Annotated in this window: 56 protein-coding genes (2 of these 56 cut by a window edge); 19 read left to right on the forward strand and 37 right to left on the reverse strand. The window is 51.0% G+C overall.

Going from position 1 to position 57671, the window contains the following annotated elements:
• From HNQ57_RS00240 to ttcA, 16 genes are all read right to left on the reverse strand, one after another.
• A protein-coding gene (locus HNQ57_RS00240; RefSeq protein ID WP_184460635.1) for a heme lyase CcmF/NrfE family subunit crosses the window boundary here: on the reverse strand, positions 1 to 785 show its start. It extends 1192 nt beyond the left edge of the window; only the first 785 of its 1977 coding nucleotides appear in the window; its start codon is at positions 783 to 785; the stop codon falls past the left edge of the window.
• A complete protein-coding gene (gene ccmE, locus HNQ57_RS00245) occupies positions 782 to 1243 on the reverse strand; it encodes a cytochrome c maturation protein CcmE (RefSeq protein ID WP_184461098.1) in 462 nt (153 codons plus the stop codon). The genes HNQ57_RS00240 and ccmE overlap by 4 nt, the downstream gene beginning before the upstream one ends.
• 12 nt (positions 1244 to 1255) lie before the next feature.
• Positions 1256 to 1456, reverse strand: coding sequence for a heme exporter protein CcmD (gene ccmD, locus HNQ57_RS00250; RefSeq protein ID WP_184460636.1), 201 nt, complete (start codon positions 1454 to 1456; stop codon positions 1256 to 1258).
• Positions 1446 to 2213: a heme ABC transporter permease gene (locus tag HNQ57_RS00255; protein WP_184461099.1), complete on the reverse strand. Its 768-nt coding sequence runs from the start codon at positions 2211 to 2213 to the stop codon at positions 1446 to 1448. The genes ccmD and HNQ57_RS00255 overlap by 11 nt, the downstream gene beginning before the upstream one ends.
• An 87-nt stretch (positions 2214 to 2300) precedes the next feature.
• Positions 2301 to 2978 carry a heme exporter protein CcmB gene (gene ccmB, locus HNQ57_RS00260; protein WP_184460637.1) on the reverse strand — a complete coding sequence of 226 codons (678 nt, stop codon included), beginning with the start codon at positions 2976 to 2978 and terminating at the stop codon, positions 2301 to 2303.
• Complete coding sequence (ccmA, locus tag HNQ57_RS00265) at positions 2978 to 3607, reverse strand: cytochrome c biogenesis heme-transporting ATPase CcmA (RefSeq protein WP_184460638.1); 630 nt, start codon at positions 3605 to 3607, stop codon at positions 2978 to 2980. The genes ccmB and ccmA overlap by 1 nt, the downstream gene beginning before the upstream one ends.
• Positions 3608 to 3765: 158 nt before the next feature.
• The gene (locus HNQ57_RS00270) at positions 3766 to 4635 is read right to left on the reverse strand and encodes an Hpt domain-containing protein (protein WP_184460639.1); all 870 of its coding nucleotides are present in this window, start codon (positions 4633 to 4635) and stop codon (positions 3766 to 3768) included.
• Positions 4636 to 4758: 123 nt separating this feature from the next.
• Positions 4759 to 5136 carry a response regulator gene (locus HNQ57_RS00275; RefSeq protein ID WP_184461100.1) on the reverse strand — a complete coding sequence of 126 codons (378 nt, stop codon included), beginning with the start codon at positions 5134 to 5136 and terminating at the stop codon, positions 4759 to 4761.
• A gap of 79 nt (positions 5137 to 5215) precedes the next feature.
• Positions 5216 to 6064 (reverse strand): MinD/ParA family protein, encoded by an 849-nt coding sequence (locus HNQ57_RS00280; RefSeq protein WP_184460640.1) that lies wholly within the window; start codon positions 6062 to 6064, stop codon positions 5216 to 5218.
• Entirely contained in the window at positions 6061 to 6618 is a 558-nt protein-coding gene (locus HNQ57_RS00285) for a hypothetical protein (RefSeq protein ID WP_184460641.1), read from the reverse strand. The genes HNQ57_RS00280 and HNQ57_RS00285 overlap by 4 nt, the downstream gene beginning before the upstream one ends.
• A 15-nt stretch (positions 6619 to 6633) precedes the next feature.
• Positions 6634 to 7065, reverse strand: a complete 432-nt coding sequence (gene fliN / locus HNQ57_RS00290) for a flagellar motor switch protein FliN (RefSeq protein WP_184460642.1) — start codon at positions 7063 to 7065, stop codon at positions 6634 to 6636.
• Between the two features lie 33 nt (positions 7066 to 7098).
• Positions 7099 to 8055 carry a flagellar motor switch protein FliM gene (fliM, locus tag HNQ57_RS00295; protein ID WP_184460643.1) on the reverse strand — a complete coding sequence of 319 codons (957 nt, stop codon included), beginning with the start codon at positions 8053 to 8055 and terminating at the stop codon, positions 7099 to 7101.
• Between the two features lie 167 nt (positions 8056 to 8222).
• Positions 8223 to 8579, reverse strand: a complete 357-nt coding sequence (locus HNQ57_RS00300; protein ID WP_184460644.1) for an Hpt domain-containing protein — start codon at positions 8577 to 8579, stop codon at positions 8223 to 8225.
• A 44-nt stretch (positions 8580 to 8623) separates the two neighbouring features.
• Positions 8624 to 9625 carry a FliG C-terminal domain-containing protein gene (locus tag HNQ57_RS00305; protein WP_226968278.1) on the reverse strand — a complete coding sequence of 334 codons (1002 nt, stop codon included), beginning with the start codon at positions 9623 to 9625 and terminating at the stop codon, positions 8624 to 8626.
• Positions 9626 to 9682: 57 nt separating this feature from the next.
• Positions 9683 to 10342: a hypothetical protein gene (locus tag HNQ57_RS00310; RefSeq protein ID WP_184460646.1), complete on the reverse strand. Its 660-nt coding sequence runs from the start codon at positions 10340 to 10342 to the stop codon at positions 9683 to 9685.
• Positions 10343 to 10571: 229 nt separating this feature from the next.
• Positions 10572 to 11465: a tRNA 2-thiocytidine(32) synthetase TtcA gene (gene ttcA, locus HNQ57_RS00315; protein WP_184460647.1), complete on the reverse strand. Its 894-nt coding sequence runs from the start codon at positions 11463 to 11465 to the stop codon at positions 10572 to 10574.
• A 331-nt stretch (positions 11466 to 11796) separates the two neighbouring features.
• Here ttcA and HNQ57_RS00320 point away from each other — a divergent pair, with 331 nt between their 5' ends.
• Together HNQ57_RS00320 and HNQ57_RS00325 are read left to right on the forward strand one after the other, a co-directional pair.
• The gene (locus HNQ57_RS00320; protein ID WP_184460648.1) at positions 11797 to 12777 is read left to right on the forward strand and encodes a malate dehydrogenase; all 981 of its coding nucleotides are present in this window, start codon (positions 11797 to 11799) and stop codon (positions 12775 to 12777) included.
• Between the two features lie 179 nt (positions 12778 to 12956).
• Positions 12957 to 13622, forward strand: a complete 666-nt coding sequence (locus HNQ57_RS00325; RefSeq protein WP_184460649.1) for a nitroreductase — start codon at positions 12957 to 12959, stop codon at positions 13620 to 13622.
• 69 nt (positions 13623 to 13691) lie between these two features.
• Here HNQ57_RS00325 and HNQ57_RS00330 read toward each other — a convergent pair whose 3' ends face one another.
• Both HNQ57_RS00330 and HNQ57_RS00340 read right to left on the reverse strand, forming a co-directional pair.
• Positions 13692 to 14174, reverse strand: a complete 483-nt coding sequence (locus HNQ57_RS00330; RefSeq protein WP_184460650.1) for a response regulator — start codon at positions 14172 to 14174, stop codon at positions 13692 to 13694.
• 463 nt (positions 14175 to 14637) lie between these two features.
• Positions 14638 to 15924: an MFS transporter gene (locus HNQ57_RS00340; RefSeq protein ID WP_184460651.1), complete on the reverse strand. Its 1287-nt coding sequence runs from the start codon at positions 15922 to 15924 to the stop codon at positions 14638 to 14640.
• Between the two features lie 301 nt (positions 15925 to 16225).
• On the opposite strand from HNQ57_RS00340, the gene HNQ57_RS00345 reads away from it, so the two are divergent.
• Both HNQ57_RS00345 and HNQ57_RS00350 read left to right on the forward strand, forming a co-directional pair.
• Positions 16226 to 18022, forward strand: a complete 1797-nt coding sequence (locus tag HNQ57_RS00345) for an autotransporter assembly complex protein TamA (RefSeq protein WP_184460652.1) — start codon at positions 16226 to 16228, stop codon at positions 18020 to 18022.
• Entirely contained in the window at positions 18019 to 21732 is a 3714-nt protein-coding gene (locus tag HNQ57_RS00350; protein WP_184460653.1) for a translocation/assembly module TamB domain-containing protein, read from the forward strand. The genes HNQ57_RS00345 and HNQ57_RS00350 overlap by 4 nt, the downstream gene beginning before the upstream one ends.
• A gap of 20 nt (positions 21733 to 21752) precedes the next feature.
• Here HNQ57_RS00350 and HNQ57_RS00355 read toward each other — a convergent pair whose 3' ends face one another.
• A complete protein-coding gene (locus tag HNQ57_RS00355; protein WP_184460654.1) occupies positions 21753 to 22544 on the reverse strand; it encodes an SDR family oxidoreductase in 792 nt (263 codons plus the stop codon).
• A 267-nt stretch (positions 22545 to 22811) separates the two neighbouring features.
• Between HNQ57_RS00355 and HNQ57_RS00360 the strand changes: the two genes are divergently transcribed.
• Complete coding sequence (locus tag HNQ57_RS00360) at positions 22812 to 23477, forward strand: TetR/AcrR family transcriptional regulator (protein ID WP_184460655.1); 666 nt, start codon at positions 22812 to 22814, stop codon at positions 23475 to 23477.
• A 22-nt stretch (positions 23478 to 23499) separates the two neighbouring features.
• On the opposite strand, the gene HNQ57_RS00365 is transcribed toward HNQ57_RS00360, so the two are convergent.
• Positions 23500 to 25995 carry an ABC transporter permease gene (locus HNQ57_RS00365; protein ID WP_184460656.1) on the reverse strand — a complete coding sequence of 832 codons (2496 nt, stop codon included), beginning with the start codon at positions 25993 to 25995 and terminating at the stop codon, positions 23500 to 23502.
• Entirely contained in the window at positions 25992 to 26705 is a 714-nt protein-coding gene (locus HNQ57_RS00370; protein WP_184460657.1) for an ABC transporter ATP-binding protein, read from the reverse strand. The genes HNQ57_RS00365 and HNQ57_RS00370 overlap by 4 nt, the downstream gene beginning before the upstream one ends.
• A gap of 61 nt (positions 26706 to 26766) precedes the next feature.
• On the opposite strand from HNQ57_RS00370, the gene HNQ57_RS00375 reads away from it, so the two are divergent.
• A complete protein-coding gene (locus tag HNQ57_RS00375; RefSeq protein WP_226968267.1) occupies positions 26767 to 27363 on the forward strand; it encodes an arylesterase in 597 nt (198 codons plus the stop codon).
• Between the two features lie 42 nt (positions 27364 to 27405).
• Entirely contained in the window at positions 27406 to 27852 is a 447-nt protein-coding gene (locus HNQ57_RS00380; RefSeq protein ID WP_184460659.1) for a thiol-disulfide oxidoreductase DCC family protein, read from the forward strand.
• Positions 27853 to 27928: 76 nt separating this feature from the next.
• On the opposite strand, the gene HNQ57_RS00385 is transcribed toward HNQ57_RS00380, so the two are convergent.
• Together HNQ57_RS00385 and HNQ57_RS00390 are read right to left on the reverse strand one after the other, a co-directional pair.
• A complete protein-coding gene (locus HNQ57_RS00385) occupies positions 27929 to 28582 on the reverse strand; it encodes a DsbA family oxidoreductase (RefSeq protein ID WP_184460660.1) in 654 nt (217 codons plus the stop codon).
• 278 nt (positions 28583 to 28860) lie between these two features.
• Positions 28861 to 29412, reverse strand: a complete 552-nt coding sequence (locus HNQ57_RS00390) for a carboxymuconolactone decarboxylase family protein (RefSeq protein ID WP_184460661.1) — start codon at positions 29410 to 29412, stop codon at positions 28861 to 28863.
• A gap of 142 nt (positions 29413 to 29554) precedes the next feature.
• Between HNQ57_RS00390 and HNQ57_RS00395 the strand changes: the two genes are divergently transcribed.
• Positions 29555 to 30157 carry a TetR/AcrR family transcriptional regulator gene (locus HNQ57_RS00395; RefSeq protein WP_184460662.1) on the forward strand — a complete coding sequence of 201 codons (603 nt, stop codon included), beginning with the start codon at positions 29555 to 29557 and terminating at the stop codon, positions 30155 to 30157.
• An 83-nt stretch (positions 30158 to 30240) separates the two neighbouring features.
• Here HNQ57_RS00395 and HNQ57_RS00400 read toward each other — a convergent pair whose 3' ends face one another.
• On the reverse strand, positions 30241 to 31605 hold the full coding sequence (locus HNQ57_RS00400; protein ID WP_184460663.1) for a class II fumarate hydratase: 1365 nt from the start codon (positions 31603 to 31605) through the stop codon (positions 30241 to 30243).
• Positions 31606 to 31739: 134 nt separating this feature from the next.
• On the opposite strand from HNQ57_RS00400, the gene bioA reads away from it, so the two are divergent.
• Both bioA and HNQ57_RS00410 read left to right on the forward strand, forming a co-directional pair.
• Entirely contained in the window at positions 31740 to 33044 is a 1305-nt protein-coding gene (gene bioA, locus HNQ57_RS00405) for an adenosylmethionine--8-amino-7-oxononanoate transaminase (RefSeq protein ID WP_184460664.1), read from the forward strand.
• Positions 33045 to 33050: 6 nt separating this feature from the next.
• Positions 33051 to 33869: an ion transporter gene (locus HNQ57_RS00410; protein ID WP_008249487.1), complete on the forward strand. Its 819-nt coding sequence runs from the start codon at positions 33051 to 33053 to the stop codon at positions 33867 to 33869.
• A 185-nt stretch (positions 33870 to 34054) separates the two neighbouring features.
• Here the strand turns inward: HNQ57_RS00410 and HNQ57_RS00415 are convergent, their stop codons facing one another.
• Positions 34055 to 34630, reverse strand: a complete 576-nt coding sequence (locus tag HNQ57_RS00415) for an outer membrane beta-barrel protein (RefSeq protein WP_184460666.1) — start codon at positions 34628 to 34630, stop codon at positions 34055 to 34057.
• A gap of 75 nt (positions 34631 to 34705) precedes the next feature.
• A complete protein-coding gene (locus HNQ57_RS00420; protein WP_184460667.1) occupies positions 34706 to 35107 on the reverse strand; it encodes an EF-hand domain-containing protein in 402 nt (133 codons plus the stop codon).
• 390 nt (positions 35108 to 35497) lie between these two features.
• Between HNQ57_RS00420 and HNQ57_RS00425 the strand changes: the two genes are divergently transcribed.
• Genes HNQ57_RS00425 through HNQ57_RS00435 form a run of 3 tightly spaced genes read left to right on the forward strand, consistent with a single transcriptional unit; the run spans position 35498 to position 38774 of the window.
• Positions 35498 to 36904, forward strand: coding sequence for a sensor histidine kinase (locus HNQ57_RS00425; RefSeq protein ID WP_226968277.1), 1407 nt, complete (start codon positions 35498 to 35500; stop codon positions 36902 to 36904).
• Positions 36905 to 36912: 8 nt separating this feature from the next.
• Positions 36913 to 37419 (forward strand): hypothetical protein, encoded by a 507-nt coding sequence (locus HNQ57_RS00430; protein WP_184460669.1) that lies wholly within the window; start codon positions 36913 to 36915, stop codon positions 37417 to 37419.
• Positions 37416 to 38774: a sigma-54-dependent transcriptional regulator gene (locus HNQ57_RS00435; protein WP_184460670.1), complete on the forward strand. Its 1359-nt coding sequence runs from the start codon at positions 37416 to 37418 to the stop codon at positions 38772 to 38774. Before HNQ57_RS00430 ends, HNQ57_RS00435 begins: the two co-directional genes overlap by 4 nt.
• A 55-nt stretch (positions 38775 to 38829) precedes the next feature.
• Here HNQ57_RS00435 and HNQ57_RS00440 read toward each other — a convergent pair whose 3' ends face one another.
• From HNQ57_RS00440 to HNQ57_RS00460, 5 genes are read right to left on the reverse strand one after another with little or no spacing between them, the layout of a single operon-like run.
• Positions 38830 to 40173 carry a serine hydrolase domain-containing protein gene (locus HNQ57_RS00440; RefSeq protein ID WP_184460671.1) on the reverse strand — a complete coding sequence of 448 codons (1344 nt, stop codon included), beginning with the start codon at positions 40171 to 40173 and terminating at the stop codon, positions 38830 to 38832.
• Entirely contained in the window at positions 40164 to 41699 is a 1536-nt protein-coding gene (locus HNQ57_RS00445) for a carboxylesterase family protein (protein ID WP_184460672.1), read from the reverse strand. Before HNQ57_RS00445 ends, HNQ57_RS00440 begins: the two co-directional genes overlap by 10 nt.
• Position 41700: 1 nt before the next feature.
• On the reverse strand, positions 41701 to 43227 hold the full coding sequence (locus tag HNQ57_RS00450) for a M28 family peptidase (RefSeq protein ID WP_184460673.1): 1527 nt from the start codon (positions 43225 to 43227) through the stop codon (positions 41701 to 41703).
• A 2-nt stretch (positions 43228 to 43229) separates the two neighbouring features.
• Positions 43230 to 45581: a TonB-dependent receptor gene (locus tag HNQ57_RS00455; protein WP_184460674.1), complete on the reverse strand. Its 2352-nt coding sequence runs from the start codon at positions 45579 to 45581 to the stop codon at positions 43230 to 43232.
• A 41-nt stretch (positions 45582 to 45622) separates the two neighbouring features.
• Entirely contained in the window at positions 45623 to 46336 is a 714-nt protein-coding gene (locus HNQ57_RS00460) for a TetR/AcrR family transcriptional regulator (protein ID WP_184460675.1), read from the reverse strand.
• 207 nt (positions 46337 to 46543) lie between these two features.
• On the opposite strand from HNQ57_RS00460, the gene HNQ57_RS00465 reads away from it, so the two are divergent.
• Positions 46544 to 46957, forward strand: coding sequence for a secondary thiamine-phosphate synthase enzyme YjbQ (locus tag HNQ57_RS00465; RefSeq protein WP_184460676.1), 414 nt, complete (start codon positions 46544 to 46546; stop codon positions 46955 to 46957).
• Between the two features lie 126 nt (positions 46958 to 47083).
• On the forward strand, positions 47084 to 47653 hold the full coding sequence (locus HNQ57_RS00470; protein ID WP_184460677.1) for a YtfJ family protein: 570 nt from the start codon (positions 47084 to 47086) through the stop codon (positions 47651 to 47653).
• 22 nt (positions 47654 to 47675) lie between these two features.
• Here the strand turns inward: HNQ57_RS00470 and HNQ57_RS00475 are convergent, their stop codons facing one another.
• Entirely contained in the window at positions 47676 to 48194 is a 519-nt protein-coding gene (locus HNQ57_RS00475) for an SRPBCC family protein (RefSeq protein WP_184460678.1), read from the reverse strand.
• Between the two features lie 174 nt (positions 48195 to 48368).
• Here HNQ57_RS00475 and truC point away from each other — a divergent pair, with 174 nt between their 5' ends.
• Positions 48369 to 49139 carry a tRNA pseudouridine(65) synthase TruC gene (truC, locus tag HNQ57_RS00480; protein ID WP_184460679.1) on the forward strand — a complete coding sequence of 257 codons (771 nt, stop codon included), beginning with the start codon at positions 48369 to 48371 and terminating at the stop codon, positions 49137 to 49139.
• Between the two features lie 114 nt (positions 49140 to 49253).
• A complete protein-coding gene (locus HNQ57_RS00485) occupies positions 49254 to 50855 on the forward strand; it encodes a GMC family oxidoreductase (protein ID WP_184460680.1) in 1602 nt (533 codons plus the stop codon).
• A gap of 15 nt (positions 50856 to 50870) precedes the next feature.
• On the opposite strand, the gene HNQ57_RS00490 is transcribed toward HNQ57_RS00485, so the two are convergent.
• On the reverse strand, positions 50871 to 51737 hold the full coding sequence (locus tag HNQ57_RS00490) for a DUF2971 domain-containing protein (RefSeq protein WP_184460681.1): 867 nt from the start codon (positions 51735 to 51737) through the stop codon (positions 50871 to 50873).
• 69 nt (positions 51738 to 51806) lie between these two features.
• On the reverse strand, positions 51807 to 52598 hold the full coding sequence (locus HNQ57_RS00495) for an alpha/beta fold hydrolase (RefSeq protein ID WP_184460682.1): 792 nt from the start codon (positions 52596 to 52598) through the stop codon (positions 51807 to 51809).
• 67 nt (positions 52599 to 52665) lie between these two features.
• Between HNQ57_RS00495 and HNQ57_RS00500 the strand changes: the two genes are divergently transcribed.
• Positions 52666 to 53481, forward strand: coding sequence for a hypothetical protein (locus tag HNQ57_RS00500; RefSeq protein ID WP_184460683.1), 816 nt, complete (start codon positions 52666 to 52668; stop codon positions 53479 to 53481).
• On the opposite strand, the gene HNQ57_RS00505 is transcribed toward HNQ57_RS00500, so the two are convergent.
• Genes HNQ57_RS00505 through HNQ57_RS00515 form a run of 3 tightly spaced genes read right to left on the reverse strand, consistent with a single transcriptional unit; the run spans position 53475 to position 57428 of the window.
• A complete protein-coding gene (locus HNQ57_RS00505; RefSeq protein ID WP_184460684.1) occupies positions 53475 to 54476 on the reverse strand; it encodes a HupE/UreJ family protein in 1002 nt (333 codons plus the stop codon). The two genes, HNQ57_RS00500 and HNQ57_RS00505, sit on opposite strands and share 7 nt — an antisense overlap.
• Entirely contained in the window at positions 54463 to 55386 is a 924-nt protein-coding gene (locus HNQ57_RS00510) for a peptidyl-prolyl cis-trans isomerase (protein WP_184460685.1), read from the reverse strand. Before HNQ57_RS00510 ends, HNQ57_RS00505 begins: the two co-directional genes overlap by 14 nt.
• Positions 55383 to 57428, reverse strand: a complete 2046-nt coding sequence (locus tag HNQ57_RS00515) for a DUF3604 domain-containing protein (protein WP_226968266.1) — start codon at positions 57426 to 57428, stop codon at positions 55383 to 55385. Before HNQ57_RS00515 ends, HNQ57_RS00510 begins: the two co-directional genes overlap by 4 nt.
• A 132-nt stretch (positions 57429 to 57560) precedes the next feature.
• Here HNQ57_RS00515 and HNQ57_RS00520 point away from each other — a divergent pair, with 132 nt between their 5' ends.
• On the forward strand, positions 57561 to 57671 hold the beginning of the coding sequence (locus tag HNQ57_RS00520) for a hypothetical protein (protein WP_184460686.1). 198 nt of this gene lie beyond the right edge of the window; only the first 111 of its 309 coding nucleotides appear in the window; it begins with the start codon at positions 57561 to 57563; its stop codon lies off the right edge, out of view.

The following is a 57671-nucleotide window of genomic DNA, read 5'->3' on the forward strand; positions in this document are numbered from 1 at the left end:
GAGTGGATTAACGCGGTGCCAACCAACCACGGCATAAATGACGCGTTTTCTACCGGGTCCCAAAACCACCAACCGCCCCAGCCCAGCTCGTAGTAGGCCCACCAACTACCCAACGCAATGCCGACAGTTAAAAACAGCCACGCTGTATTAGTCCAGGGGCGAGACCAACGCGCCCAACTGGCGTCCATGCGACCACTCAGCAGCGCGGCGATGGCGAAGGCGAAGGCCACTGAAAATCCAACGTAACCGATATAGAGCATCGGTGGATGAATCACCATGCCGGGATCTTGCAATAGCGGGTTTAAGTCCTGACCATCGCTTGGCACGTTTAGCAAATGCCGCGCAAAGGGATTTGAGGTAAACAGCGAAAAACTAAAAAAGCCAACGGCGATCATGCCCATGACGGCCAGTACCCGGGCGAGAATATCGCGGGGCAATTGCCGAGAAAAAATGGCAACGGCGACCGTCCACAAAGTCAATATTTCTAACCATAGCAAGAGGGAGCCTTCATGGCCGCCCCACATAGCGCTGAATTTATACGCATTGGGGAGCAGTGAGTTGGACTGTGCCGCCACAATATCGACAGAAAAATCGTCGGTCATAAATGCATAGACAAGACAAGCAGTGGCAATAGTGGTAAATAAAAATTGTGCAAAACTCAAATAGCGCGCCGCGGCCATCGCCATTTGGTCGCCACGCTGCACACCCCACAAGGGCAAAACCGCTAGGACTAAGGCGAAGCAAAAACCAAGAATTAAGGCGAAGTGGCCAAGTTCTACAATCACAGGGAACCCTTCTCTTCTAGCTCAGCGCGCTTGGCGGCTGATTTAGTTAAGGCATCACTAACTTCCGGAGGCATATAGGTTTCGTCGTGTTTTGCCAACACCTCGCTCGCGTAAAAAACACCGTCCTCGGCGAGCTTACCCGAAACGACCACGCCCTCTCCTTCCGCAAACAAATCCGGCAAAATACCTTCGTACTCAACGGTGACAACCGCGCTGTAATCAGTCACCACAAAGCGTATTTTTAAACTGTCTGTAGCGCGCTGCACGCTGCCCTCTTGCACCATTCCACCGGCGCGAATCGCTTTACCGACTGGCGCTTTACCCGACACAATTTCGGCGGGGGGATAAAATAAATTAATATTTTCCTTTAAGGCGTAGCCCAACAAGCCAGCGGCCAAGGCCGCCACACATAAAATAAAAACAACAATCATTAGGCGCTGTTTGCGCTGGGGATGCATAGCCATAATTCGTTACTCTTTGCCTTTCGCTTTATTAGCGCTTGCTTGCTTGCGGCGAACCACCCCACGCACCCGCTGTTCAGCACCAAGACGGCGACGACGGGCTTCAAATAAAATAACGCACAATACCAGTGCTGTTATACCGTAGCAGAACCACACATAAGGGCCGTGGCCGTCCATTGCGAGCAACTCGCCAATCGAATCAAAGTACACTTCTACTCTCCGGCTTCTTATCACCACTGCAGACGATGTCTTGAACCCAGCGGGTATTGCGCTCGCGATCGAGAATTTCGGTACGAGTAAACAACAACATTGCCCAAGCGAAAAACAAATACATGCCCGACATGGTCGCCATCAAGGGTCGCAGCATGGTGGGATGAATAGAAGACTCACCAATAAAACGTATACTGGCTGGCTGATGAAGGCTATACCACCATTCTACAGACCAATAAATAATGGGAATATTGACTGCGCCCACGATCACCAGCACCGCACAGGCCTTGGCCGCTGCTTCGCGATTTTCAAAGGCTTGATGCAGGGCGATAACACCAAGATACAAAAAGAACAAAATTAACACCGAAGTGATCCGAGCATCCCATACCCACCAAGTACCCCAGGTTGGCTTACCCCACACGGCGCCGGTCAACAGCGCAAGAAAAGTAAGCGAGGCACCGATCGGCGCAATCGCTTTCATTACCATCGCCGCCAACTTCATTCGCCAAATCAAATGAATTGCACCGGCAATTGCCATCATCATATAAGCGCCCATGGCCACCGCCGACGCGGGCACATGCACATAAATAATACGAAAACTATTGCCTTGTTTATAATCGGGCGGCACCAGTGCCAAACCCCACACCGCGCCACCAATGAGCAGCAGTAGGGACAAGCCCCCCAGCCATGGCAGCAAACGGCCACTGAACTGATAAAACCAGCGCGGCGAGCCCCATTTATGAAACGTAGTCCAAATTGACAAAACTCTTCTCTCTTTTACTAAAGCCTGATGCCGCTCAGGCACATAAATACCGCGTCGGAGTATACCAGATACCCTGCGCCACTACTGATCCACACTAATTCGCAAAGCGCCCGCTATCGCCAGCGGCGCCAGCGCCAAGGCAATCAGAAAAAACACGCCCAGCATCGCTAATTGCGGTAGAAATGGGCCGCCGTCGACCGCCGTTTTAACAGCACTACTGCCAAAGATCAGCACGGGAATATACAGGGGTAAGATGATCAGTGACAACAATAAGCCGCCCTTTCGCAAGCCTACGGTTAACGCCGCGCCGATAGCACCAATAAAGCTTAAGACAGCGCTACCGAGCGCCAAGCTCGCCATCAAAGCCAACATCCCCGCCGCAGGTAAATGCAGCAACACACCTAATAAGGGCGAGAGTAGGCTAAGGGGCAAACCACTTAACAACCAGTGCGCCAAGGTTTTGGCGATCACTTGCGGGTATAAGGCTTGGTGGCTAAGCAGCATTTGTTCGAGGGTAGCGTCGTCGTAATCACTGCGAAACACCGTATCGCTGGCGAGTAACGAGGCTAATAAGGCCACCACCCACAGTATTCCAGGCGCCAATTCCGCCAATCGCTGGGGTTCGGGCCCGATCCCGAGTGGAAACAGCGCGCATACCATCACAAAAAAAACCAGGGGATTTGACCATTCACTGCCCCGACGCGCAGCGGCGAGCAAATCCCTACGCAATACAGCCAAAGCCAAGCTAACTAAAGCCATTAACGCTCCCCCAATTCAATAATGCGGAGGGGGCGGTTAATCATGAGTCGATGATGCGTGGTTAACAAGATCGCGCCACCGGTATTGGCAAAATCACTGATCCACTGCTCAATTTCAGCCACACCGCGTTGATCAATAGCGGTAAAGGGTTCGTCTAAAATCCACAGCTGGGCCGGAATACAAAATAATCTAGCGAGATTAACGCGGCGCTGCTGCCCTGCAGACAAACTGTAACAGGCTTGCTCTTCAAAACCCCGCAAACCTACTTTAGCCAACGCCGAGCGAATAGGATTGTCGTCTGCGGGTAGACCACGCAAGGCGCAAGACCACCGCAAATTTTCCAATGGACTTAATGCCGCCTTGATACCGGCGCCATGACCGATATAGAGCAATTGCTGGAGATAGTCAGCGCGCTGCTGCTCCAACGAGTGATTATGCCAAAGAATATCGCCTTGGTAGCGACTGGATAAACCGGCCAAAATTCGCAGCAGACTGGTCTTGCCACTGCCATTGGGCCCGGCAATTTGCAGCACGTCACCGGCACTTAGCGTAAAACACAGCTCAGCAAACAGCACGCGATCATCGCGCTCACTGTAGAGTTGCCTTACCTCCAGCCCTGTTTGTGCCAAAATCACTCCCGTAGCAGACCAGCATCACGCGGGCCTCAGCATTTGTCAAAACGCTGCAAGTATATACGAAGCAGAGTGGAATTTAGTGCCAAAACAAGATTGTCGTCGCGTAAATCTATTGCTTGGCCGCAAAACTTACGCTGGCAATCCGCGCAGTGCTACCGGCTCTTCGCCCGATTTTGCAACCAGGCTTCCATATCCCGTGTGACTAAGTCGAGATAAGCCAGTGCTTTATCAAGCTCTGTTTTTTGCTCAAGGCCTTGAAAGCGGATTAAGCGATTGCGCACCCAACTCAACTCTTGAACCAAATGACCTATGCCGCTGTCGTCTGCCGCTACTTCAGTAGCCAAGACTGCCTGCGGCCTGACCATTGTTTCAGTAGCACTGCCCGCAGCAGCTTCATTGCGTCGAGAAGCAACTCTGCGCGACGTTGGGCCCCGCCCTTTGCCGTAGAGGCTATCGAGTATGTTTTCAAATTCATCATCGGTTATCTCAGCCGCCGCAACCGATTGCAATATGCCACCGGAATCCAGATTCAGACGGCTATCCGGCTGGCGCGGCGCCAAGCGACCGTCGAAAAACAAACCCATGGGGTCGCTATTCGCCTGCGGTGACACGATGGTATTCGCCGATTTATCGTTGCCATTTGCGGCTTGCACCAAGCGCTGCTTTAACTCCCGGCTTAGCGCTTCCGGTGGCTGATGATTTATGCGTCGGGCAAGCATTACCTGAATGGTTTCCACTGCGCTTAAAATCAGCGACACCGCAGCCGGGTTCAAGGCCATACGGCGCGTGCGCAAGCGTTCCATGAGTCGTTCAGAAAGTTGCGCGCACTCCACTAACTCAACCAAGCCCAATACCGCAGCACCGCCGTACAACGTGTGAAAACCACGATGAATATCGTCGAGAATACGCTGACCGTCGTAGCCATATTGCAGCTCGGTCAATTGTTCAGATAAGCGCTGGACAATTTCCTCAGCTTCCGCCAAAAAAATCGCCATAATCCCTTCGTGTTCAGTTTTATTCACGCATAACCCAATTAAATCTCTCGGCTCGACCAGCGAAGTAAGCACACATTTTCATTATGACCAAATTATTCTCTGGCTACTGTAGGACCGTTCACACTCCCACAACTTACACACTACATAGCGTCATTCACCGTCAACTCGGGCGAAAATGCGCGTTATTTTACTTTCCAGCATCGCCGCAGTGAACGGCTTGACGATATACCCATTCACGCCAGCTTCAGCCGCCTCGATAATTTGCTCGCGGTGCGCGTCTGCGGTAATCATTAACACTGGAATATGGCAAAGTCGGCGATCGGCACGAATAGCCCGCAACAGCTCAAGACCCGACATATGCGGCATCAATAAATCGGTAATAACAAAATCAAAATGCTGATTATGCAACATCGGCAGTGCCGCTAAGCCGTCGTCTGCCTCACTAATGTAGCGATACCCCAAGTCGCCTAGGAGATTACGGATTATCCGCCGCATGGTCGAAAAATCCTCAACAACCAAAATACGCATCTCGCTACGCAGGCCCGAGACCGACGACACCGGATCACTGCTCTCCTGGTTGTGCTCAAAGGGATTCGGCGAGGAATTGTCACCCATCGCGACGCTCCTCAATACCCCGTCGCTGAGAGTCCACCGCCGTTAATTGTTCAATAAAAAACAATAAGCGCCCCTCCATGCGGCTAGGCAAGGGCCACATTTGTAGCTTTTCACTAACTTCCCGCAAGGCCCTAGCTGAAACGCTGCTAGGCGCATGCAATATCACCGGATGTCGCTGGCGCACCGCATCACGTAAATTTTGATCAAAAGGAATAGCCCCCGTGTATACCAAAGCGACCTCAATAAACTGCTGGCACACGTTATTTAGGGTCTCAAATACCTGCCGGCCCTCCGCTTCGTCTGCCACCATATTGGCGAGTATCCGAAATCGACTGCGGCCAAAATCCCTATTTAATAATTTAATCATGGCGTAAGCGTCAGTTATCGAGCTCGGCTCATTGCAGACCACTAACAAGACCTCGTGGGCCGCGCTGACAAAGTTCACCACCGAATCGGAAATCCCCGCCGCCGTGTCAACAATCAAGACATCCAACTGCTCAGCGATCTCACTAAACGCCCGGATCAAGCCCACATGCTCAAGGCTAGACAGCATGGTTAAGTGTCGCGTGCCGGATGAGGCGGGAATAATTTTAATGCCTGCCGGCCCCGTTAACATGACCTCTTGCAATGAGCAGCTGCCATCGAGAACATCCTCGATGGTTTTAGTGCTGCGCAAACCCAACAGTACGTCGATATTCGCCAAACCAAAGTCGGCATCAAGTATTACCACTCGCTTTCCCGCCTCAGCAAGCGCGACACTGAGATTAATAGCAACATTGGTTTTACCCACCCCGCCCTTGCCGCCGCTGACGGCAATAACCTGCACCGGCCGGGAACTCACCCGTTCACCTGCGCAGCGCTGATACTATGCTCACGCCAAGGCATACCAGGCAGAAGCCGAGAATAATCGCCTATTTGCTCTACATTACACATCGCCATAATCTTTTTAAGCAAACGCAGATCAACGCTGTTCACATCAACCAGAAGCACAAGGCGACCCGAATCGACATAGGACTGAAAATGCACCAGGTCTGGATTGTTTTCGGTCAAACCAACAAAACCACCTTCCCACGCGCCGAAACACAAAAAGCTCAGCGGTAGCGAATAAAAAAGTATTGCGCGCGCCAAACCCTCGTCCAAATTAAATACTGAAACAAAGATCATCACCAATAGACAACCGAGCAGAAACCCCCAGAAACCGCCGCGCCAGGCCCGACCATAAAGATTGCTAAGCAGCAGCTCGGAGGCAACTGGCACCCCCATACGCTGCACATCGGCGGTATGCTTACTGACCACGCACCAGCGCCAGCCGGTCAAATGAGGCTGATTCAGCATGTCGGCGACTTCCCTGAGCTTGCTAGGGGTTTTACTTAAAAATATGAGGCGGTGCTTCATCTAATCTTCCTGATTTCATCGCAGAGACTGTAGGCGTTCAGCGGCGCTAACAACTTCAGTCAATCGTATGCCAAGCTTATCCTCTACCACCACGACCTCCCCTCTGGCAACCAAGGTACCGTTAACCAAAACATCGAGCGGTTCACCTGCTTGCCGGTCCAACTCAACAATCGCACCCTGATGCAACTGTAATAGCTCTCTGATTGGCATATCCGCACCACCCACTTCAAGGGTAATGCGCACAGGAATATCGAGCACCATTTCCAAGTCAGGTGCCGCGGGCTTGCGATCTTGGAGCCGAGCCCCAGCATGTTGAAACGCGCTAGTCGCCTGAAACCCCTCGTGCGCTCGATCATTACCCGGGGCGCCCGCACCACTGCGATCAGCGGCTTCAATTTCTTCTTTGAGCGCCCGACGCTGGCGGCGCAGCTCATCTTGATTATCCATGACCGATATCTCCAAGCACGTTTATCATTATAATTAGGCCCGTCGATCAATAATTTTCAGGGCTAGCTGGCCATTCGCCACACCCAAACTTGCCGTGGCCATCTCAATACCACTGGCTTTTAATACTGAGCGCTGCCCAGCTCCAAGTGGAATAATATCGCCCACTTTCATACTGGCCACTTCCCGTAAACTCAATACCGGCTGCGCAATTGTACATCGGGTGGCGACGCGTAAATCCAGCAAGGAATCACGCAGAGCAGCTTGCCAATATGGGTCTTCTACCGCTTGATCAGCGCTTTCCTTTTTACTTAGTTGATCTCGCACCGGCTCCAGCATCAATTGCGGCAGTGTAATATGAAATTCACCGCCACCGCCGCCCTCCAGTTCAATTTGAAACCGACACAAAACCACGGTTTCGGACTGCCCTGCAATGGCTGCCATGGCGGGATTTACTTCCATGGCAAGCCCCTCGCACTGAACGTCTTTGAACACACCCCACGCTTGCTGGTAGTCGCTGAGCGCACGCTTCACCAAGCGTGCAAGCACGCGGCGCTCAACCGGACTAAAATCACGACCGTCGGCACTTCCCTGGCCGCCACTGCCGCCAAAAAATATGTCAACCAATCTAAAGACTAAACGCGCATCAAATACCAACATTGCGGCTCCCTTTAGCGGGTGAACACGCATCAAGTTTAAACTGGTCGGCACATAGAGCGAATGCAAATACTCGCTATAAGGTAGAAACTGCAGATCGAGGGCGACAACATCGACTCCCTGGCCCAAAACATCCGAAATACTGTCGCGAAAGCGCTCTGCAAATCGCTTATTAAGCTGCTCCAAGCCCGGCAATCGGCGCTTTTTCGGCTGCCGCCGGCTGGCCAAGTCAAAAGATCGCGGTGGCGCCTCACTATTTTCTGCGCGAACGCCTTGGGCCTGCACATTAGCCAGCAAGGCATCGATCTCTGCCTGGGATAGTAAGTCTTTAACCATATGGAAACACAACCGTCAGCGCTGCAAATGAATCATCAACACCAATGAATGCAAGGGGTGAGCCAATTATTTTTTATATAGAATCAATCACTTAGAAAAATCACTACTGTCAACAAATTGACAAATCACTATTCATCCAGCAACCACGCCAGCGGCTCGCCCAACACTTAAACTTGGCCAAGCCATTTATTAAGCGAGACCATGGCCTCCTCAAAACTGCGCTGGGTATTGCCAAAATCTTGTTCTATACCGCTAAAACTCGCATCGCGACCACGCAGCTCTAAACCGCGAAACTGCTGCGACAGACCCACCGCCCCCAGTGTGGCGGCGCCGCCTTTCAAACTATGGGCGGTCTGGCGCAGTGTTTCTGCGTCGCGATCCTCAATCGCTTGCGCTACTTGCACTAAGCGCTCACGGGTATCCTCTTCAAACTCACTAATCAGAATATGAACGTCGGCGTCCATAAACTCGCGCAACTCATCTAATAAACTCAAATCCAAGGCATTCATATCTGCATCATCCATGTTTTTTATTGCCCAGTTGCGCACTAATTTTTGCGTCTACAACCTCAAAACACATCTATTTTACGCGCATCAAGTATTATTTCACCCACTGCCGCCATATGTTTGGCAATGCTGACTATCTCGGCGCGCGCTGATTCGATTTCTGTTGGACTAAACCGCGAGCCTAGTGCGGCAATCGCCGCTAACTTATCCGCAGACAGATTACCAAGCAGTTGCTTGCGCAGCTCTGCGCCGGTACCTCGCAAGGCCGGAGCCAAAACTTCGGGGGCGAGCTGAGCAAGGAGTATTGCCAAGTCCCGCGGCGCCATATTAGCAATTTGAGCAAAGCCAAACATAAGTTCCTCTACCCGGGCTGCACTCTCCGGCTGGGCATAACGCAGTCCGTTTAACAGTGTACTTTCCGTCCCGACATCCATTTCATTAAGCAATTTGGCGGCCATTGAGTCACCTTGCAAGACCCTGCCAACGGGACGACCGAGGTCACTAAAATACTGCTCCAGCAGCCACTCCAGCTCCTCCAACGCAGCGGGAGTTAGCGATTTAAGAGCCGATAAGCGCGCTAAAACATCAACGCGCTTTGCCTCGTCAAAGGCAAGCAACACCTCACTCGCTAAGCGAGGCTCAAGACAGGCAACGACCACCGCCTGGATCTGCGGGTGCTCGCGCCGAATAATACCTGCGATAGTAGCGGCATCTAGCCATTTTAATTTTGCGATATGCTTTGCCTGACCATGAAACGCCAGTCTATCACTCATCAATTTAGCGCGATCTTGCCCTAGCGCCTCCTCAAGCAGACTCGATACTGCGTCGCTAGCACCAAGTTTAACCCCAGAAAAATCAACGACATCCAGATGGAAGCGACGCAAAATAGCCTTGAAATCAGCATTGTTTGGCGCAGACATCATCGTCATCGCCTCTGCCACTCGATGTAAGTCACGGGGCGCCATAGCGCGCATCACCGCTGCCGCATCGGCCTTTTCTAATGACATTAACAGCGCCGCTGCCTGCTCGGTACTCGATAAAGTTACGCTTGCGGAACTCACCATAGACACAAAAAACTCCCAGAACACAGTGATGACATTGCGCCCCCTTGCCAGACCATATTATTGACGGTCATCATTTAGCCAAGCACTTAATACCCCAGCAACCCGACCTGGCTCCTGCTTGGCAATCGTTTTCAAAGCCAGCAGTTGCTTTTGATAATCACTCACTTCTTGCGCTTTCAGCAGGTCACGGCGACGCTGGCGGCGCCAAAGCCACAAAACCAACAGCCCCACGGAGACAAATGCCGCTCCTACAACTGCCCGCCAAGCCGCCAACACCTGATCACCCACACCGCCACCTTGAGAGTGGCTTGGCGCGAAGGCATGAAACTGAACAACAACTTTGTCATCCCGAACTGCGTTTAGCGCTAGGCCAGACCACAATATTTCTCGCAAACGTTGCGCTAACGAGCTGTCTACTTCTGGGCGATTAATCAATAGCGTGACTTGCCTAGAACCCGGCCTAACATCATTTATACTAACGGTAACGCGAAAGTCCACCGCTGCCACAAAGGGTTCTATTAGTTGCTGCGACTGGCGCTGAAGTTGAATTTCACGCAGGCTAACATCGTCGGCACGCCTATCTTGAGCACCATACTGAGGCTGCCCTGTGCTGAGCAACTGCGGCCAAACCACCTGCGCAACCACGCCGCCGCCAATAACCAGCAGAGCAATGAGCATCGCCGCTATTAAGTTGCCCGCTAAACTCTTCTTAAACAAAGTGCACTCCACCTTACCCCACAAAGCCATCGTCAAATATTTGACAGGCCAGTACATCCGATCAATTGACAGCCTAAATCCGTCATATTATTGACGCTCGTGCATGACTGACAAGCAAAACCCGCCACGCCAAACGCACGATGCTGAAATAATGCAGAAAGCGGGCCAGCACCGGAGTGCGACCCATAAGTGATGAAAAATTCTAAAAGACAGGCTTAGACATCTGGCCTCAGAGCTGCGTGATCTCGATATAGTCACTTCTTGATGACAGTGGCACGCCACCAGAATCGATGGTTTGACTGGAGTCAAAACCATATTCTTTGCGTTCGCCCGTGCGGTCAATGGTGAGATTGGCGAAATCGAATAATTCGGTATCTGCCATTTGTGATGGGGCAATGTTTTGCATAGACGAGAAAATTTTCTCGATGCGGCTGCCATCGGCCTTTTCCCAATCTAGCAGCATTTTACGAATATTCTGGCGCTGTAAATTCTCCTGTGAGCCACAGAGGTTACAGGGAATAATGGGGAATTCTTTGTACTGCGAGAACGCTTCAATATCCGACTCACGGCAGTATGCCAGTGGCCTTATAACAATATTGCGTTTGTCGTCTGACAGTAGCTTGGGGGGCATACCCGACAGCCGCGAGCCGTAGAACATATTCAAAAACAAGGTTTGCACAATATCGTCTTTGTGGTGACCCAGTGCAATTTTGGTCGCGCCGATCTCTTCCGCAAAGGCATACAAAGTACCACGGCGCAGACGGGAGCAAAGCCCACAGGTAGTTTTGCCCTCAGGAATCTTTTGTTTCACAATCGAATAGGTATCTTTATTGACGATGTAATACTCAATACCCAGCCCATCAAGATACTCAGGCAAAATATGCTCTGGGTAGAACGGCTGCTTTTGATCCATATTGACCGCGATCAGCTCAAACTTAACCGGCGCGCTCTTTTGTAAATTCATTAAGATATCCAGCATGGTATAGCTGTCTTTACCGCCAGACAGACACACCATCACGCGATCGCCCTCTTCGATCATTTTGTAGTCTTCAATCGCCTGCCCTGCATGGCGACGCAGGCGTTTTTGCAATTTATTGAACTCTAGCTTTGGCAAACTGGACATAGCACTTAAAATCAATCGAGGCTGGGGCTGCGCATTATATAGAAACCATGGATATGCGGCTACAAAGTAGCCAATGGAAAGACCAAGAAACCACCAGCACGGCTCCGCTCACCACTTAAAATCAAGCAAAATCCGCCGTTTTTAGCACTCTTCACGGCTCAGCACTGGCAATCCGAGGTTGAGATGACTATCATTAGGCCGCCAAAATCTGCTGGCACGAGGTGTATTGGACACGGCCAGACCCCGGCACGGGTGCATGTCGGACTGTGTAATCCACATCCGATCGCACCCGCTCACAAATCAGCCACTCATTCAGAAAGGGAATCGCCCAATGAAACAACCAGTTCGCGTCACCGTTACCGGTGCAGCCGGCCAAATTGGCTACGCTCTACTTTTCCGCATCGCCTCTGGCGCTATGCTGGGCGACGATCAGCCCGTTATTTTACACTTGCTCGACATCACTCCAGCCATGGACGCCTTGCAAGGCGTGCGCATGGAACTGGAAGATTGCGCCTTCCCATTATTGGCTGGCGTAGTTTGCACCGACGATCCAAATGTCGGCTTTAAAGATGCCGACTACGCCCTACTTGTTGGCGCACGTCCACGTGGCCCAGGCATGGAGCGTAAAGACCTGCTCGAAGCTAACGCGGCAATCTTCTCTGTTCAAGGCAAGGCCATTGACCAGAATGCCAGCAAAAACATCAAAGTATTGGTTGTCGGCAACCCCGCTAACACCAACGCGCTGATCGCTCAACGCAATGCGCCGTCGATCAACCCACGCAACTTCACTGCCATGACGCGTTTGGATCACAACCGCGCCATGACCCAGATTGCCATCAAAACCGGCAAAACTGTGAACGACGTGACCAATATGACCATTTGGGGCAACCACTCTGCCACTCAGTACCCAGACCTTTTCAACGCTAAGGTTTCTGGCCAGACTGCAAGTGACTTGGTTGATCAAGCATGGCTCGAAGGCGACTTCATCCCAACTGTACAGCAGCGCGGTGCAGCCATCATTAAAGCCCGTGGCGCATCTTCTGCCGCATCTGCAGCTAACGCCGCAATCGGCCACGTGCGCAGCTGGGCGCTGGGCACCGAAGGCGACGACTGGGTTTCTATGGGTGTATACAGCGACGGCAGCTACGGCATTGCTGAAGGCCTGATCTACTCATTCCCTTGCCGCTGCAAAGATGGCGAGTGGGAGATTGTTCAAGGCGTTGACGTTAATGACTTCAGCCGCGCAAAAATGCAAGCTTCTGAACAAGAGCTCGCTGAAGAGCGTGACGGCGTTAAACACTTGCTTCCTTAAGACTTAAGCAAGTATAAAAGGCGACCTTCGGGTCGCCTTTTTTGTGCCCCAATAAAAACCAGCACCACAAAACACAGAATAAAAACAGCGGTGACAGCTGTTTAAAAATACCTTATCTTAACTCTTTTGTTTTCACTGAAAACTTACATTACTTTATTCGGTAACACAGGATGCACACCATGAATGTCTCAGATGCCATCTCGGCGCGCCGTTCAATTCGCGGCTTTAAACCAGACCCGGTCGCACCCGAGCTACTCGAGAAAATATTCACTACCGCAAGCTTGGCACCCTCTAACTGCAATACCCAGCCCTGGCATATTGTCGTGGTTTCTGGCCAAGCAAGAATCGACTTACAAACAGCCATTTTTGCAGAAATGAGCGCGGGCAAAGCGCCCTCTCCTGCCTTTCCACCTGGCGACCAAGGCCTAACCGGCGACTATAAAGACCGCCAATACCAATGCGCTTTTGGCTACTACGGCACCATGGGCATTGAACGTCACGAAAAAGACAAGCGCTTTGCACTTATGATGAAAAACTGGGAGTTCTTTGGCGCACCCCATGTTGCCTTCATTTCCATGCCCACCAGCATGGGGCCTGTCAATGCGATTGATGTCGGCATTTACCTTCAAACTCTCATGCTAGTATTGGTTGAACACGGACTGGCTAGCTGCCCACAGGGTGCGCTCGCCTTTTACCCAGATGAAGTCAAAAAGATCGCCAACATCCCAGAAGGCAATGGCATTATTTGCGGGCTTTCCTTTGGTTACGAAGACGTCGGCGCACAGATAAACAAGGTGATCATGGATCGCGCACCGCTTGCAGATACCGTGCAATTTATAGACTAAAAGTAACGACATCAGTACATGTTCAGGCTACGAATTGAACCGCGTAGCCTGAACAATTGGCATCAATGACTAAGCCTTGGCATCTACCCAGACAAGCCCCGGTGTCGACGAAATTTGATGACGCCGCCCTGCACGATTGAGCGAGCGAACCCCCGCCTGCAAACGCACCCTCAACTCCTCACGCCAAGCGGGCTTTGCAATATAATCGTCGGCGCCCGCATCCATGGCTGCAATTAAGTCGACCGAGGCATTACGGCCGGTCAGCATTATGAAATAAGGACGCCCTAAATCCTCGTCCTCAGCCAAGCGCTGACAAAACTCCAGGCCAGTCATGCCAGGCATCAACCAATCGCTCAGTACGATATCCACCTTCCGCTTTTTAATAAACCGCAAAGCCTCAGTTGCGTTCTCAGCAAGTATTGGCGCCATACCCATTGACTGCAAAACGGCCTGCAAGCGCATTCGCTCCACTCGATTATCTTCTACAACCAAAACCGTGACCTTCACCTCGGACCCGGCGCGCAGCATCTCGTTTTTTTCAAAAAATTCCATACATCACCTACCCGTCAAATTTACGCTCTTCGCTTAAACAGAACAGAGCAAGCTTTAAGCCACCGGACGAAATACTTGTAAGCAATTGAATTAAAAGAAATATTAAAACACGCCACACTCAAACACGTCGAATTTACCCCATCTCGCGGCAAATGCTTAGCAATATGCAATGCTTTTTGCGTAAATCGAGGTAAAGGCTGTCGTCTATCCACTGACTACTTACGCCCTGTTCTTAAGCACCTAGGCATGACGGCCAATTTCGCTCCAGCCGGCATATCAATAAAGACCTCGACGACGGTAAACTGCAGGTGGTACTCCCCGACTACCACATGGACACATCGATCTTTGCGGTGATGCCCCAGCGCCGTCTCGTTCCCCTGCGCGTTAAAGCCTTTATCCAATTTTTAGAAGAACAAGTGACTGAAGAGAACTGGGCTTAACGCCGCCGTTACGCGATGAAATGCTAAACCACAGGCCCGTCTGGCGGCATGTCGCCACCAGAATCTGCTTCTGAGGTAGCTAGGGCATCTTCGTCCATACGCGGGTCGAGTTCAAAAATCACCGGCGAGGTCACCGATACGGGGCGGAAAGGTTCAGTTTCATCAACAATCGGCATCTCGTGGGATTTACGACGGATGGCAATACCCAAGGTAAAGCCAAGCAAACTCAGCGCAGAAAATACAAACAAGCCCTGCGGGCCCAGCAAGGACATTAGCAACGAGGCCAGTGGCGCGCCCAGCGCCGAGCTAACGCCAAAGATAAATAATATGCCGCTGCCAATTAGCACAAAATCGCTAGGCTCGGCGTTGTCTGAGGTATGAGCTAAACAGATTGAATACATGGTCATTGCCGACGCGCCCCACAATACCGCGAGCAGTAATAGGAAATTCCCACTGGCGGGAATAAAGGCCAAAATCAGGGACACCACGGCACCAAAAATACTGGTAAAAAACAAGACTAGCCGCCGGTCGTAATGATCAGACAAACGCCCCAGCGGTAACTGAAAAAGTGCGCCACCCAATACCGCGCCGCTCATAAACAAGGTCAGTTGCGCAGTATCTAAACCGAGGCCCCGCGCATAAACCGGCCCCAAGGCCCAAAATGCGCCAGTAATTAAACCACTGCACACCGCGCCTTCCATGCCCACATGGGATAGCTGCCACAGCCGCTTAAAGTCGAGTTTTACGACCTGCATCGGCGCGGGCGCCAAGGTCAGAGTAAGTGACACCGGCACAATCGCCAGCGACAACAACACCCCGGCGAGGCCAAACAACATTGGCCCCGATGGCTCAGCAAAGTTAATCATTTGCTGGCCCAAAATAATCATACTTAGATTAATTACGGTGTAGGTCGACAGCAAGGTGCCTCGGGTTTCCCGCGTGGCGCGGTCATTCAACCAGCTCTCGATCACCATGTATAAACCAGAGATACAAAAGCCCAGCACAAAGCGCAGCACCAGCCACACTTCAAATACGGGCACGGCGTGGAATAAAAATACAATGGCAGAGAAAACCGAGCCCAAGACCGCAAAGCTACGAATATGGCCAACCCTGCGCACAATATGTGGCGTCATTAGGCTGCTAACCACAAAGCCGACAAAATAGCAGGACGCAGTAAAACCAATCTCGGTGGGGCTAAATTGCTCAATCTCGGCCCGCAGCGGCAATAGTGTTAGCATCATGCCGTGGGCAAGTAGCAACAAGGCGTCGGATAATAGCAGCGCCGTAAGGGGCAGTAATAAACGTCTCATGAATCGTCCATTTTAGGAGCTACAACCGCAATGCTATAAGGCGGCCCTAAGTTTCTATATGCTATAGCATGTGTATGTATCTTATTGTACTAAACTAGTCACTGTTAAATCTAAAAACTAAGTCATACGTATCACAAACACCGTTGGGCAGCTAAAATGCACTCCGCGTGTTATACGCCATTCACCCCATAAAACACCCCGCTAAACTCGGGCAGCTACTTTACGAAAACTAATTGGATTTATGCTTAGAGCGTTATTTTTCTCAGCGACTTCAGCCCAGAAGCGAAGCAGTAGCGCTGCCATGGCGATGTTCTGCGTCCTACTCTGTGCACTGCCCGCTTGGGCTGAGGATTTCGCTAGCCTAGAAATTGACGGCGGCAAAAGTGAACTGCACAAGAATATTCGCGCTCACCTCGATCTTGACGACATTCCTTGCAATACCACTGAAGCGCGACTGCGCAGTCGCTTACGAGGCAGCGACGATAACATTTCCAAAGCCCTGCGTGCCCTCGGCTATTACCATGGCAGCTGGGTTTTACGTCGCGAACACGCGCGTATCAAGCCTAAACTCATTAGTAACAATCCAATCACCACGGCAGTGAAAAAAATTGGCAACGGTAAGTCGGCTAAAACCAAAGCACAGGCTGAGGCTTGCTGGCTACTAACGCTCGAATTAGCACCCGGCCCACAAACCCTGATAAAGCAATTGGATGTAAGGATTATCGGCCCAGGTGCCGGTGACCCGCTGTTCAGCAAATACCTGAGCAAGCTCCCCATTGCCATCAATGACCCGGTTCAACACGAGCTTTACGAAGAAACGAAAAAAACCATTAATCAACGCGCGCGCAGTGCCGGCTATCTTGACGGCAAGTTTGTGGAAAACCGCTTGGAAGTGGATACCGACCGGCATAGCGCCGCCATTATCTTAGTCTTTGATAGCGGCACAGCGTATACCTTCGGGGAGATAGACTTTGGCCCCTCGCTGCTCAAAACCAGCTTCCTTGAACGTTACCTTCCTTTTAAGCCCGGCGACGCCTTTGAACCGAATAAAATTGTGCAACTACAAAACAATTTAATCAGCAGCAATTATTTTTCCTCAGTCAATATTGATCAACAAACCCCCGACCCAGAAAGTCGCAGTGTTGACCTGAGCATAACAAGCACTGATAAACCAAAATACGAAACCACCGCCGGTATTGGCGCCTCAACAGACACAGGGCCACGCGTGAGTTATGGGCTGCGCAATAGGCGGGTGAATGACGACGGCCATACCTATCAAGTGGCGAGTCAGTACTCACCCGTTTTGTCCAACCTCAGTTTTCAATACACCTTACCCGGCGCCAAACCGTTGACCGACAAAATACAGCTGGCAACCGGGGTTGAGCGCAAGAAAACCGACACCTCAGACAGCACTAGTTACCGCGCTGAAGTGGCACAAATTTCACTGCAAAATCACAACTGGATTCAAACCCTGAGCCTCAAGTTTCTCCGCGAGAACTACGATATCGCCGAAACGAGCAACACGTCTACCCTACTCATGCCAGGTATCGGCTGGTCGCGCAGCGAAGCCAATGACCGCCGTTACCCAAGCCGAGGCTGGCGAATCAATACCGCCGTGCGCGGCGCGCTGAAAGGCCTAGTGTCTGATGTCAGCCTTGCCCAAGCCGAGCTCGACGCAAAACTGATATTCCCGCTATGGGGCGGCCGTATTATTAGCCGCGGTGGACTCGGTGTTACCGCCCTCGATGATTTTTCAGAATTGCCCGCCTCACTGCGCTATTTTGCTGGTGGCGACAACAGTGTGCGAGGCTACGGTTATGAAACCCTAGGCCCGGAAGACGCTGCAGGCGAAGTGGTCGGCGGCAGCCATCGCCTTACCGGCAGCGTTGAATACGATCACCGCGTCTGGGGCGACTTCGCGCTTGCCACGTTCTATGACGCCGGCAACGCCTTTGATACCAGCGATTTCACTTTTTATGAAAGCGCCGGTTTTGGTCTGCGCTGGTTATCACCTATAGGCCCGGTCAGAGTCGATTTTGCGTTTCCCCTAAAAGATGGTGGCTTCCACTTTCATTTATCCATGGGGCCGGATCTATGATCGCTACCCTCTCCCGCTATTTATTCCGCATACTACTGGCCTTATTTGCCCTGGCCTCTTTATGCGTGGCCAGTGTTTACCTCATACTAGACACCCAGCGTGGCAGCGACTGGCTCTTACACCGAGGCCTGTCGCTACTCTCGCCAAATGCCGAGTTCACCTCTTATAGCGGCAGCTTAGCGCGAGGCATACAGCTCGAAGGCCTGCATATCCCCCTAGACGGAATAGACATCCAGCTCGGGCAGTTAGATAGCAGCTGGAATTTATGGGGCGTACTGAGTGGCAGCTTAGCCATCAATAAACTGCACCTCGACGAACTGCAAATAAAAATAAACGCTAGCGAAACACCCACAGCAGAGCCGAGTGCGACACCTCCCGGCCCCTGGCCCAGTTTAAGCCTGCCCATTGCTATTGCTATCGACGACCTCAGAATCACCCAGCTGCAGCTTATTCAAGGGGAAGATATTCAAAACATTGAACAAATAAGCCTCAGCGCGGCGCTTGGTTTAATGCGCAGTAAAATTAAAGCCCTAAAGATTCAAACCACCACTCAGCGGCTGAGCTTGCACGGCCGAATCAACAATACGCCGCCCTACCCAATGGACATTAATGTGGATTGGGAAACCAGCATAGAGGAGTTTGGCCCCCTCAGTGGCAAGGCTCAACTCACAGGTGATTTACGCAAGCTGCAACTGCGCCACCGTTTAAACCAACCCGCCCTGCTTGACTCGAAGGCCGAAGTTCGTCTGCCCTACCGCGCTGAGCAAATGGCTATAGATTACCGAGAAATTCAACTTAGCCTTAATAACCAGTGGCGCGATTTCAAAACCTCGACGTTAACGCCCTCTGAGGTGGCATTGCAGAGCACGGGTAGTTTGACCATTGAAGGGAGCTGGCAGGATTACCAGTTAAACCTAGACACCGCAATCAGCGCAGACCACCAGAAAGTGGCGACGACGCCAACAAGGACCTCACAAATTACCGCCAGTATCGCTCCAGACACGGCAAACATACTAAACACGGTGTTCAAAGAACCCAGTCAGTTCGCCGCCAAACTCAGCGGCAATCAACTGAGTATTGTCATTGCCACGCTTGATGCGAAAACCGCAGTCGGTGAGCTAGCCGTAAAAGGTAAGGTCAATGCCAATAATTTTCTCAATAATACGGCTGCCAGCGCTAAGCAAGCGCTGCAGTGGCAGCTCGCCATAACAGCCAAGAACGTGGATAGCAGCAGCCTCACTCCCCAATGGCCGGCGCACTTATCGGCCAAACTAAACAGCAATGGCCATTGGTTGGGCGACCGCTACCAGCTGAGTGTCGACATTGAATCCCTTAACGGTGATTTTTTGGCGCGAGCTGCCCAGGCCAGCGGCCAAATACAACTTAGCGAGCGCGGCCAGGAATTTAAGCGGCTCAAGTTACAACTCGGCGATAACCACCTGCAATTGCACGGTAAACTTGCTGAAACCAGTTCCCTGGACTGGCAGCTCGATGCACAAAACCTCAGCCAAATTTTGCCTCAACTCAGCGGCGCATTGACTAGCGAAGGCAGCCTGCGCGGTGGCCCCTTGGCCACACTATTTGGCCCGCTAAGTAGCGCCACCAAAAACACACCGCAGATCAACGCCACCGCGAGCGCCACCAAGTTCCAGTATTTAGCTTACTCCATAGCGCAGGCCGACCTAGACGCCAAATTAAGCGCAGACCAAAGCCTGGCACTGAACGTCAACGCCCAAAAACTCAATGCTGGACCACTCTCTAACGCTGAAATTGTGCTGAGCGGCACCGGCACGCTAGAAAATCATAAGCTCGCCCTCACAGTCGCGGATCGTAACCAGCAACTTGAATTAAACCTCGCGGGTGGCGTAGGCAATGCCTCAACATCCGCCAAGGCTAACGCTAAAGCCCAAACCACAGGCACCACATGGCGCGGACACATCAAGCACCTCGCCGTAAACCACCCGCTATTAGGCCCTTGGCTGTCTAAGGCGCCAAGCTCACTGCTTGCATCGGCGAACGAGGTACAGCTTGGCGATCTCTGCTTAGTTCAAGAACAAGATACCGCGCCCGCCAGCCTCTGCACTGCATTCGCCTTCAATGACGACACCATAAAGCTCGATGGCAATATTCAAGGTCTGTCACTCAATCGTTTCAGTACCAGCCTACCGCCGGGCTCATCTCTGCAAGGCAAGGTCGACAGCGAATTCAATGTAGCCGGGAAATTAGACCAACTCACTGGCCAATTCGCGCTAACAGCAGAACCGATTCTCATCCGTTACCAGGCCGGTGTTGACGAAGATGCCCTTGAACACCATGCCAGTTTAAGCGCCAACGCCAGCCTCAAAGACAATCAAATACACAGCGAAATGGAATTTGCGATTGCCGAAGTGGGCAGTATGAACGGCACACTAAATACCCGCGGTTTGGATCCCAGCAGTGCAATTGAGGGCTCAGTGAGCAGCCAATTTGACAACCTGCTTTGGCTGGGCGGCTTCTTTCCTGAACTGGAAAAACTCGACGGCAGTCTAAACGCCGAGCTTGCCATTAATGGCAGCGTCGCGGCACCCGCGCTGGTCGGCGCCGTGGGCCTCGACAATCTTCATATGCAATTGCCCGCCGCTGGTCTCGCGCTCAACTCTGGCAGCGCCACCCTTCACTTGGCCAATGCTGGCGACTGGCAGCTAGACGCAGGCATTAGCTCCGGTGCTGGCCGCATAAACCTCATCGGCCAAGGTGTTTTTGAGCCAGGCAACGGCCCCACCGGCAAGATCGCCATTAGCGGCGAAAATTTCACCGCCGTTGATCTTACCGATGCCAAGGTGCTTATTTCACCGGATATTAATATCAGCCTCGCCGCCGAGCTTATTAAGATTCGAGGCAGCCTCGCAATCCCTCAGGGGAATTTCACCTTAAAATCCCTGCCCGCACAAGCCAGTTCAGTGTCCGCAGACGAAGTGATTATCAGCAGTAAAAGCGCGGCTACCGCCGCCGCCACTAGGGCGATTGACACCCAGGTCACTATTACTCTGGATGACAGCTTTCAGTTCACCGGCTACGGTCTAAGCACCCGCTTTGGCGGCAAGCTCAAAATAGTGCAAAAATCGCAAACGGCAGTACAGGCCTTTGGCAGCCTCTCACTCTATGACGGGGTGTATAAAGCCTACGGACAAGACTTAAGTATTCAGCGCGGCGTCCTGTTATTCCAAGGCCCTGTAGATAATCCCGGTTTGAATATTACGGCAGTGCGCGAGGTAGAACCCTACCGCGTCGGCATCAATATTGGCGGCTTCGCGCAGGATATACGCAGTGATTTATTCTCTGACCCCGCTATGCCGCCCACCGATGTGATCTCAATGCTCATCACCGGCAAAGCGCCCGGCGCAATGAGTCAGTCTGATGCCAATCAAGTCATGAATGCCGCGACGTCACTGGGTATATCCCAGAGCAAAGGCATAACCAATACTCTGCAAAGTACCTTTGGCATGGATGTGTTAAATTTTCAGGGCGGCGACAGCTATGAGGAAAGCTCACTGGTGGTGGGCAAGTACTTAACGCCAAGTATTTTCATCAGTTATGTACAAAACCTATTTACCCCAGCAGGCAGTGTTCAGCTGGACTACACCCTGAGCAAATCGCTGGGCTTAAAAGCCCAATCTGGTGAAACGCAAAGTATTGACCTCTTGTACCGGGTCGAGCACGGCAAAGATTAAGTGCGCTAATTTAGCTGTCACTACCACACCGTTTTCATCGTGCCGCCATCCACAACCAAGGTAGCGCCGGTAATATAGCTCGCGGCCGGCGACAGTAAAAATGCCCCTGCCTTACCAAACTCAACAGGCTCGCCATAGCGACCAAGCGGTATCGTCTGCTCATTGGCGCGGCGTTGATCACTAATACTAAGGTGCTTAGCCTGCGCTTGAAGCTTGTCTAAATCCTGCATGCGATCAGTGGCAATTAACCCTGGTATCAAATTATTAACGCGGATATTTTCAGCCGCCAACTGTTTTGACAAACTTTTGGCCAAGCTCGTCACGCCCGCCCGCATAACATTGGATAGCAGCAAAAAATCGATGGGCTCTTTAACTGACGACGACGTTAGGGTCAATATGGCACCGCCACCTGCGCTGCGTAAATGCGGCAGTACCGCACGTACCATCCGTACCGCGCTCATCAGCGTTAAATTAAACGCCGCCTGCCAACTCTCATCATCAAAGGCATCAAACTGACCAACTGGCGGCCCGCCTGCATTAACCACCAAACCATCGATCCGGCCGAAATCGCTATGCGCTTCTGTTACCCACTGCTGAATACTTGCGCCGTCACTCGCGTCCATCACATAGGCCTTTACCGGATTTCCGCTGCGACCGGTCAATGCAATGGCGCTCGCCTCAATAGTTTGCGCGCTGCGACTCGCAATGGCCACAGACGCACCGTTTAAAGACAGCTGTTCGGCAATTGCCAAGCCCAAGCCTTTGCTCGCCCCCGCAACCAAAAACACTTTACCCTTGATTTGCAAATCCATATTGGCCACTCGTTGTTCTATTACAGTAAGAATGAAATCATACTAGCGGGTCTATTAAAGGCACGCCGCCAATCACTAGCAATGGCCACCGAACTTAATCAACCGAGACGGTTAGACGGGAATTGGGTAGAATAACCCCCAAAATACGTCGGCTCAAAACTTGCTTTACTTAAAGCGTACTGATGCTGACTCAAGAAAACCTAAAAAACACATGACATCAGATATAATCGCTGTCAACATTACCGCACGATGACGGGCGAATACATTATGGCAACTGACACGAACACAAGCACAAGTTATCACCACGGCAATCTCCGCCAAGAATTGATGGAGCTCGCCGAAAAGCACCTCGTTACCGGCGGCATTGGCGAGCTGAGTCTGCGCGCGCTTGCTCGAGAAATCGGCGTTTCACAAACGGCTCCTTATCGGCACTTTAAAGACAAAAATGCCTTGCTTGCAGCGCTGGCCACAGAAGGTTTTCGCCGGTTCTTTGCATTGTGTGAAGCAAGCGAAAATGAACCTAGGGCTGACCTAAGCTTATTAATGTTTGGCTTGAGCTATGTACAATTCGCCAAGCTCCATACCGAAATGTTCCATCTCATGTTTGGCCCGGTATTACAGCCTCGCAATGACTACCCAGAACTGTTTGCCGCTGGCCGCGAAGCGATTTACAAAGTCCGTGCCGGTGTTGAACGCGGTTTTAAAACCAATGTTATTCGTCAACTCGACGATGTTGCATCAATGGCACACACCGTTTGGGCAGCCGTACACGGCGTTGCGAGGCTAATGCTTGACCACGGCGATACTTATGGCTATCACCGCGACCTCGACCTTCAGGCAGAAAAATCTCTGCGTATGATGATCGCAGGTCTTTGCACTGACCCCAGCGATATTTCTAAATTACCGACAACGCCAAGCCCAGCAGCCGAATAAATTATTCGGCTGTGATTCACCGTTATAAGCGGCCCAATACCAATAATGGCGGCGTAGTAAGTACGGTTCGGCAATAAAACCACCCCGTTGCAGCCATTGTCACCGCGCCCAGTACTGGCACCACCAAAAACACCTCGCCATGCCAAACGCCGTCCATATCCAACACCCAACGCTGCACGCCATAAAGCGCGATATTACTGCCTAGGGCGGCCAACAAACCGGCTAGCAGTCCTACTGCAGAAAACTCTAACAGCAAGCCGCTGGCGACAAGTTTTCTGCTCGCCCCCAAGGTACGCAATATGGCATTTTCGTGTAGGCGACTGTCTAGGCTTGCCTGCACATTCGCCACGCTCACTAGCAAGGCGCAAACCACAACCAATAGCAGAACCAAGCCAATGGCTGCACTCACCTGCGCGACCACGGTATTCATTTGCTTAATCACGGCATCAATTTCAATCAAGGTCACCGTGGGAAATGCCCGCAACAACGCGGTAAGCAAAGGTTTGTCGCCCTCCGCCAAATAAAAACTGGTGATATAACTCCCAGCGTATTTTTCTAAGCTGCCCGGCGGAAACATAAAATAGAAATTGGGGCGCATACTGCTCCAGTCCAAGCTGCGAATACTGCTAACCTCCGCCTGCAAAGCCTGCCCGCCAATATTAAAGTTAAGCACTGAACCAAGCTTAAGATGCAATTGTTCGGCAAGCTCCTGTTCTACTGAAACAGCAATATTGTCAGCGCCGTTAACGCTCACCTCGGGCCACCACGCCCCCGCCTCAAGACGGTTGTCTTCAGGCAACTCCCTGGCCCAGCTCAAATTTATTTCTCGATTAACATTGCCGCGCTCGGCATCAATACCGTCAATGTCCTTAAGTAGCATTTCATTAATATGCGTCAAACGGCCCCTGACCATGGGGTATAAACCCGCATCTGCAATTTGGTGCTCAGCAAAAAAAGCATCCAATGGCGAAATTTCATTTGGCTGAATATTAATTAAAAAATGATTAGGCGCACCCTCGCTCAATTGCATTTGCCAATCAGCCAATAATGTTGATCGCAACACGCCCAAGGTGGTTAACGCCATTAACGCTAAGGCAAAACTTGCCACCTGAAAAGCATTGCCAAAGCGTCGCCGGTATATGGCCGCAAGTGCCAGCCGCAGTGCGCCCTGTGAACGACTCGCCGTTGCGCGCCGAGCCAGAGAAATCAAAAACAGCACCAAACCCGCGGCCAACAAACCTAAACTCAGACTTGCCAGTAACAGCGCACCGCTAAGCTGAATGTCTTTGCTATACCACCACATCAATAGCCCAACGCCGAGCAAGCCAATCAAACCACTGCTCAGCAAGTCATCACTATTGTCAGCAAGGTCTCGGCGCAATACCCGCAACGGCGCCACTTTGCTCAAGCGCCACAGCGGCGGCAAGGCAAATACCGATGTGGATACCACGGCGGTAATCGCCCCGACCATAAAGGGTCGCCAGCTTGGCGGCGGGATTTCAATATCAATTAAGCCCTGCAAGCTACGGAACAGAATTTCTTGCAAGCCAAAACCCAATAAGCCGCCCAGCACAATCGCCCCGCTGCACAACAGGGTAAGTTGACCAAGATAGCGGTATAAAATTTGCCGACGCTGGGCGCCCAGCGCCTTCATTACGGCTACATTATCGGTATTGCGGTCGCCGTAGCGCCGCGCTGCCAAGGCAATTGCGGCGCCCGCAAGAGCCACGCCCAAACTCGCCGCGAGCAACAAATAGCCCTCTGCCCGTTTTAAGGTATTCGCTAGCGCCGGCTGACCATCGCGCAGGTCTTCCCAGCGTTGTCCCTCAATTAAGTGCGGCGCAAGCCACGCCGCGTAAGCGTTGAGCTGTTCAGTATTGCCTGCAAATAAATAGCGGTAGCGCACCAAACTACCCGGCTGCACAACCTCGGTGGCCGCCAAATCACGGATATTGATCATTGCCCGTGGTGCCAGCATGTCATTCATGCCGCCACGATCAGGTTCACTGAGCAGTGCCCGGCCAAGCCTGAAGTTCGCTTCACCTAAACTGACTTCATCGCCAAGGGCTAAATTCAGCAATGCCATTAAGCGGGAGTCCAACCAAATTTCACCCGTTTGGGGGCCCCGATTGACAAGCTCTACCTCACCAAAGGCCGTGTCGCTTACGCCTAACTCGCCAATTAATGGGTAGGCTTCTGACACCCCGCGCACCGAGGCCAATTGCATATCTTCATCAGCAGCGACCATCGAGCGAAAGCTCACCACACTGGCAGTGCGCAAGCCCTGTGCCTGCGCCTCAGTTAACCAGTTCTCAGGAATACTGCGGGCAGTTTTCAGCACCCGATCTGCGGCTAAAAAATGATGACTCTGTTGCGTCATGGCGCCGCTGAGCCGCTCCGAGAATCCCGCGATGCCGGTAACAATCAGCACCGCCAAACACAGGGAAAAGCCCAATAGGCCCAGCTCGCCGCCCCGCCAAGCGCGGCTAAAATTACGCAGTGCCGCCACTATATTCATAGCGCATCCAGCGCAGAATCAATTGGCTTCGCAACGCCGTCATTATCAAATTCTTCACTCAAAACGCCGTCGTGCATCACAAATTGCCGTTCGCAGCGCCGCGCGAGGGGTAACTCATGGGTGACCAGTACGAGGGTGGTATCGCTCTCGCTATTTAACGCAAACAATAATTCAATAATGCGCTGACCGGTGTGCTCGTCTAAATTCCCGGTGGGTTCGTCGGCAAACAAAATATCCGGCTCCACCGCAAACGCACGCGCCAAGGCAACCCGCTGCTGCTCACCGCCAGAGAGCTGACGGGGGTAATGATGGCCACGTTCAGCCAAACCGACCTTATCGAGGAACACTTTTGCCTTAGCTGCCGCGCCAGAACGGCCGCTCAGCTCAAGCGGCAACATCACATTTTCCAATGCGGTTAAACCCGGCAATAGCTGGAAAGATTGGAACACAAAGCCGACATGCTTGGCCCTGAGACTAGCGCGCTGATCCTCGGTCATCACGCTGATATTTTGGCCGTGCAGAAATACCGCGCCGCTACTGGCATTGTCCAAGCCAGCCAGCAAACCCAATAAGGTGGACTTGCCCGCCCCAGACACGCCAATTATCGCCGCGCTCTCCCCCGCCTTGATTTCGAGGTTAATCCCTCGCAATATGGCAAGTTCCTGGGCACCGCTGGTGACCGTTTTACAGAGATCTTGTACTCGAATCATGTTGAAACCTGTGTTTTCATTTTATTCACGCCTACGTCGCAGCGCCGGATTACTTTTACTCTTGAGCTTGATATCGCTAGGCACAGCGTCTGTTGCCTATGCGAGCGCCGCCGATAAAACAGCCAATATACTGGTGCTTGGCGACAGCATCAGCGCAGGCTACGGCTTTGACCCCGCGCTGGGCTGGGTGACGCTGCTCAGCATGCATATCCCCGAAACTTACACGGTGGTCAATGCCAGCGTCAGCGGCGAAACCAGTGCCGGAGGCTTAAATCGTCTGCCCGCGCTATTAGCTGAACACCAGCCGAGCATCGTCATCATCGAACTTGGCGGCAATGACGGCCTGCGCGGTTACCCCGTGAATAGCTTACGTAAGAACCTGCAAGCCTTGATCAATTTAAGTATCGAGGCCGGCGCCCAACCACTGCTCCTCGGCATGAAAATTCCACCGAACTACGGTAAGCGCTATACCGAGGCCTTTGCCGCCAGCTATGCAAAAATCGCAAAGGCCAATGATCTACCCTGGGTAGACTTTTTCCTCGACAATATCGCCACCAACAGCAGCCTAATGCAAAGCGATGGCATACACCCCAACGCCGACGCCCAAACATTGATAGTACAGAAGGTACTGCCAGCACTGACACCCCTGCTGAATTAAGTTTTGGTAAGAGAAGGCATAAGCAAAGCCAGAGGAAGCACTATGGGTGGCAATATTGAGCAAGCGAACCCGCCACCGCCGAGATTCTTAGGCGCCGATGAGAAACTCGTGGTGTTCGACGGGGTCTGCAAGTTTTGTCATTTCTGGAGCCGCTTCATCATTCGCTTTGACACCCGTCAGCACATCAAACTTGCTACCGTGCAATCGCCAGTCGGTATCGCGCTAATTGAGCATTACCGCTTACCACGCAGCGAGATTGAATCCGTCTATTTTTTTGCCGGTGGTCGCGTATTTGAAAAAAGCACGGCGGTTTTCCAAATTATTAAGCAGTTGCCCTGGCTCTGGCGGCCACTGCTCGTATTGTCCCTGATCCCTCGCCCGATTCGCGATCTACTCTACGATCTTATTGCCCGCAATCGCTACCGTTTGTTTGGCCGCTATGAGCGATGCCCCCTGCCAACCGCTGAGCAACAAAGCCGATATTACTAACGTACCTTGCCCTACGCCCCGCGTAGGATTAACTATGCGACAGCGCTGCAAAATCACTTTGTAAACGCCTCATTACTCACGCGCTCTCCTCGGCTAGCTGCTTCAAAATACGACTGTAATTCTCAACTCCTTGGGCACCGGTCACAAGATGACGGCGGTTAAATACTACCGCGGGCACGCCTTGAATACCTTGGTCTAACCAGAATTGTTGAGCCACTCGCACGTCACTGGCAAAGCGCTGATCTGTCAATACAGCTAAAGCATCGCTGCGTTCGAGTCCGATTTCGGCAGCGACGTCCGCTAGAACGTTGATGTCCGACAGATTCTTGCCGTCGGTGAAGTGAGCCGAAAAAAGCGCTTGTTTTAGGTCGTGCATGCGCCCGAACTGATCTGCCCAATGCAATAACTGGTGCACGTTAAACGTGTTATGCATTCGCATATCGTCACTAAAATTAAACTCAAATCCTACTTGCGCAGCAGCCTCAGTCATCTGGATTCGACTGTCTTGCGACTGCTGTTTGCTTGTGCCATATTTTTCGGCAACATGCTCACGAAGATTTTGGCCCTGAACAGGCATATTGGGATTCAGCTCAAAGGGATGCCAATGAATTTCATGGGGCATACCACTTGCTTCCAACGCTGTTGCGAGCTGCCTGTAGCCAATTACGCACCATGGGCAGACGACATCAGATACGATATCAATTTGCAGAATATTTAAACCGCTGCTCATGTTTGTCTCCTTTGATTAATTACAATTGGCTAGACGCCAATGGCTTGGTGCTACCCGCGGGTAGTGTCGCCGTCCCGAAGGCATACAGTACGCCACGAATAAGCATAAAAAACATCAGATGCAGGGCAAATTTCACATCCACGTTATATAGAGTTATAACAGGTAATTGACTCAGCTGAGGCAGTGAATAAGCGATGATGTATTAAGGCATAAGCCTAAGAACTCATCATTGCGCTATTAGACTTAGCTCCCAGCGTCTTTGAGAGATACGTGGATAATCACTTCTTTTCCCACGAAAATTGCGTGAACGCTTTATCGACCGGGGTCTGGGCCAGATGATTTGTATAATTGCTCATTATTTTTTGACTAAGCCCCAAAATCACTTCTAATACGTTTTGCTGGGTAAAGCCGGCTGAATAAAAATCTTGTACTTGTTTCTCTTCCAGCGCACCGCGTTGACGTACCACCGCCAGGGTAAAGTCGCGCAAGGCTTCGAGCTTGGCACTTGGTAACGGCGTCTCGTCGCGCAAGGCATTACTGATCTCATCTGAAACCTTCATGGACTTCGCGATGCCGGTGTGGGCCGGCACACAATAATGACAGGCATGCTCCACGTTGATTGTTTGCCATACCACTGTTTTCTCGTCGGCGTTTAAACTGCTGTTAACAAACAAGCGGTGCAAGACTTGGTAACCCTCAAGCAAACCCGGGGCTTCAGCCATTACGGCATGCAAGCCAGGAATCATACCAAAGGCTTTCAACGAGCCTTCTAGCAGCGGCTTAGCTTCAGCCGGTGCGCTGTTTATGTCGTGCAAAGTAAATGTGCTCATTGATCTCGCCTTTTTTTGAGTGATCGTTCAAATAAAGAATTGATCTTATATTGCGTTATGAGCAGTGGTCAAGCTAAAATTGAGCGATCATTCAAAATTAACCCGGCCGACATCATTCAGGCCTATTCATAGAGAGACCGTGATGGCCCGCACTGCCAGTTTTGATCGCCAAGTTGCACTCGACAGTGCCGTTGAACTGTTCTGGTCAAGAGGCTATTACGCCACGTCGATGAAACATATTGAGAAGGCCCTAGACATGCGTCCCGGTAGCCTCTACGCGACCTTCGGCAGTAAAAGCGGTTTGTTTGCCGAGGCCTTAGATGCCTATGCCAGCCGCAGCAGTGATGACTTTAAGCAAATAAGCGACAACGCCGAGAGCGTTGTAGACGGCTTACAACGCTACCTCCGTTCATTTGCCCAGCCCTGTAATGACGATGCTCGAATGCCCGCACAGGCATGCATGCTAATTAAGACCTTGCTTGAAGTGAATGCCGAAGATGCCGCGCTGCGGGCTCAGGTTGACGCCATACTCGCAAACGTCGAAAAGCGGCTTTGCCAAGCGCTTGAGCGGGCGAAGGTGATGGGAGAATTGCGCGCGGAAGTTGATTGCCCGCGATTGGCGCGCTTATTACAAACCCAGATCATTGGCTTGCGATCATTTTCAGAGCGCAATGTCCCCAGCGATCAATTAACCGCGCTTGCTGATGATATGGCCGCCATACTCGATGCCTACCGCGTTCGCTGAATAAAGCTAAACCTGATGCTGCTAATGGACGTCTTATTTTGCGGTCACTAAAAGCAGCATTACACTCAGGGCGTCAAAAAAAATCACACCAAGCTCGCTGGATCCAACAACACTGCCAACTCCTCCCGACTTAAATCGGTCATTTCCACTGCCACGTCCAGTACCGGCCGTTGCTCGGCATAGGCCTTTTTGGCTATTTTTGCCGCCGCTATATAGCCGATAACAGGGTTGAGCGCAGTCACTAATATTGGATTGCGAGCGAGACTGTCCGCCATTACCACCTCGTCGATGGTAAAGTCGACAATGGCTTTATCGGCCAGCGCTCGGCAGGCATTACTCAGCAAGTCGATACTTTGCAGTAAGTTGTAGGCGATGACCGGCAGCATGACATTTAACTGAAAATTACCTGACTGCCCGGCGACGGTTATGCAGGCGTCGTTGCCAATTACCTGCGCGGCAGCCATCGCCACCGCCTCGGGTATCACCGGGTTTACTTTGCCCGGCATAATACTACTGCCGGGCTGCAGCGCAGGTAGGCGAATTTCGCCCAAGCCCGCCAGCGGGCCGCTGTTCATCCAGCGTAGATCATTGCTGATCTTCATTAACCCTACCGCCAAGGCCTTTAATTGGCCGGAGGCAGCCACCGCCGTGTCTTGACTGGCAAGCGCCTCAAACAGCGAGTCATTGGGCTTAAAGTTCAGGCCAGTATCGATACTGATTGCGGCACAAAACTTTTCGGCGAATAGATCGGGTGAATTCACCCCGGTGCCCACGGCCGTTGCGCCTTGCGCCAATTGGCAAAGCTGCTTTTGGGTATCAAGGAGACGTTTACGGGCCTTGTGAACCTGCTCTGCCCAAGCCAAAATTTCCTGAGACAACTTAATCGGCATCGCATCCATAAGGTGAGTGCGGCCGGTTTTCATAACATCGCCAAGCTGGCTAGCCTTGCGTTTAAGTACAGTCTCCAAATGTTCTAGCGCTGGCAATAGGTGATTGTGCAAGGCCAGCGCCGCGCTGATATGGATCGCGCTCGGAATAACATCATTGCTACTTTGACTCATATTAACGTGGTCATTGGCGCTGACCTCAAGGCCGCCGCTCTCACTGGCGAGATTAGCCAACACCTCGTTTACGTTCATATTTGTGCTGGTGCCCGAACCGGTTTGAAATACATCAATCGGGAATTGATCGCTATACGCCCCATCCAAAACCTTATCTGCAGCGCCAACAATCGCCTGAAATAGGTCTTCCGACAGCAGCTCCTCTTCGCGATTGACCATAGCCGCACAGCGCTTTATACGCACCACTGCGTGAATAAACTGCGCGGGCAGAACCAAACCGCTTATTGCAAAATTATCGAGCGCGCGCTGAGTTTGCGCCCCGTATTTCGCCGAACTAGCGACGTTGACCTCGCCCATACTGTCGCGCTCTAGCCGAAACGTATTCATGGTTTCTCCTCCCTAGCCAGCAAATTTACGCTTAAACGCCGTCATAACATAAAGCGCTTAGCCCTATGGCAATGATAATTCGTGTTATGTCCCCATAAGCCCTAAAATATATCAGCCTTAACATGGAGACCAATATGCCCACAGACTACCAAAACACTAGCACAGAACAGTGGCTACAATGGGACAAAGACCATATTTGGCACCCATACTCCTCGGTACTGAACCCGCCAGCAATGGTTCCTGTGGTGTCGGCCAAGGGCGTGAAACTCACGCTAGCGGATGGTAGTGAACTTATTGATGGTATGTCATCTTGGTGGTCAGCTATACACGGCTATAATCATCCAGCGTTAAATGCGGCGGCAAAAGCCCAGCTCGATGATATGTCTCATGTTATGTTTGGCGGCCTTACTCACCCCGCCGCCGCCAGCCTAGGAAAACGCTTGGTAGACATAACCCCTGCGCCACTCACCCGTGTATTCATCTCTGATTCTGGCTCAGTTGCTGTAGAAGTCGCCATTAAAATGGCACTGCAATACTGGCATTCTATCGGCCAGCCCAACAAAACCCGCTTGCTCGCCCTGCGCAACGGCTACCACGGTGACACTTTTGGCGCGATGGCGACCTGTGATCCCGTCACCGGCATGCACCATTTATTTAATAAGGTTTTGCCAGAACACCTATTTGCCGAGGCGCCCAAAACTGCCTTTGGCGAATCCGCCACCGAAGCGGATTTAGCGAATATCACATCACTCTTAAAAAACCATCATCAGGAGTTAGCTGCGGTGATCCTTGAGCCTGTTGTGCAGGGCGCCGGGGGCATGCGCTTTTACGGCGGCGACTACTTAAAACAACTGCGTGCACTTTGCGATGACTACGATGTATTACTCATTCACGATGAAATTGCCACTGGCTTTGGCCGCAGCGGCAAACTCTTTGCCTGCGAGCACGCGGGTATTAGTCCCGACATTATGTGTGTCGGCAAGGCGTTGACCGGCGGATACTTATCCTTAGCGGCAACCCTGTGTAGCGAAAAAATTGCCCACGGTATATGCGAAGGCGAAGCCGGCGTTTTTATGCACGGCCCCACCTTTATGGGCAATCCATTGGCATGCAGCATTGCTAATGCCAGTATCGACTTGCTCTTGGCCAGCGACTGGCAAGGTAATATTCAACGAATCGAGGCAGGTCTGAAGACTGGCCTAGCCGCCGCGGCCGAGCTAAACAGCGTCGAGGCCGTGCGTTGTCTGGGCGCGATTGGCGTGATTGAAATGAAAACGCCAGTCAATATGGCCAGTTTGCAGGCTAGGTTTATTGACAGGGGAATTTGGATTCGACCTTTTGGCAAGCTGGTGTACACCATGCCTCCCTATATTATCAGCAACGCCGATCTCGCTCTGCTTTGCCAGCAGATGGTCGCCGCCTTGGCCGCAGAGGAATAAACCCAAATGAGTAATGCCAATTTTAAAACCTGGCTTCACGAGATTATTTTTGGCACCGAACCTGGTCCCGGTCGCAACTTCGACATTTTCTTGATTGTGGTCATACTGAGTAGCGTCGCCGCTTTGTTCGTGGATTCGGTAGCATCTATTCACCAGCGCTACGGCGATTTCTTATTTGGCATAGAAGTTTTTTTTACCATTTTATTCACGTTGGAGTATGGCGCGCGAATTTATTGTTCACCTAATCGACGCGCCTATATATTCAGTTTTTACGGCTTAATTGATCTACTCGCGACAATACCCACGTATCTTTCCATCTTCATTCCCGGCGCCCAGCACTTATTGGTCATCCGAGTATTCAGAGTGCTGCGAGTTTTTAGGGTATTTAAGCTTTTTCACTATATGAGCGAAGCCAATGTGCTGCTGCGTTCTCTGCTTGCATCACGGCGCAAAATATCTGTTTTCCTCGTTTCTGTGCTGACGGTAATCGTGGTTTTTGGCGCCTTGATGTATTTAATAGAAGGCCCAGAGAATGGCTTTACCAGCTTACCCAGAAGCATGTACTGGGCGATTGTGACCGTGACCACCGTCGGTTATGGCGACATCGCACCCCACACCCCACTGGGCCAACTCGTTGCTGCCATGGCGATGATAACGAGCTACGCCATTATCGCCATTCCCACCGGCATTCTCAGTGCAGAATTAATTCAAGAAAGTCAGCGTATGATCACCAACCGCCAGTGTGTTAACTGTGCAAAATTTGGCCACGACAAAGAAGCCAATTACTGCAAGCACTGCGGCGAAAAAATGCCGCCGCCTCAATAAGCACAATGGACATAAAATAAAAAAGCCAGTCGCGACAAATGAGGGGGAAACCGCGACTGGCTGAGGGAAAATTCACTCTATATAAATTGCTGTATCACTCGACCTTACTTGCAACAATCAAATTAACGCCGAGCAAGAAAACCAGACTTATTAAACCCTATGCCTTAATAAGTCTGGTTTGCATTTTAAAATACAAATCTAGCGCCCAGCTTCACGGTGTCCATATCCCCTTCCCAGTTTGAGGCTGGCGCGGGAAAGGTCGAGTCATCAAGGTCAATTTTGTAGCGATCGTACTCTAGTGCCACAACAATATGCTCACTCACCTTTAAGTCGGCACCGACACCGAAAAAGGGCTCATCGCCATCATAGCTTTGCTTAAATCCTGCGGCGCGGAGATCGGCATCCCAAAATAACTGCCCTGCTTTTGCATAAAGGCCCATTTGCTCGGTTAAGGGCAAACGACCGACCACCGCCAAACCATAGCCATCAACACTGGCCTTACCGACATCACCACCAAATGAACCGAAATCAATATAGCTAGCTTCAAAGCCTAAAAATTGATTGAGTTGTGCGCCCACGATGGCTTCTTTAAAATCATCGTCTTCATCAAAATCGCCACCGCGATCCTTATAACCACCGTAATTGGCCCCGATGTAAGCGTGTGGCCCTACCGTTGGATTTGCAAACGCGGTAGATGCTAAGGTTGTTGTGCCAATAACAGCGGCAAGTAAGGCCAAGCTATGTGAATATAATGTGCGCATAAAGTTTTCCTCTATGAATTGAATTCAAATTTGGAGAATGAGTAAATGCGGGCCAATGGCCCGCACACAAGCGGATTACTCAGCTTCTTCTTCATTCTCTTGAATCGCTTTCCAGCGACCAAGATACTCGTCACGACTTACCGCGCCATCTGAATCAGTATCGATTGCAGAGAAATATTGGTTTAATGAGTTCTCTGATTTCGCTTCACTTTCGTCGAGTGCGCCGTCACCGTTCTGGTCCAGTGCAGTAAAAATTGCGCCGCTCGCCTCATCAGTGCCCTGCATAGCGCCCTCGCCCTGCATAGATCCTTGGCCACCCAAGCTGCCTGAGCCCATGCCGCTGCCCTGCTGGCTACCTTGCTGAATGTCAGTATTCACACCACCTTGGCCACTACCTTGGATCACGCCCGATACCGGCTCTGCCAAACAAAATGAACTTAATGCTAAACCTGCGAAAACTGCTGCTATCTTTTTCATGGTTTTCTCCTTAATCATTACCAATTTTAAATAATCGGAATAATTTCTGATTTATCAAATTCACCAGTGACACCTAAATTTTCCTTGCCTGTTAAAGCGTTTCTGCGGCGTCGTCTAGACAATTGCAATGGCTGTGCCAAAATTTATTTTATAATAAAAACAATAACTTATGATTTTGTCGCGAACTAAGCCACTAGGGTCGCGGTCAAATCGTTGGCATTTGGCAACACATTGCCAACATTAAATAATTTAATTAATTATTTCAGTAGCTTAGCTAGTCTTTAATTTGCAACATGCTAAATTTTTATAAAATGGAAAGGGGTAATAGCGATTTTTATTAGTAAAAAACTCAGCCTTACCCAGCAATGGATAGGGACAACCGTGCTGTCGATGTTGCCGCTTATTATTGCGGTAACCTACGCCGCCTTAGAAATGAGCAGCCAAGCGCGTGCCCAACAACGTTTGGTCATGGACCAAGCGCAAATATCTCAGCTTAGTATTACCGTTCAAGAACTCAATAAGGAAATCGAGCGATCAGCACGGCAGTACCAGCTACTACAAGACCAAAGCTTATTAGAAATACTAAAAATCAAGCAGCATCAGCTTAGTGAAAGTCTCAGTAAAATTGAGCGCCAATTACCCGAACTTAAAAACAGCAGCACATTAACGAAAATCGAGCAAATTACTGCAGATATCAACAAGGCATCACGTAGCGACGACCCCAAACAAAAACGACAATTAGCTACGCTTTACGCAGATTTAAAGAGCGCCAGTAACGACTTACACAATCAACTAAGCAAGGCAGTTCAAAGCAATTTAAACAATGCCGAACAAGCCTTAAATAATGTTTTATGGCGCATGCTAATTACTGGCTTACTGGCGCTACCTGCAAGTTTGCTGCTACTGGGCGCAAGCTCCATCATCGTTACCCGATCCATACGCCGCTTATCTCTCGCCATTAACCATCTTGGCGAACGCAGCTGGGACACACCGATTGACATTGACGGCCCATCCGATTTAATCGAGCTCGGCCACCGATTGGAATGGATGCGGGTTCAGCTACTAGGTGCCGAGCAATACAAGGCGCAATTCACCCAACACATCACCCACGAACTAAAAAGCCCGCTCGCTGCCATAATGGACGCAGAAGCTCTTCTCGCCGATCAAATTCCGGGGCAACTCAATGACAAGCAGATGGCGGTACTCACTATTTTGCGAAATCAAGCCGAGAACCTCCAAGAGTTAATTCAACAGCTACTCAACTTCAATGCGGTATCTCAGGGTATAGCCGCCCACAAGGAGAAAATAGACTTATCTCTTATGTGCAAAAATTTAATTGCTCGTTACCGCAGTTTTTTACCGGATACCGCGCTCAACATTAAAACCCCTAGTAATGGCCAACTCGTTACCGGTAATGCCCAGCTGATCGAAATGATTTTGAGTAACTTACTGTCTAATGCCATTCACTTTTGTCGCACCGGCGGTGAAATCGCGATTAATTGGGGGCACTGCAATATTAAGCAACACAGCCACGACGTTAACGCCCCCCCAGAAGATTGCAGTCATTGGTGGCTGCAGGTCAGCGACAATGGCCCCGGCATTGATATTGACGAACAAGAAGCTGTGTTCCGGCCCTTTTATCAAGGCAAGAACAAACGACACGGTGCCTTGAAAGGCAGTGGCATTGGACTGGCCATTGTTAAAGCCTGCGCCGAACAGGCCCAGGCGACACTGACATTAAAATCACAAAAAGACCAAGGCGCAGAATTTACCCTCTGCTTTCCTACGCAACGATGAAACGGACTATGAATAGAATTCTACTACTGCTCAATATTTCACTACTCGGCGCGTGCTCCTTAGTTGCTCCTGCCCCAAAACACGCGTCGGCTCCCGTAAACGACACCGCGCCGGAGGTAGTGGCAATCCACGTACCAGCGCCCGTGATCGCGCTGCTTGCAAAACGCCAGGCCTGGTGTCTACTGCCAGAAGACGAACGCTTACAGGTGCAAGGAATTTTGCAGACGCGAAACAATAGTACCAGTCAATTCCAGCAATTAATTTTGGCCACATGCGCACCTGAGCACAACGCAAAACAAAGTCGTGCATTAATCACCATGCTTAATGCTCAGTCACTAAGTGAAGCCGAGCGGGCCTTATTGAGCCTCATCGACGATACCAACCGCGCCTTACTGCAAACCCAGCAAGAGCGTGACGTATTTCAGGCCAAGCTGCGCCACACCATTGACGGTATTAGCGATATCGAAGCCCAAATCAATAGCAATGAAACCCAGCAGTTAAGAGGTCAACAATGAATACACAGTCGCGTATAAAAATACTACTAGTAGACGACGATCCCGGCGTATTGCAGTTGCTCTCAATGCGCTTAGAGGCATTAGACTTTGAGGTAGTCTGTGCCGATGGTGGCAAAAGTGCACTGGCAACGCTGCAAAAAGAGTGCGCAAATATTGTTATTTCAGATTTACGCATGGACGGTATGGATGGCATAGAACTCTTCGAAAAAATCCAACAACAATATGCTGGCCTACCGGTCATTGTACTTACCGCCCATGGTTCTATTAAAGAAGCCGTGAGTGCGACCCAAAAAGGCGTTTTCAGCTTTCTCACCAAGCCGGTCGATAAAGATGAACTGCTCAGCAGTATTCATCAGGCGCTAAGTTTTAGTGTCGACAGACCATCCGGACACAGTGTTGGAAGCAATATTATTACCTGTTGCGCGAAGATGCAGCAGCTACTGGAGCAAGCAAAATTACTGGCTAAAAGTGATATTAATATTATGATTCGCGGTGAAAGTGGCACCGGCAAAGAGCTCTTAGCCAGCGCGATACAAGCAGCTAGCGATCGAGCCGACCAGCCATTTATTGCAATTAACTGCAGCGCCATTCCCGCAGACTTATTAGAGTCAGAGTTGTTCGGCCACGTTAAAGGCGCGTTTACTGGCGCCAGCCGCGATAACAAAGGGTTGTTCGCCAGTGCCGATGGCGGCACGGTATTCTTAGACGAAATTGGCGATATGCCTGCTCCCCTGCAAGTAAAACTACTCCGGGTGCTGCAGGAACAAAAAATCAGACCTGTCGGCAGCCAACAAGACATCAGCATCAATGTTAGAGTGCTTTCTGCCACCCACCAACACCTTGAAGATGCCATTGCGGATGGGCGATTCCGCGAGGACTTATATTACCGTCTCAATGTCGCATCGCTTAGTTTACCGGCCCTGCGCGACCGCCGCGCCGATATTCAACTTTTAGCAAAACACTTTTTACACAATATTGGTTTGCGGGCTAATAGCAAGGCAAAGCGTTTTTCACCTGCAGCGCTGTGTGCGCTAATGGCCTATGATTGGCCCGGTAATATACGCCAGTTAAGCAATATCGTTGAACAACTTGCAGCGCTTTCGCCCGCCGCGATTATTGGCGAGGCCCAAACCATCGCCGCCCTGCCCCAATCAAAAAATCCCGCCAGCGAGCTCCCACCGCTCGCCGAAGCTCGAAAGAAATTTGAACGCGAATATCTAGAGCAGGTGCTGGCCTCGACCAAGGGAAATGTTACCGACGCGGCGCGACAAGCCGGCCGAAATCGTTCAGATTTACATAAGCTCATCAAAAAGCACCAGCTAAACCCCGATATTCTGCGCAATGCTAAAACCTAAACAGCCGATGACGCACGCCGCTAGCGCGGCTCGCCGCACTCAGTCTTGGTCTCGATTAGCCTGACTTGGGGCGCGCCGCGTTTAAGGGGAATTGCTTCGCAATAGCTCGCAAGTAAGCATAAGCACTTTTGTTCTTTGACGTTGAGAACATAGCGATAACTACATCGCGAGAGGGTGAAACATACAGCGCCTGGCCGTCAAACCCGGATTTAAATAGATCGCCATCACTGAACAGCGCATCCCATTGCGAAAGGGCATTAACCGGCCGCTCGCCTAGTTTACTTAAGGCATTCTCAGCCGCTTCTGGCGCATTTTGATAGTGTGGATTGCTTTTGAGATCTGTAATTTTATTCAGTACAGCCCCAGGTAGCGTCGCTTCATCACGTCCCGCCGGCGTATACAGCAAGCCAAAGCGGCCGAGATCACGAAGCCGTGATGCAAACATACCGTGTGCGATTGCGCGACCATCGGGGCTTAGACCCAGCAAAGCGTCAGCTTCTGCACCTATTTTGGACCATACTCGCTCTTGAACAACATCGGCATATCGCTTATTGCTAAGAGCTTCAATGAGTAATGCCAATATATTGGTGTTTGCCGACGAATACTCGTAGCGCAAACCGGGTTCAGCATGTGAATCCATTAGTTTTAATGCTTGATTGTGCGCAATTGTTGTTTGGCCCGTAGTGGACGCCAAGATACCTTCCGCGCTGATAAGCCTACCAATACCTGATGAAGGGTCGACATAATCTTTAGCGGTATCTACCGCGTCGATACCGCTGGCCATATCAAGAATATTCTGGACCGAAATCTCCGCCCATGCGCTTGCAGAAAATTCGGGCAAATAGTGTGCAATTTTCTGGGTCGGGTCTAATTTCTTTTCATGAATAAGCTGCTCAACAATGAGTCCGGTGATGACTTTCGCCAAGGACCACCAAAGGTGGCTATCACTTGCACGCATACCGGGATACGATTCAAAAACAATATTCCCTTGGTGTAAAACAATAATGCCCTGCACCCGACTTTTCGGATGAGCAATCATTTCCTGGAAGCTCAAATTTCCGAGTTCCGTCACTACCCTTACCTTTCCTAGCTTATGCCGCAATTTCTTCACTAGGGACTTCACTTCCCCCGTGCGAGAAACCTGCTGATGCGGAAAAAATTGCGCCATATTTAAATAGGTATAAAGTGCCTGATTTTTGCCTAAGGCAAGTTTTATCGGTGCAAAGTCCGCTAAAACCGTGTCGCACTGACTTAGCGAAAAGCCATTTTTAGCGACAGCAACTGGCCATATTTCATTATCAGGCTGGTCAGCGTATGCACCTGGTGTATTAGCAATCAGTATTACGATAGCTACAAGCCACCGCGCAAATGCATAATTCATTGACGCTATTATTTCCATATATGGATATTCTCCCTGCCATTTAAAGGCTCCCATAAGTAATTATCCGCGTCTCTATTACTCGGCATTGTTTTGCGAAGAAAACCATAAATATTCTGCACAATTTCGCTATGCAATGCTTCTCGCTGCTTTTTATTCTCTTCTGTCCAGGCAAAGCGCATATAAATTTTATGGTCGTCAATAAAATTGCCAAATATAAACGGAATATCTAAGCCGTGAAACGCCCCCATTTCAGAGCGCCAGGGCTCCGGGTAGTTAGCCCAGGCAAACTGGTATAGGTAAACAGCGGGAAGCTGCTTTGCATATTGTTTGCTGTATTTCTTCACTCGCTTTTTTACAAATAGATTAGCGAAGCCAACCCGAACATCCCGCACAAGCCCTGACAAAAAGCCCAATTGTTGATTAATCGTTTTGTCGCGGGGCTCGCCGTTCACCAGTGGCCAGATTTTCTCGGCACTCCGGCCAAAACCTTTTATCGGTGTGAGCGTGGTCATCTCATCCTTGGTACCGCCGATCATTAACGGAACGCGGCTTAGGGCCTTAGCGACGGGTTTGTCCGGCGTCTCAACGCTCGACAGCACCGTGCCATCCGCTACTATAGCTGGCGACAGCCCAAAGCCAGAGGCATTAAGCAAATCCCTTGTCGAGAGCTGATATAAATAATCTCGCATTTGCGTAGTCGCGTTCGCCGCAAAGCGATCGACGCCTTCGCTGTCAACGGCAAACTCCAGATTCTGTGACGAGAGATTACTAAGTAATTTATCGGTTCGCTTTAGAGCAGTCTCCGTAGATGCTGAAAATGGCAAGCCCGAAAAGCTTATTGCCCCCTGAAACTTGCCCTTTGCCAGCGGTGACCGCAGTAGCGCAAGCACCGAGACCGCACCTGCAGATTGCCCTGATATCGTGATCGCCTTGCTATCGCAGCCGAACGCCGAGCAGTTTTCACTAAGCCAATCGAGCACGCGAATCATATCTAGCAGAAAATAGCTGCCGGAATCTTCTGCAGGATCGCCAGTATGGAGAGAGGGACTTTGTAATGAGCCAAAAACGCCAAGGCGATAATTAGCCGTAACAACAACCGCATTTGCCTCCTCTGCCAAGCGCTGACCGTTATATAAAGGATGTGCGGAGTCGCCAACGATTCCTGAACCGCCGTGGAAAAACACCAATACCGGTAGTAATCCTTTTGGCGACACCGGCGCCCAGATGTTTAGATACAAGCAATCTTCTGAGCCATATGGCTTATCGAAGCTCGCTTCGTTGTCGGTGCTATAAAAGGAGCCTATTTGCGCGCAGGGGCTGGCAGGCGCCAATGCCGGCCTAATACCCGGCCACGATGCAACCGGCTGTGGCGCGCGCCAGCGTAACTCACCAATAGGTGGCGCGGCGTAGGGCACCCCTAAATATTGGTCTATATGTCCGTTGCGCTTACCCGCAATGACACCCGAGCTAATCTCTGCCGTTGAGGCGCTGGCGAGCTGAGCGCAGGCAATAACTATCAACGCAATGAATATTCGCTTGATCATTTTAATTTTTCTCTGGCGTACGAAGATCAGCCATTGGGGTAGCTGCGAGTGTTAGTGTCATTTCAGTGAAGGCAATCGTTTCGCGAAACAGGCGCTGATAATTAACTTTGTCTGCGGTACTGACACCCCAATTAAACAAGTAGTTGGGACCAGCAATATAATTTGCGGTGGGAATGCGACTACGCCCCCAAAAGACCTGCCCTTCTCCCGGCCACACATGGTCATGGAACAGGCCCTTGCCTTCCGGCCGTGTTGGCGGCCGAATAAAAGCGGGAGCTGCGTCGGCACGCTTTAAGGCGACTTCTGCGGCGGCAATCAACGGCGGAATATTTGGCATAAAGAACCAGTACGGTTCTGGGCGTCCCGTTGGCGTCCAGCGGCCACCCGGCCCAGCCACCCATTCCTCGGCCCCTAAATGCTCCAGACATAGCACCGCTGCAATACGTTCCAGGGTGCCATCGTGTAGGTGCTGATCAATAAAGCTCTGCCCGCCTTGCGCGCCGGCAAAGTGACCTGAGCTTAGCAAAATCATAACGCTGCGCGGTAACGCGGCCCTCGGTAGTCGCGCAAGGTATTGCGCCATGCCGACAATCACGTTTGGACCATTATCCTCGATGCCGTTAGGCCCATCGGTATGACTATTGAGCACCACGAGCTCGTCAGATTGACCCGGTATAATGCCAATCAAATTACTACTGTTAACCTTGGCAATGCGTGCCTCTAAAGTGAGACGAAGCTCAACATCCCCATTGGCCATATTGGCTAGGTACTTAGCCGTGTCTTGGTCAACATATAGTGCAGGCACATTTCGATTGATAGCATCGTAGGGCGCATACATCCCGAGGGCATTATTGCTCGGCTCATCGAGACCGATGATAGCCGCGCTGGCCCCAGCGCGGTGGAGCATATCTAGTTTTTTAGCGAGAGTACTCAATGCAAAATAGCTGCGCTGATATGGCGTGTCAGCGTGAACACTGAGCGCAGGATCATAACGACGCCACGCGGCACTCTCAAAAACCGCCAAGGTAGATTCTGGCTTTTTGAGGGATAGCAGTACAATCTTCCCAGCAAGCTCACCCTCACCATAACGTGCATCTGCGCTAATGAGTTTGAGCTTACCAACGACGCCGCTCGCGGACGTCGATCCAGAATACGGGAGATAAGCTGCTGTTGGTAATGACACTGCGCCTTGCGCACCCATTAGCTCCAAGCCCCAGCTGTCGGCCAACCATTGATTGAGTTCGACTGGTTCGCGATAAATGCGATCTACCCCGGCGCGCTGTAAACGCTTTTGCAACTCATCAATATACGCCTCATGGGCAACGCTGCCTGCGGCGCGTAGGCCGCGAGCATCGAGGTCTAATTGCCAGTCTCGGTGCTGATCTATCGACACAAATTGCGCAGGATCAAGTGCGGTTGCCGCAGAAGCAGGCAAAGCCTCCATTGGCCACGCTGTATCGGCATTCACGAAGCTCATTGACGTCACATAAACCAACAGCATTGTGATGAATTTGAAACGCAGGGCCATGACTAGAACTCCAAGCTAACGCGGGCGCTAATGGTTCGCGGCGCATTAAGAATCGCAAAATCGTTTGCTGAAGGTGTATTTATCAAGCTAACCGCGGCTGTTTCATCGGTGATATTAAGGACATTCAGCGCGAGTTTGGGATTTCCCGTAAGCGATGGCAGCGAGAGATTTAAGCTGAAATTATAGGTACCGTAATCGTTAACAATATCGTCGTTGGCAATGTCATTATATGTTTCACCCACATAGGTATAGCCAATCAATCCAGAAACATTGACCAGCCAATCTGGCGAGCCAAAGAAAGCGAGATTGCCACTGTACTGATAGTCCGCGGATCCCGGCAAGGGTTTACCTGCAGGCACAGTGTCTCGTCCCGCTTGGAAGTCTTCAGTAGTTTTAGCATCGACGGTGCCGCCGCTCACTGTTAGTACAACCCCAGGAATTGGCGTTAACCAACGTAAATTAGCTTCAAATCCGTCGCTTTCGGCGGTGCCAACATTGTCGTAATAATTAATTTGGATGGCGTTTTTCAATACAACTAAGGCGTCTGTGTAATCGATATGGAAAGCCGTTACGTCAAACTCCAAGCGATTGTCAAACCAGCTTGAGCGCGCGCCTAATTCATAATTCCAAATAAAATCTGATTTATAGGTGCCCGGCACATTTTCCAATTCGCTCTCCGGAATATTCTGAATGCCGCCAAACCTAAAACCCTTGTTTGCCAAGAAATAAACTGAATGGTCATCGCTAAAGCGGTAGGTTACAGAGAACTTAGGGTTGATGCCCTCCTCCTCAATAGTGGTTGTTAAGTTAGCAGGAGACATACCGTTATTCACTGCGCGGGCACCAACGCCCTGGCCGACAAACCCTCCCGCGACCGTGGTCTGGTAAACTCGTGCGCCTGCCGAAATTTCCAAAAATTGCCATGGATACCACGTTAAATCGAAAAACAACGCTTGTTCCTTGGCTAAGGCGTTGGTTTCAGCACACAATACCGCGAGTTCACAAGCCACATTACCGGCATCAAGCCCTAAAGATGCTAAGGTTTCTGCCGTTATCGCGCCTAATCCGAACGCATTCGCGGTCGCATTAACGGCATTCGTTAATTCTTCGTAGCTACCCGAAGCCATATTGAGCGCCTGTGAATTCAGCACTAAGGCATAACGAATTGGTGAGCGGAGGTAATACGCTCCCAAGAGCCATTCTAGTTTCTCACCACCCACTGATTGAATTCTAAGCTCTTGTTGAAAGGAGGTTGATTCTTGATCTGTTTCAAAAGGTATAGCCAGCGCGTCTGGCGCCCCCGCAGGTGGAATTCCAGCAATACCACCATAGGAGTCAATAATATTAAAACGCTCTTTTTCCGTTCTTGAGGTCGATGAGATCACCTCAAATTTTTCAGCGGTGTACTGTATACCAAGATTATAAAGTGCAAACCGATGCTTGTTGGGCCACGGAATAAGTGAGCCCTCGGTTTCTCGCGGGCCTTCCCGTGAATCGGCGATGATCAATCCATTTTCAGCATTATAATCTTGATCAAGATAGGTGAATTTTAATTGCCATTCTTCACTAGGCTCCCAGGTCACACCAACACGAATTTGTTCGCCCTCGCCACTATTAACATCTTTCTGCGCTTGTTCTGGGCGAATATCGTCGGTGACACCGGGATACTCTCTCGTAATATAGGTCAATCTAATACCGAGATCGCCATCTTCACCAAGCAGCGGCGCGTTGACGACAATACCTTGGGTTAACGCTTCGGAACCGTCCTTTGGTGAGATATATTGTGCGAAATAGCGCGCTTGAAATTCATTAGGCAGCGCGTCATTCAAGCGATAGCGCAAGACCCCAGATAATGCCGCGCCACCAAACAGCGTCCCTTGGGGGCCTTTAAGTACTTCTACTGCCGCGAGATCAAAGGCAGATAAGTCCGGTGTAATACTGGCCGCATAGGGCTCATTGAGCGCTGTGTCACCGATAAATATACCTACCGGGTAAGGCACGGTGCTATTGGGCGACGAGCTTGTGGAGATCCCCCGCATGACAATTCGCTGATCGCCCGGCCGCGCGGCATTCGCTGTGACACCGGGGGTTTGTTCGAGCATGTCATTAATACTGAGAATCCCCTGGGACTCCATATTTTCACCGCTAATCGCGGCCATCGACGCGGGCAAATCGCGCATGGACTTCTCGCGCTTAGTGGCAGTAACGATAACCTCTTCTAGCACTCGATGATTCTTACTTTTAGCAGCATGCGTAGACGACTTCTGCACTTCGTCTGCCGCGCTAGCAGTCGCACTTACAAGCATGCTGCTCGTAAGCAAGGCAATTATTTTCCTTCCAGGAAAGTTTTTCATAATGGTGCCACTCTTTTATTTTTTTGGGTTTACATCTAGCTTTATTCACTTACTAGGGCTTGCATTGAAATTAGCAGCTCGTCATCGATTGGCGGTAAATGGGGAATTAGGCAGCTAATTAAATAGTCGAGCCGATGAACAAATGACGAGATGCGCAATGAATATTTGCCATTTTGTACCAGCGGCCTAAAAAGTGGTTCAAACTCATCGCGTGGCAACGCGGCAATTGCCTCGATATCGGCCTGAATTGGCACTGTACGGCCAGTGGTACGGGTCCGTTCCGCATTAGTCGCAATCAAACCAATTAGGGCGTTATAGGCGATGGCGACATCTTCTAGCTGCTCATCATTTTCACAACACGCTTGCTGCACTCGCACGAGGCAACGCATGTGTATTTTCCAAGCCGAGGTGCCCGCCGGTGCGTGACAAAATTTGGGGTAGACAATCTGAGTTTTCCGCACAGCGAGTAAATGTTCAATAAGCTGCTGACGAAGTGGCTGAGGATTGTTTTTATCAGGAACGGGGATTCGCTTCATTAATGCACTTAAAGCATCCCGCTCGACGGCCTCAATATTGTCAACATAGTTATACAAGGTTGCGTGATTGATTCCGAGTTGCCGCGCTAACGCGCGCAAACTCAAACTTTTAAAACCTTCTTGCTCCATCGTAAAAAGCGCCGCATCGATAATTTGCTGATGCGTGACTTTTTTGGGTCTGCCCGCAATTTTCGTAGACGGCTTTTTTGACGCGTTCATAGGCCCAACTGATGATATTATAGTATTTATAACCACGTGGTTATTTATAATTTATGACCTCGTTTACTTATTGTCAAGCACCGAATAGTGCTGCTGCCGCGGGCTAAACGGCGCTAAATCTCATTATTTTCTTATAGAACATCGGTTTAAGCTCGATATACTGCCCACAGCGACACGGCAAAAAAGCGAAAAAGGCGCAGCGAAATCATGATTGAACATCTCTCCTTTTCAGTTACGGGCCAAGGCCTACACAGTATTACTTCGGTTGTGAGCCAGAGCATCGCGCGACGCTTCCGGGGACAAGATGGCTTATGCACACTGTTTATTCAGCACACCTCAGCTAGCTTGCTCATTCAAGAGAACTACGACGACAGCGCGCGCATTGATTTAGAGCGCTGGCTTAATCGACTGGTGCCAGAGAACGACCCCCTTTACACCCACACCCTTGAAGGCCCCGACGATATGCCAGCCCATATTAAAGCTGCATTGACTGCGAGCTCCGTCGCCATCCCAATTATCAACGGTCAACTTGCCCTCGGCAGCTGGCAGGGAATTTACCTCTGGGAGCATCGCCACGCCGCCAGTGAGCGCAATCTCGTCATGCATTTAAGCAATTCGTAAACGCCATTGTTCAGTGAGGGTTAATCTCCGCAGCCTAGACTATGAACTAAGCGTCATCATTCTTTTGAGATCGCTATGCTATTCTTGGCAAAATTTCTGATTTACAGACACCACAGGAAACTCTAAATGTTGCGTTTAAAAAAATACTTATTAGGATTGGCGCTTCTGGGCAGTATTAACAGCTACGCCCTTGAACTAGGCGGCACACTTGCCGATGTCAGTATTCCCTCAAAAGGCGAACTGGTCTTAAATAAATCGAAAGTCGATTACAAAAGCTGGTCTACCGCCAGCATTCAACGTGGCTCGCCAGCCTTAATTTTTCATCTTGCTGCACGGATGTCCTCGGACAGTATTATCGCACCACTGCGCACGCGCTTAGAGGAACGAGATTTCACTCCCGGCAGCTTTCAGTCCATCAGCGTGATCAATATCGAGGACGCCATGTGGGGTACCTCCGGCATGGTCAGTAGTGAAATGGAGAAAAATAAACGTGCCCACCCTGAAGCTGTGCTGGTCGCCGATGACGCTAGCCGTGGGCGTAAAGCCTGGCAATTAAAAGAAAGCAGCGTGGCGGTAATACTGCTCGATGCGAACGGGAAAATTCGCTACTTAAAAGAAGGCAAGCTTGGCCGCAAAGATATAGACACCATTATGGCCTTACTCAATACCGAAATTTCTCGGATTGCCAGCAAGTAACGCTGGCGCCTCTGCGAAATAGCTATTTTTTAGGGCTGCCGAAGCACTGGCGGCCTTCCACTAACTTAGCAAATTTACGCAGCATTAATTTCACCCCAAGGTGCATAACCGGGCTGAAAACTGGCAAAAAATATCGACTAAAGCCCTTTGGACGCATAGCCATTGTCCATTTAACCTTACAGCTGTTGTTATCGAGTTCTTCAACCTGATAGCGTTCGGCAAAAGATTCAATATTGTCTTCACTGGCATGTGTGAAGCAAAATGCCATTTCGCGGCCACGCTCCCACGCGATAAACTCTTCGTAGCCAACTAGATTGCCCACCATCGTCACCGTGCGTGTGGTGCCAATGCCAAACGGCTGCGGCGCGGTCCACTCCACGTTGAGTATCGGCATCGCCCAGCGCGGCCAGTCGTCAGCATTCTCAAAGGAAGAAAACACATCAGCAGCACTAGCACGAACCACAACCTCCGCCACATAGCGGAATGGGGCCGTATCGAAAAAAGTCATGTCGACTGTTTTACACGGGTATTTCTTTGCCACGCAACGTCTCCAATTGAAAATGGATGTAAGTCTGATCCAAAACCAGACACAAGCAGCAGATATGAACGATGCCCAATCAATTGCTAAGCCGAAATCTAACACCGCGAGTAAAACTCAAACAAGCAATGATGATGAATATGACAAAGTCTTCATCTACGGCCATAAGGTAAAGCAATGAGCACATCGCCCGAAACATTGTCGATTTTGTACCAAGATGAAAATATCGTCGCCATCAATAAACCCACGGGGCTACTGGTTCATCGTAGCCCCATTGACCGCCACGAAACACGCTTTGCCATTCAAATGCTTCGGGATCAGATCGGCCAATATGTTTACCCTGCACACCGCTTAGACAAGCCAACCTCAGGGGTATTACTGTTTGCGTTAAACTCAGACATCGCAAACCAACTCGCGCAAGCGTTTCAGGCTCACGAGGTCGAGAAATCCTACCTCGCGGTGCTGCGTGGCTACTGCCCCGACGCGGGCCACATCGATTACCCGCTGACGGAAGAACCCGATAAGCGCATTGCCCGCAGCAAACCTGCAGCACCGCAAGACGCCGTCACCAACTTCCGGCGCCTAGCGACGTACGAACTTGACGCCCACATTGAAACCTACCCCCAGTCGCGCTATTCCCTCGTCCTCGCCCAGCCTATGACCGGTCGTCGCCACCAGCTACGTCGCCACTTCAAGCATATATCGCACCCAATTATTGGTGACGCCAAGCACGGCCGCGGGCGTCATAATCGTTACTTTGCGGAGCAGCTCGACTGTCCACGCCTTCTACTTCACGCATTGCAGTTACGCTTTATTCACCCGCTAAGCAAACAGGAAATACAGCTGCAAGCACCACTAGATCACCATTTCACCGGACTCATTAAGCGCTTTAGCTGGGAGGACAGTTTCACCACCGAATGGCAAGCCGAAAAGGTTACTAAATTATAACTTACATGCATGAAACTTTCGCCGTAAGCTAGGCATATGGGAACAATATCGCTTACCGCCCAGCGTACCGAGCTATGACTCCCACGCAATAAGGGCAAGACAGGTGCAAGCTAAATGAGCATAACGAACTATTACGATTACATCATTGTGGGTGCAGGCTCGGCCGGTTGCGCCCTAGCCAATCGATTATCAGAAAACCCAAAACACAAAGTCTTATTACTCGAAGCGGGAGGCAAGGACACTCACCCTATGGTGCACATCCCTCTCGGCTTTGCCTTCACCATGAAAAATCCAGACTTTAGCTGGTGTTATCAAAGTGAAGCCGAGCCCCATATGAATCAACGCCGCATTGATCAGCCTAGGGGCAAATTGCTTGGCGGTTCGAGCTCTATTAACGGCATGGTGTATATTCGCGGCCAGCGGGAAGATTACGATCACTGGGCTGAGCTTGGCAATCGCGGCTGGGGCTACGATGATTTGTTACCGATTTTTAAACGCTGCGAACACAATAATAATGGCGAGGACGAGTATCACGGCAAAGACGGCCAGCTCTGGGTCGACAATGTCACTGACAAATACGACTTGGCGGAAATGTACATCCAGGCTGCGGTAGAGTCGGGTATTCCCCACAACACTGATTTCAATGGCGCCAGCCAGGAAGGTGCGGGGTATTTTCAGGTTAATATTCGCAACGGCCTACGCCAAAGTTGCGCCAAAACCTATTTAAAACCCATACTGAAACGTCCTAATTTGCAGATTGAAACCCGTGCCCTCGCGAGCCGCATTGAGTTTCAAGGCAATAAAGCCACGGCGTTGCGTTATCTGCAAAACAATAAAGAAATAACGGCCCGCTGCCGCGCCGAAATCATCCTCTGCGGTGGCACAATCAATTCGCCGCAATTATTAGAGCTGTCGGGGATTGGCAATCCTGAATTATTGCAACAACGCAGCATTAAGGTCACTGTTGCCCTGCCTGGGGTTGGCGAAAATTTGCAAGACCACCTCACCGTTAATACCCAGCGCGCTTTTGTTGGCTTAAAAACATTCTACGAAGACAGCCGCCCGCTGGCGATGATAAAAACCTTCGCTAAACTGATTTTTAAACGCAGCGGCATGCTGATTCACCCCGCGTCTCAAGTCGGTGTATTTTTTAAGACGGATCCCGCCTTAAACCGGCCAGATGCTCAGATTCACTTCACCCCAGCTGCGGGCACCCAAGATGAAAAAGGTCGAATGATAACCGTGCCAGGTACTACTGCCACCGTTTGCTATTTGCGACCCAAAAGCCGTGGCTGGGTACATATCCGCAGCAACGACGCGCGCGATGCCCCGGCGCTACTGCATAATTACTTGGCCGAAGACGAAGACCGCCAGAAAATGATCGCCGCCGTGCGTAAAACCCGAGCTATTTTTGAGGCGCCGGTGTTTGCCGCAAATCGTCGGGACGAGCTAATTCCTGGACCGGAGATACAAAGCGATGAAGAGATATTAGAATTCATTCGCAATACGGGTGAATCGGTCTACCACCCCGTAGGCACCTGTAAAATGGGCAGCGACCCCATGGCCGTCGTCGACGACCGTCTAAAAGTACATGGCGTAAGGGGCTTGCGGGTTGCCGATGCCTCTATTATGCCGACCTTGATCTCCGGCAACACCAATGCCACTGCAGTGCTCATTGGCGAGCGTTGCGCAGACTTTATTTTAAGTGGCGACTAGTAAGGTCTGTTGGCTTTAATTCTGCCGGTAGGGTATCTGGCAATATTCGATACCTCGCACCGGCCGAATGCCGTGCTTAGCCAAACACATTTTCATGGAGTTCATCGACAAGCTGATATTTGGTGTTGGGCCGAGAAACACGTGATCGAGCGCGACCGGCTCATGGTCTTCTAACGCTAAGGCAAAGCTCATATACGGCACTAACATGCTCCGCCCCTCGCGAAAGCTAACCGCCGCTTGACGATAATCGGGAACAACTGGCGACACCAAACGCCACTCTTGCTCCTCTTCAAATGAAGGGTGTTTGAGAATGGCCGCCAACCGCAGTAAATCGCTTTCTAAATGCTCAAAGAGTTCGTGGTATACATCGCGCTCCACACCATCATCAATCTCTATCGCTAACACCTCAACGGCATCGAGCACTTGGGCGATTAATTTTTGTTGCGTGTGGCGATCATAAATACAGCGCCCCATGCGAAATTCCTGCACCTGAGCACAGCGGCTTACGGTTTCAGGGTTAAACCCCAGACTAGCCCCCTTGCCGATGGCGCTATAACCCCGCCACTGACTCAGCAAATTGCCATTAGCCCGAAACGACGCCCCAAACAGAATATGACCGTTAGTGATGCGGTTTTTCACCCAGTCTAAAAAACTGGTAAGTAAATGCGGGCGACTGTGGCCGCTATTAATACGCTCAGCCACTTCACGCTCCACCAAATCGGCAGTGTGGCGCAGTTCCGCCGAGTCATTCATATATCGAATATCACTGGCCCACAGAGTGCGACTGCCAACAATACCCAAAACGCCGCTTAAGGAAGTGTAGTGATAAAGTGTTTCCTGAGGCTGTTCCGAAAATAGTGCCTCGGTTATCCTGCTAATCATAACCCTCCCCCGTTATTCACCGCGTATTTACGTGTAAGTATAGACTGCCAGCAGTTGATTAAAGGCGCTTTACACCTGGGCATTGTCCGCAGCCAAAAAGTCGGCGACCATCGCGTTAAAAATCTGCGGAAACTCGGCGTGAAGCCAATGCCCAGCCCCGGCGATGGTAAGTAAGGCCATTTGCGGGAATTGGCGCTGCATCGGCACGCGATTCTCGTCGCGAATATACTTAGACAGTTCACCGCGGATAAACAGCGTGGGGCCTGCAAAGGGTTCAGCACTCGGTGCGTCACGTAGGTTGTCATAGCAGTCGGCAATCACCGGCAGATTCATCCGCCACGCCCACGCATCTTTGCCGTCGCGCACTATATTCTTTAAGAGAAACTGCCTAATAGCCAGCTCCGGAACAGCGTTCTGCAATAAATTATCGGCCTGTTCGCGACTGCGCAGAGCCCTCAAGTCCATTCCTAATAGGGCTGTGATGATTTCGTCATGCCCACGCCCGTAGCGTACGGGGGCAATATCGGCAACAACCAAGCGACTGACCCTGTCCGGCGCCGTTACCGCCACTTGCATCGCCACTTTACCGCCGAGAGAATGACCGAGAATATGGGCTTGCTGGATTCCTAAGGTGTCCATAGTGGCCAGCACGTCTTCAGCCATGGTCGGTATATCCATAATATCGCTGTGTGGCGACTTACCGTGATTGCGTAAATCCATGCGAATAACTTTATAGTCCGCCGCTAAACTGCGAGCAACAGCCATTAAATTACTGGCCGAACCAAATAAACCGTGCAATAAAATTACGGGGAAAGCGCCGTCACCGCTCACTTCAGTATGTAAACTAAGAACCCTGGGCATATGTTCGCTTCTCTTCATCTATAGCGGTTGCTAGAATGCACAGGCTTTCAAATAAAAAGGTGTTACTGTGCGATTAACTTTTCTCATTTTAGTATTGGTCGGTGCTGTCGTCAGCACAGGCTGTAGTTCAACAGATTACAACCCGACGACCTACGATTATTTTATCAGTCGCGATGATCTCAAACAAAAGCCCTTAAAAAAAGTCATACTGGCAACGGTCAATGTTAGTGGCGAACCCACGCGCTCGATCTTGCGTGACAGCGTAGATAAAGTCGACAATCACGTTGTGGACTATCTTGAGAGCAACGGCTACCGCTTTGCACCTAGCCACTTATTTGATAATGCTTGGCGTCAGGCCCTGCTTAGCTTCGGCAACTTTTATGACCCGACCACAGGTAAGGTTGATCGGGTTGCTTGGCAACAAGTTATGGCAGCAACACTGCAAAGCCTAAAAGAGCACAAAGACATCGACGCCGTTATCTTCACCGACCTGCTTGAACATGACATTCAGCACAGCCCCGGCATGAAACACTATGCGCGCTGGTACGGCGTAAGCCGGGAACCGGCAACCGAAGGCCCGACGTCAAGTGTGCCTACAGACTTCAATTGGACACAAATCATTAAAGGCGCCACGCTTATGGTGACCATTTACACCACCGACGGCAAACCCTTGTTTTCTAGCCGCGGCGGTATAGATACTCTACACAGTATCGACTCCCGCAAGTCGCAAAAGAGCTTTGTACGCCGCAAGAAAATATTGAGCCGGTCAAGCAATATTGAAGAAGGCATTGAGCTCGCTTTTCACCCATTAATCACGATGAAGCGCTACCCAGGAAAGGCGCGGCCAGCAGCAGAAGCGAACGAAGCCGCTACAGCTCAGTAGATTCCAATATTCAAGGCGGCGTCGGCAACAGCGACGCCGCGCCCTACTAACCAGAATACTGACACTGAGCCCATCGCGTATATTGCCGCCCATCGTAGCCCGTCAATCCACTGTGGCCGCAAACAACGGCGCAATACCCACATCACGCCCAGAACGCCAATAATAAACAGCAGCTGCCCAAGTTCAATCCCTAAATTAAAGCCCAGCAATGCGGGCACAAGGCCCACCCCGCCGTCGAGCAGTTCACTCAATACACCGGCAAAACCCAAACCATGCAATAAGCCAAAGCCAGCCACCAATATGTTCATACTCACGAGAGACCGTTGCCGCTGGCGTCGCTCGGCCAAATAACACGCCATGAGTAGCACACTCAGTGCTATAAGACTTTCTGCCAAAGTTGGTGCGTACGGAATAATACCCAAGCTCACCAAGGCTAAACTAATACTGTGTCCAAGCGTAAAGCTAGTAACCAATAACAACAAAGGCCTGAAACCACTGGCCAACATCAGCAAACCAAGCACAAATAACAAATGATCGCTGCCAACCAAAATATGATTAAAGCCGAGACCACCAAACTGCAGCAAACCCTGCGACCAACCGACGTTAGACCGAGGAATAAAATAATCGTCATCGCTGCGCAGCAACACCTGCTGCTGACCGCCACCGATGCCATACCACCGCAATAAGGCCGCTGTTTTCGATTCACTTAGACCAGCAATTGAAACGCCGGCGCTATGCGTGAGCACCCCACACACAACGGAATACCTATATTCAGTAGCGCTACCGCGAATACCTTGTTCCACACCACCAAGTGATCGGCAATCAGCTGGTAGGACAGGCATTGGTTGTTTAAGCGATTGAAGCGGCGTGCGCCACAGCAACTCAACTACCCCGCCGGGCTGCTCACGCAATTCCAGTAGTGAGGGAGCGAAATTATGTGCCTGCGCAAAACTGCTAAGGCAGATTAGGATGCAAAAAAACTTAAACCTCGTCATTGCATAACACCCGATACTGCCCACGCAATTTCGTTACATAGGCCTGCCAGCCGCGACGCTGCTGCTCGCGCTGCCACAGTAGATTCAGCTCTAGACGCACTGCGGCAAAATCCTTAGCCCCACCAGGGAAATACGCCTGCCACTTAATGAGGTGCCAGCCATAGACCGACTTCACTGGGCCAAACCACTGACCTAAGCTCATCGCCGAGTTCGTATCAGGCCAAAAATCAGCGCCGAATATCGCATTAATTTCACGAGTAGTTAATTGATTAAATAACTCACCGCTAAGAAATACATCTGCGCTCGCGGGCAATTCCTCGCCATTAAGATTGCTCAGTGCCTGCTCTGCACGCATTTTCGCTAAAGGCGTATCTCCAGAATAAAACCGCTGCTGAAAACTGTAGCGCGAAGGTTTAGTACTGATTGCAGGATTATCGTCATACAATCGTTTTAAGGCGTGTTCGCTCGGTTCTGGCCCTTGTGTATCTGCGATGACGCGATGCTCCAACAACTGAATTAAGCGCCGACGAATGACTTCATCGCTGTCGAGCAAACCCATGGCCAATACCGTTTCGATTTGATCTGCACGATCCCCGTCAATACCGAGAAATTCCGCATCGCGCAGAAGACGCTGAACAATAACTTCATCACCTTTGTGCAGACCCTTAATCAGAGCTTCGCGAAAAAACATTTGCTCGTCCATTGCGCTCTGTCTGAGTGCCTGCCGTAATTTATCGGTCATTGGCTGACGATTTTGCTGAGCCCACTTTGCCGCCATCGAGTCGATTTCAATTTTCGATGGGCAAACTAACTCCCGCTGCAGATACCGCGAGTAAAGCTCATCAACCCCGTATAGCACGATGCCAAGCACAATAAAGTGGAATAACTTGGCGCGAAGCAAGCGAGTCACTGCTGGGTAGACTCAGGGGTTTGAGAATCCACTTGCACAGCTGCCGGGCCGTACCATATTGGCGAACTCCAGGCGCGCTCCTGAATAATTGGCCGATGTTCTGCGCTGCAACAAGACTCGAAACCCGCTTTAATCGTCTCTGGCTGCTGGCAATCGACCGCTGCGGCAACACACAGCTGCTGACTCCATCGGCAACTCGGGTTTTCCAAAACCCGCGTATAATAATATGCGCGCTGGGCGGGATTAAAATTGGGGTCCTGCCAATGAGCGCAGAGTTGTGGCGCGCCTTTGCCATAGGTTTTGCATGTTGCCAAGTCAACACCGACCTCAGCAGCACCACTACTGGCAACATCAATAACCTGCTCGCTGCTCTCACCGTCTGGGCCAACACTAACCTTGATAATTTGAACTGTTTTTAATGGCATGCCCGGCTGGCTCGTGGTGCCTGGGTCCATGCGAGCAAATACTGAAAAAACCGGCGCGTCGTTACTGTGCGCTGGCGGTGGTAGTAAATCACCGCCCATGGCAACGCCGTGCTCATAACCACTCGCTACGTAATCTTGCTGTTCACACATATCAGCAGGCAACTGCCAGCCACCAAAAAACCGTAATTCAATACGAGGGCCACTGGTGGCGTAAGTTTCTCGGCGTTGCATGGCTGAAAAAATACTCTCTCGACTGTTCTCCGTCGCCCAAACTGCGGCTAAGCCACCGGGATTAAATTCCAAATCATCGGGCAAGCCTTCGGGCAGCTGGGCGCCAGCCGGCACCCCAGCGCCGCCGTGACCTAAAAACCCCTTCTCATTAACCGCGCCTGGCGCGCTGATATGAGTATCTGAGCTGGCAATAAAGCCCAATTTAAATGGATTCACCCCCAGGCGCTGCTCTTGGGCCATCCCCTCCTTTAAAACATCGCGAACAAAGCCCGACTTTTCTGTAGCCTCCTCACGGAGGAATGGCACAAACTTACCAGAGAAGCGGCTGTACGGTAGCTGCTCAAAGCCACACAATTCATCGGCACTACTAAGGGGGTTATAAAAGCACTCTGAACTGCCCTTATGCTGCATAATTTCAACTAAGCGCTCAAGCCGCTGGCGTTGCGCCGCGTCGGCCGCTGTTATCGCAGAGCCATCATCCCTGACTGTGCTAAACATATAGCCGTCACTTAAATTCGAGTTATGGGGGATGACTAACACCTCGCAGCCAGTGCCAGCATTAACGCAATCACGATCCAAACCGTCCCAGAGCAGTGGCGCCGATGGCGTATCAATAAAGCTTAAGGGCAGTGCCGGTACTTGTTCGTTCTTAAAAATAATATTGCGATGTAAGTTGGCGAGATTCGCCGACGCGCCAGTCCACTCATAGGCAACAAAGCTGGTAAATTCACAATCACTGCTGCGATCATAGGCATTTTCGGCAGCCTGCTGAATTTCTTGCCACGGACGCAAACCGGCCTGGCGACAGCGCTCACCATCCTTGCCGCAGAAGCCTAAACGGCCAGCAAGAGAAGCCTGTGTATTAAATATAAAAAACGCGGCGCGCGGATAGTGACGAAAAAGCTTACATTGCCAACTGCCGTGGCCAGCCAACGCTGGGTCGCTACAAATTTCCACTTCACCAAATAGCTCAGCGTGATCGGTTACCACGGCAAAATCGAGAGGACGATCTAATTGCAAGGTACGTAACGGCTGCCCATCTGCGGTCCACGGCTGAACACCAATCGCCGCGCCACGGGCAAAATGGTATGCATCTGCGGGCGAGGTCCGAGTACCCTGGGTACTGGCGTCTAGAGAGAATTTGGTGTGCACGTGAGTGTCACCAAAAAGGACTTTACCTAGCGGGTATTGCTGAGTGCAGGGCTCGCGCTGCTCTTGATATGGCTCTGCATCACGCAACTGGCCCGTCAGTGGCTGACCGCTGACCACGCTCGCAGATAACAGTGTGACCAGGGCAATAAGCGTTTTTTTACAGTTCCACAGACGCAGAAGCGCTAGCAATAAAACTCGCATCGGCAATAATTCCATTTTTATGAGTTCAGGCATTATCCCCATGACTACACGATGAAGCCATGATCCTTTCGCAGTAGCAGCACTCACGCGATTTGATACGGTTCAGCCATGGTTCAGATTCGCTATGCCACTCTGTTGCTGTTCTTCAGCCTAGGAGTCATTATCATGAAATTAAGTACTAGCCTCGTTCTTATAGCTGGGCTGGCGTTCGCCGTAAACAGCTATGCCGACCACCAGCGTGGTGACAGCGAGTTTGAGGCCCGCTATCGGTATAGT

The organism is Zhongshania antarctica (genome assembly GCF_014202945.1).
Lineage (GTDB): Bacteria > Pseudomonadota > Gammaproteobacteria > Pseudomonadales > Spongiibacteraceae > Spongiibacter > Spongiibacter antarcticus.

Coding starts and splice junctions, on each gene's coding strand:
- HNQ57_RS00370 (WP_184460657.1), bottom strand. CDS start 26,705: ATGATTCGAGTACAAGATCTCTGTAAAACGGTCACCAGCGGTGCCCAG.
- HNQ57_RS00345 (WP_184460652.1), top strand. CDS start 16,226: ATGGCGATGTTCTGCGTCCTACTCTGTGCACTGCCCGCTTGGGCTGAG.
- HNQ57_RS00395 (WP_184460662.1), top strand. CDS start 29,555: ATGGCCCGCACTGCCAGTTTTGATCGCCAAGTTGCACTCGACAGTGCC.
- HNQ57_RS00470 (WP_184460677.1), top strand. CDS start 47,084: ATGTTGCGTTTAAAAAAATACTTATTAGGATTGGCGCTTCTGGGCAGT.
- HNQ57_RS00435 (WP_184460670.1), top strand. CDS start 37,416: ATGAATACACAGTCGCGTATAAAAATACTACTAGTAGACGACGATCCC.
- HNQ57_RS00410 (WP_008249487.1), top strand. CDS start 33,051: ATGAGTAATGCCAATTTTAAAACCTGGCTTCACGAGATTATTTTTGGC.
- HNQ57_RS00320 (WP_184460648.1), top strand. CDS start 11,797: ATGAAACAACCAGTTCGCGTCACCGTTACCGGTGCAGCCGGCCAAATT.
- HNQ57_RS00275 (WP_184461100.1), bottom strand. CDS start 5,136: ATGCGTATTTTGGTTGTTGAGGATTTTTCGACCATGCGGCGGATAATC.
- truC (WP_184460679.1), top strand. CDS start 48,369: ATGAGCACATCGCCCGAAACATTGTCGATTTTGTACCAAGATGAAAAT.
- HNQ57_RS00360 (WP_184460655.1), top strand. CDS start 22,812: ATGGCAACTGACACGAACACAAGCACAAGTTATCACCACGGCAATCTC.
- ttcA (WP_184460647.1), bottom strand. CDS start 11,465: ATGTCCAGTTTGCCAAAGCTAGAGTTCAATAAATTGCAAAAACGCCTG.
- ccmE (WP_184461098.1), bottom strand. CDS start 1,243: ATGCATCCCCAGCGCAAACAGCGCCTAATGATTGTTGTTTTTATTTTA.
- HNQ57_RS00515 (WP_226968266.1), bottom strand. CDS start 57,428: ATGCCTGAACTCATAAAAATGGAATTATTGCCGATGCGAGTTTTATTG.
- HNQ57_RS00455 (WP_184460674.1), bottom strand. CDS start 45,581: ATGAAAAACTTTCCTGGAAGGAAAATAATTGCCTTGCTTACGAGCAGC.
- bioA (WP_184460664.1), top strand. CDS start 31,740: ATGCCCACAGACTACCAAAACACTAGCACAGAACAGTGGCTACAATGG.
- HNQ57_RS00305 (WP_226968278.1), bottom strand. CDS start 9,625: ATGGTGAGTTCCGCAAGCGTAACTTTATCGAGTACCGAGCAGGCAGCG.
- HNQ57_RS00415 (WP_184460666.1), bottom strand. CDS start 34,630: ATGCGCACATTATATTCACATAGCTTGGCCTTACTTGCCGCTGTTATT.
- HNQ57_RS00330 (WP_184460650.1), bottom strand. CDS start 14,174: ATGGAATTTTTTGAAAAAAACGAGATGCTGCGCGCCGGGTCCGAGGTG.
- ccmB (WP_184460637.1), bottom strand. CDS start 2,978: ATGGCTTTAGTTAGCTTGGCTTTGGCTGTATTGCGTAGGGATTTGCTC.
- HNQ57_RS00445 (WP_184460672.1), bottom strand. CDS start 41,699: ATGATCAAGCGAATATTCATTGCGTTGATAGTTATTGCCTGCGCTCAG.
- HNQ57_RS00300 (WP_184460644.1), bottom strand. CDS start 8,579: ATGGATGATGCAGATATGAATGCCTTGGATTTGAGTTTATTAGATGAG.
- HNQ57_RS00380 (WP_184460659.1), top strand. CDS start 27,406: ATGGGTGGCAATATTGAGCAAGCGAACCCGCCACCGCCGAGATTCTTA.
- HNQ57_RS00450 (WP_184460673.1), bottom strand. CDS start 43,227: ATGGCCCTGCGTTTCAAATTCATCACAATGCTGTTGGTTTATGTGACG.
- HNQ57_RS00340 (WP_184460651.1), bottom strand. CDS start 15,924: ATGAGACGTTTATTACTGCCCCTTACGGCGCTGCTATTATCCGACGCC.
- HNQ57_RS00460 (WP_184460675.1), bottom strand. CDS start 46,336: ATGAACGCGTCAAAAAAGCCGTCTACGAAAATTGCGGGCAGACCCAAA.
- HNQ57_RS00325 (WP_184460649.1), top strand. CDS start 12,957: ATGAATGTCTCAGATGCCATCTCGGCGCGCCGTTCAATTCGCGGCTTT.
- HNQ57_RS00505 (WP_184460684.1), bottom strand. CDS start 54,476: ATGACGAGGTTTAAGTTTTTTTGCATCCTAATCTGCCTTAGCAGTTTT.
- fliN (WP_184460642.1), bottom strand. CDS start 7,065: ATGGATAATCAAGATGAGCTGCGCCGCCAGCGTCGGGCGCTCAAAGAA.
- HNQ57_RS00365 (WP_184460656.1), bottom strand. CDS start 25,995: ATGAATATAGTGGCGGCACTGCGTAATTTTAGCCGCGCTTGGCGGGGC.
- HNQ57_RS00355 (WP_184460654.1), bottom strand. CDS start 22,544: ATGGATTTGCAAATCAAGGGTAAAGTGTTTTTGGTTGCGGGGGCGAGC.
- HNQ57_RS00385 (WP_184460660.1), bottom strand. CDS start 28,582: ATGAGCAGCGGTTTAAATATTCTGCAAATTGATATCGTATCTGATGTC.
- HNQ57_RS00350 (WP_184460653.1), top strand. CDS start 18,019: ATGATCGCTACCCTCTCCCGCTATTTATTCCGCATACTACTGGCCTTA.
- HNQ57_RS00430 (WP_184460669.1), top strand. CDS start 36,913: ATGAATAGAATTCTACTACTGCTCAATATTTCACTACTCGGCGCGTGC.
- HNQ57_RS00485 (WP_184460680.1), top strand. CDS start 49,254: ATGAGCATAACGAACTATTACGATTACATCATTGTGGGTGCAGGCTCG.
- fliM (WP_184460643.1), bottom strand. CDS start 8,055: ATGGTTAAAGACTTACTATCCCAGGCAGAGATCGATGCCTTGCTGGCT.
- HNQ57_RS00425 (WP_226968277.1), top strand. CDS start 35,498: ATGTTGCCGCTTATTATTGCGGTAACCTACGCCGCCTTAGAAATGAGC.
- HNQ57_RS00490 (WP_184460681.1), bottom strand. CDS start 51,737: ATGATTAGCAGGATAACCGAGGCACTATTTTCGGAACAGCCTCAGGAA.
- HNQ57_RS00420 (WP_184460667.1), bottom strand. CDS start 35,107: ATGAAAAAGATAGCAGCAGTTTTCGCAGGTTTAGCATTAAGTTCATTT.
- HNQ57_RS00285 (WP_184460641.1), bottom strand. CDS start 6,618: ATGAAGCACCGCCTCATATTTTTAAGTAAAACCCCTAGCAAGCTCAGG.
- HNQ57_RS00440 (WP_184460671.1), bottom strand. CDS start 40,173: ATGGAAATAATAGCGTCAATGAATTATGCATTTGCGCGGTGGCTTGTA.
- HNQ57_RS00390 (WP_184460661.1), bottom strand. CDS start 29,412: ATGAGCACATTTACTTTGCACGACATAAACAGCGCACCGGCTGAAGCT.
- HNQ57_RS00495 (WP_184460682.1), bottom strand. CDS start 52,598: ATGCCCAGGGTTCTTAGTTTACATACTGAAGTGAGCGGTGACGGCGCT.
- HNQ57_RS00465 (WP_184460676.1), top strand. CDS start 46,544: ATGATTGAACATCTCTCCTTTTCAGTTACGGGCCAAGGCCTACACAGT.
- HNQ57_RS00400 (WP_184460663.1), bottom strand. CDS start 31,605: ATGAATACGTTTCGGCTAGAGCGCGACAGTATGGGCGAGGTCAACGTC.